We start from the raw sequence: 56,769 nt of genomic DNA on the forward strand, positions 1-56,769 counted from the left end.
GGCTCCGCGTCGCCGCGCCGCCCGCGCTCCACGGCCGCCGCCGCCGTCGCGCACCTCCGCCCGCGCCGCGGCCAACACGACTATCCCTTCGAAACCTCCGGCTGCGTGAAGATCCTCGGTTCGTCCTTCCAGACGCTCTCAACTTCAGACTTTGTCCGCCGCATGATTTGGTCCATCGCTTCGCGGGCTGCTTCCGGCCGGCCGGCCTGGATGGCGTTGGCGACGTCGACATGCCACTGCAGTGCCTCTTCGTGCGGATGGGTGGGCATCAGCCCGTAGTCGGTCCGGCCGCGAAGGACCTCGGCGATCATCGACTGCATCTGGCTGAACATTTCGTTGCCAGAGGCGGCCAGAACCAGTGCGTGGTAATGGATGTCCAGCTCCAGGAACTGCTGCAGATCCCCGGCCCGGCCCACGGCACGCATCTTCGCGGCAACGGCCATCAGCTCTGCGGCCATGTCTTCCGGCGCGTGCTGCGCCGCGAGCTCAGCGGCAGCAGGCTCGACGGCGGAACGCAGCTCGGTCAGGGACCTCAACTGGGCGCCCTTACCTGACTTGGCTGCGAGCCGCCACCGCACAATATAAGGATCGAAGACGTTCCAGGACGTTTCCGGAAGCACCCGGATCCCCACCCGCTTAACCGTTTCGACCAGGCCAAGGGACTGCAGCACACGGACCGCCTCACGGGCAACGGACCGGGAAACGTTCAGCTCCGACTCCAGCTGCTCGGAGAGCATGGTGTCGCCGGGGGCGAGTTCACAGGAGACAATTCTCCGCCCGAGCGATTCGATCACCAGGCTGTGCAGGCGCGAACTCATGGGAGTCTTCGGGTAGCAGTCACCCAGTCATCATATGCAACACTGACCGCGTCAGTTCTGCGGTTTGACCACGGGAAACATTCCGCCGGGCTCTTCGCCCTCCTCGTAATGGCTGGCCGCCGGACCCACGATCAGCTGATCCGGTGCGTGCGCCACGCTCAGGTCCTTGTTCGGATAGTCCACCCCGTGCAGGACAAAACGCATCGCCTCGAGCCGGGCACGCTTCTTGTCGTTGGATTTCACCACCGTCCACGGCGCATCGCCCGTGTCCGTGTAGAAGAACATGGCTTCCTTGGCCTCGGTATAGTCATCCCATTTGTCCAGGCTGGCCAGGTCGGTGGGGGAGAGCTTCCACTGTTTGACCGGATCCGTTTCACGCGCCGCAAACCTCGCCAGCTGTTCGGCCCGCCCCACCGAGAACCACAGCTTGCGCAGCAGGACACCGGAGTTCACCAGCATCCGTTCCAGCTCGGGCACTTCCCGCATGAACTCCAGATACTGGGCCGGGGTGCAGTAATTCATGACGCGCTCGACGCCGGCACGGTTGTACCAGGAACGGTCCATCATCACGATCTCCCCGCCGCTGGGAAGCCGGGAGACGTACCGCTGGAAGTACCATTGCGTGCGTTCCTGATCGGTCGGCTTTTCCAATGCCACAACTCGGGCGCCACGAGGATTCAGATGTTCGTTGAAGCGCTTGATCGCGCCGCCTTTTCCGGCGGCATCGCGGCCTTCGAAGATGATCAGCATCTTCTGCCCGGTTTCCTTGACCCACAGCTGCATCTTCAGCAGCTCGATCTGCAGCTGGCGCTTCTGCAGGTTATAGGAACGGCGGGAGAGCTTCTTGTCATACGGATAGTTGTGCGTCCAGGCGGCGTCGTCGCCCTTTTCCGGCCTAACCGCCGTCTTGGAGTCCAGCTCCTCCAGCTCATCGAGCTCCGCAGCATAGTCCTCCGCAACCGACATCCGTGGGTCTGCACCGTCGGATGCGGCAGACCGTTTCCCTTCGGGATTCGCCTGCTTGGGGCCGGTGGGGATGGTGTTCTTGCCGGTGGCCATGGGTTCTCCTCGTGAGGGGTTGCACCACCGAATTTACGCGGCCGTACGGGCCAGCGAAAGGGCGCGCCGTGAGCCTCCCCGGCTTTCCGGTAAAGGACGCCGATAATTGATGCCAAATGAAATACCTGCGCTCCACTCTGCTGTCCTTGTCCGTCGTTTCGTTCCTCCTCTTCGGAACCGCCTGCGTCCCCCAGGAATCCGGGCCCGCAGCCGCCGCGCCACCCACGCAGCAGGCCCAGGCCGGAACCGCACTGGAGCAGCTTGCCGGGATCACCATCAAGGGACGGGCACCGAAAACCGGTTACGACCGGGAAGAATTTGGGCCGGCCTGGGCCGACGTCGACCGCAACGGCTGCGACACCCGCAACGACATCCTGGCCCGGGACCTGGTGAACCTGGCCTTCCGGGAGGGCACCAAGGACTGCGTGATTACCTCCGGCACCTTCCTTGACCCGTACACCGGAACCTCCATCAGCTTCGTCCGCGGCAACACCACCAGCACAGCGGTGCAGATTGATCATGTGGTGGCGCTGTCCGACGCGTGGCAGAAGGGTGCCCAGCAGCTGAGCGCGGACCAACGCCGCCAGCTCGCCAATGATCCGCTGAACCTCCTCGCCGCCGATGGCCCCGCCAACGGCGCGAAGTCAGACTCCGACGCCGCCACCTGGCTGCCGCCGAACAAGGGCTTCCGCTGCGAATACGTCGCGCGGCAGACCGCGGTGAAGGCGGAGTACGGGCTCTGGATGACCCAGGCTGAGCACGATGCGATCGCCACGGTCCTCTCCGGCTGCCCGGATGAGCCGGTTCCGGCCCGGGAAGGAACAGCCGCCCGCGCGGCAGCCGCCGGATCAGCCAGCGGTACAACCGGAGGGACTGCGACGCCGGTCTATGCGAATTGCTCGGCCGTCAAGGCTGCGGGTGCCGCACCGATCCGTCCCGGCGATCCGGGCTGGGATCCAAAGTTCGACGGCGACGGCGACGGAGTCGGCTGCACCTCCTAGCCATAGGGTCGGCTAGGCATGGGGTGGGCCAGGGCGAATCTTGGAACCGGGGAAAAAGACCCGCCGGATGCGGACCGTACCTGTCCTGAACTGCGTCGTCCGCTGCTGTGCATGCTCATAGCCTTAATCCCAGATGCGGCGCTGGTTCCCGATGCAGCGTTGTTCCAGGTGCAGCGCTGATTCCAGGCCAGCACTTGGCACGATGCGGGAGACGGAACTTGGCGGCCGAGAACCGGCAGGGCAAGGAGAGGGAAGCACATGGGGCTGATGGAGATTGAGCTGGCAAAACTGGACTACCGGGAACGAGTGGCCGAGGCAGCGCGCGCAAACACAGCCCGGGCAAACAGAGAGCGCCGCCGGAGAGCCGGGCGGACAATCGGGCGAAGCGTGGAACAGAGAGTCGGGCGGAGCATGGAACAGAGAGTCGGGCGGAGCGTGGAACAGAGAGTCGAGAACAGCCGGAGCGGCGGCCTAGCTAACCAGGTTGCCGGCCACGGGGATCGCCGGACTGCTGGCGTGGGCAAGGGTGCCGGAGCAGAGCCGGAACAGGATGCCTCACAGGCAGTCCACAGCCATCGGGAAGCCAAGATTGATTCCCCGGTGCTCTCCATCGGACTGGGAAGATTCCGTTACCGGCTGTGGTTCACCCGGTACGTTGCCGTCTAGGGCTGCGGGGCTGCGGGGCTGCGGGGCTGCTGACTGCGCCCCCAGGTTCCTCGCCGCCGCCGGTCCGCGCTGCAGCAGGGATTGTCAGTGCAGAACCTATCGCAGGGTTATCCGCCGCAGGTCTTACCCGGCGTCCATCCGTTCCAGAACAAACACCGGGATTTCCCGGTCCGTTTTCGCCTGGTAATCGGCGTAGGGCGGATAGGCCTCGACGGCACGTTCCCACCACAGGGCCTTCTCCTCACCGGTGACTTCGCGGGCCTGCATGTCCCACTTCTGCGGGCCGTCCTGCAGCTCCACATGCGGATGGGCCTTGACGTTGAAGAACCAGACCGGATGCCGGGGAGCGCCTCCGAGCGAGGCAACCACCGCATAAACGCCGTCGTGCTCCACGCGCATCAGCGGGGTCTTGCGCAGCTTGCCGGTCTTGGCGCCCTTGGTGGTCAGCAGGATGACGGGGCGTCCATTGAGCGTGGTGCCGCGGGTGCCGCCGGAGGACTCAATTTCCTCGGCCTGCTTCGCTGACCAGTTGCTGGGACTTGGGACATATTCACCGGTGAGGGGCATGCCACCAGTGAACACCTCAGGGGCAGGACCTGGCCACCCCCCCCCGAACCCGGCAATGCGCCGCCGCCCGGCCCGGGCACGGATAGCCCAGGCACCGGCCAGCTCCGAAATCGGGCAGGTTAGAAGTCCGGCCAGCTCAAAGTCCCGGCGGTTCAAAGACCCACGGATGCAGCGGGAGCCGGGCAGGGTCAAACACAGCCAGGGCCTCCGGCAGGGTTCCCGGCAGGCCCAGCGAACCGAGGATCATCGCCGTCGCCTCCTGGGCTGAGATGCCCAGCTCCGCCAAACCGCCAAGCGTCACGGCGCCGTCGCGCTTGGCCAGCCGCTTGCCGGTAGGCCCCAGTACCAGCTGGACATGGACGTAGTCCACCGGAGGCAGCCCCAGCAGAGACGCGAGGTATGCCTGCCGGGGGGTGGAGGACAAGAGGTCGTCACCGCGGACCACCTGGTTGATGCCCTGGGCTGCATCGTCGACGACGACGGCCAGGTTGTAGGGAGGGACGCCGTCGTTGCGCAGCAGCACCAGGTCATCAACCACACCGGTGTACTCGCCGTGCAGGACGTCGTGGACGGTGAACTCGGTGACCTCGGACCGAAGCCGCAGGGCCGGCGGACGTTCGCGCCGGCGTCGTTCACGTTCCTGCGCCGACAGGTTGCGGCAGGTCCCCGGATAGGATCCGGGCGGGGAGTGCGGGGCACGGGGTGCGTCGGAGATCTCACTGCGTGTGCAGAAGCACTCGTAGACCCTGCCCTCGTCCTGCAGCCGTTGAATCGCTTCGAGGTAGACCGAAGTGCGGTCGGACTGGCGGAGGATCCCGGCGTCCCAGTCCAGCCCGACGGCGGCCAGGTCACGCAGCTGCGCAGCTTCCGCCCCGGCACGGGCCTGGTCCAGATCCTCCACCCGGAGGAAGAATTCCCGGCCGGTGCTGCGGGCGAATAGCCAGGCCAGCAGGGCGGTCCGGAGGTTGCCGACGTGCAGCTCACCTGAGGGGCTGGGAGCAAAACGTCCTGCCCCGGCCGTGGGAACACTGGCGGGGGCGGCGGGAATCTCAAGGGGCACGTCTTCCAGCCTACAAACCCGGCTGCCCGGATGCCGCACCGGAGGACTAGGCTGGGCCACCACGCACCCCAGACGCCAGGAGTCCACGATGCCTGATTACGGCCGCGACCTGCTGTTCGGAGCCTTCATCACGCCGTCGGCCTCCCCGCCGCAGCGCGCTGTGGAGCTGGCGCAAACCGCTGAGACAGCCGGACTGGACCTGGCCGCGTTCCAGGACCACCCGTACCAGCCGCGGTTCCTGGACACCTGGACGCTGCTCTCCTACGTGGCAGCGCGGACCACCAGGATCCGGCTGGCCACCGACGTGCTGAACCTGCCGCTGCGGCAGCCGGCCGTCGTCGCCCGCAGCGCGGCCAGCCTCGATCTGCTCAGCGGCGGCCGCTTCGAGCTCGGACTCGGCGCCGGAGCGTTCTGGGACGCGATCGCGGCCGCCGGCGGAGACCGGCTCAGCCCGGGTGAGGCGGTCACGGGATTGGAAGAGGCCATCCGGATCATCCGCGGGATCTGGGATGTCTCCGCAGGCGCGCCGCTGCGGGTGGAGGGCACGGTCCACCGGGTGGACGGAGCCAAGCGCGGTCCGGCACCGGCGCACGACGTCGGTATCTGGCTCGGCGCCTACAAACCACGCATGCTCCGGCTCACCGGAGAACTGGCAGACGGCTGGTTCGCCTCGCTGGGGTACCTGCCGGGAGGCCCGGAGGAGCTGGCCGGACTGAACGCCCGGATCGACGACGCCGCGGCCGGAGCCGGGCGCATTCCGTCCGCTGTCCGGCGGCTGCTGAATATCAGCGGGTCCGCCACCTCCGCCGGGCTGCTGGCGGAACTGGCACTGGAGTACGGGATTTCGGGCTTCATTCTGGCCAGCGACGATGCCGCCGCCCTGGCCCGCTTCGGCACTGAGGTTGCTCCGGAGGTGCGGGAAACCGTGGCGGAGGCACGGGGTGCCGTTGAGCTACCACACGCCCCCGGAGCCTGAAGTTCGCAGGGCTCTTCCCTGCCGGGGGCTGCGGCTCCTACTGTGGGGCCATGACATCGGAGTTGTTGCTGCCCGCCCTGAACGCCGCCCGGAAGGGCCTGGCTGAAGGCGGTATTCCCATTGGGTCGGCTCTGTACGTTGAAGGCGCGATTGTGGCGACGGGGCGCAACCGCAGACAGCAGCTCGGCAGCGTGATCCGGCACGCGGAAATGGACTGTCTTGAGCAGGCCGGCCGGCTGCCCGCCGGTTCCTATCGGCGGGCCACTCTGGTCACCACACTTTCGCCCTGTGACATGTGCGCGGGTGCGGTGCTGCTCTACGGAATTCCCCGCGTGATTATCGGTGAAAACCGGAACTATACGGGTGCGGAGGACCTGCTGCGGAGCAGGGGAGTGCAGCTTGAGATCCTGGACGATGAAGCCTGCGCCCTGCTCGTGGAGGAATTCATGACCGAATACCCGTCACTGTGGAATGAGGACATCGGTGCAAGCTGAAGCCCCTGTGCGCGGCTCCAACCGGCTTAAGCCTTCGCCCGCACCTCGGCTGCCAGCCCGGCAACCGGCCCGTTCCACGGAGCCCCATGGCCGGGCAGAACCCAGTCGACCTGCTGCAGGCCGGTGACGCGTTCGAGCACTTCCAGCGCCTGGGCCGGATCGTCGGTGAACGGGGCCGGCTGCGGACCACGCTGTCCGGTCAGGACATGGCGGGTGGTCAGGGCGTCGCCGACAAAAAGCGCACGGGCGGCCGGCACATACACGGCGACGCTCCCGGGCGAATGTCCCGGCAGGCCAATGATCTGCGGGGAGCCGGGCAGGTCCAGCACGTCGCCGTCCTCCACGGGGACGACGTCGGTCAGGTACTTAGTGCGCCAGCCGCCCTTCCGGATGGAGTAGGCAAGGAAACTCAGAGTCGGGCCCAGCCGCATACGGCCAGCCGATGCTTTGGGTTTCTCCCCGCCCTTGGCCCGGGCGGCGTCCGCGCTGTGCACGTAGACCGGAATGCCGGAGGTGAGGCGCAGCCGCTCGGCAAACCCGAGGTGGTCGGTGTCCCCATGGGTCAGCACGATTCCGCGCACGTCGGAGAGGGGACGCCCGACGGCGGCGAGCTCGCGCTGCAGGTCCCGCCAGTGCCCGGCGAGTCCGGCGTCGATGACGGTGATGCCCTCATCGGTGAGGACGAGATAAGCGGCAACGATGTCGTTGCCGATCCGGTGCAGGTGCGGTCCAAGCTTCACTGTTTCCTCCTTCACCGGCCAGGGCGTGTCCCGGCGATATAGCTACGGTAATTAGCTATGATGGCTAATGTCAATAGCTTACGTTTCCGGGTCAGGAGTTTGGTATGCCCACACCGCAGCGCACATCGCTCGCAGAAATCGTGGCCGCGGGCCGTGAAGTCCTGGAGTCAGGCGGCCCCGGCCGGGTGACCATGCAGGCGGTCGCTGAGCGCGTGGGGGTCCGGCCGCCGTCGCTCTACAAGCGGGTGCGGGACCGGGAAGCGCTGCTGACGCTGATCGCCGCGGCCACGCTGCAGGAACTTCAGGAACGGCTCGCAGCGCAGGACTCTCTGGCCGGGATGGCCCATGCCTACCGGAATTTCGCCCATGAACGGCCGGAGGGTTTCCGGCTGCTCAGTACCCGCAGCGCTTCGGCCGAGGACCTGGCCCGGGCCAGCGCGCCGGTTCTGGCGGCCGCGCGGGCCGCCGTCGGCGAGGCGGATGCCCTGGAAGCCGCACGGTTTATGACTGCCTGGCTGACCGGCTTCATTTCCATGGAACTCGCCGGCGCCTTCCGGCTGGGCGGAGACCTGGACCGGGCCTTCGCCTACGGCATCGACCGGGTGAACGCTGCGCTCGCGGGCTAAGCCTGTGGCCGGCTCCCTTCCCCTTCCCTGGTGCCGGTCAACCAAAACTGCCGGCCCAGGCTAGCGGAGGTCGTCCAGCTCCTGGAACAGGGTCAGCTGCAGCCCGGCTGGACCGTTGAGCCGGGAGTTCAGCGACCGCCAGGGCGTCTCGCGGGGTTCGGCAACCAGCTCCGCACCGCCGTCCACCGCCTGCCGGGTCGCGGCGGCGGCGTCGTCCACCTCGAAGGCGACACGCAGCTTGAGGCTGGGGCGGCCATCGGCCTCGACGCGGTCGATCATCCGGACCTGGGCCGGATTGGACAGCTCCAGTGTGGCGCGGCCGGCGTCCAGGATAGTCACCCGGGCATCGTCTTCGCCCTGGTAGGCCTCCTGTTCGGGCAGGCCGAGGACATCACGGTAGAAGGTGAGGGCGGCGTCGTAATCTTCTGCTTCGACCACCAGCCGCAGCTGGCGGACGGGATTAGGGGTCTCCATGCCAGCACCAACCCCGCGCGCGGCCGCCGCATTCCCTGGCCCTGAAAACCCAGCGCTGCTCCCTGCAAGACACGACGCTGCTCCTGACAAAAAACGACGACGGCGGCAGCTGCCTTTCCTCGAAAAGGCAGCTGCCGCCGTCGTACTGTTGGGACGCCTGGGCGGGTCAGCCGGCCGGCGCGGCTTCGGGACCGCGGGGAATCAGCGGCTTCTCCGCGCGTGCCTTGATCTGCTGCACCACCCAGCTGTTGCCGTCCGGGTCCTCGAAACCGAACATCGTTCCGCCGTCGCGCTCGTCGAGGACCATGATTCCGCCGGCCTCAACCCCGCGGGAGAGCAGTTCCTCCCGCGCCGCCGCGGCATCGGAAACCACCAGCTGCAGGCCCTTGAGGGAGCCCGGCTCCATCTCCGCCTGTCCGGGAAGGTTGCCGATCACGATCGAGCAGCCGGAACCCCGCGGCGTCAGCTGGGCGAACTGCATCTGCTCAGTGACGGTATGGTGATCGAGCTTAAAACCCACCCGGTCGGCGTAGAAAGCGATGCTGCGGTCCAGGTCGCGGACCGGGAGCACGACGACTTCCAGAGTCCAGTCCATGTTTCCTCCACACGTTGTCTCCGGCAGGGTGTCAGGCGGTGGCGAAGGCCAGCAGCTGCTCGAGCTTGTCGTAGCCGGCGGCCATTCCGGATTCCATGCCTGAGGAGACGAAGTTATCCCGGGTTTCCACCGAGGGATAGAGCGAATGGCCGATAAGCCTGGAACGCCCGTCCGGCAGGTCCTCGAAGTGCATGTAGTCCAGGCTCGCCTCGTCCGGGTAACCCTCATACTCGAAGGTCTGCAGAATGAACTCGTCCGGGCGGACACTGTGGAAAACGCCGCGGAAAGCGAATTCGCCCTCGCCGTCGGTCTGTACAAAGCGGTAGCTGCCGCCCGAGGTCGGTTCGAACCCGTCGATCCGGGTCTCCAGTGCGTCGGGTCCAATCCACTGACGGTAGGATTCCGGATCCACATGGGCGCGGAACACCTCGCGGGCGGGGTAGTCGAACTCGCGGACGTAATCGATGTACGGAACGCCGTCCGGAACCGTGACTTCCAGCGCGTTGGTCATGATGCCTCCTGAGGGGTCTTTTCGCTGAGAGTGCCCAGCAGTTCTTCGAGCCGGTCGTAGCCTTCGCCGAGGCCCTCCTCCATGCCGGAGGCAGCCATACCGTCGCGCGCTTCCATGCTGGGGTAGACGGCGTGCGCGGTGAGCCGGGTCCTGCCGTCACCCAGGTCCTCGAACGTCTGGGATTCGATGCTGACGACGTCGGGGTAGCCGGAGAACTCGAAGGTCTGGATCGCGAACTCGTTCTCCCGGACAGTGTGGAAGATGCCGGAGAAATCGTACGGAACGCCGTCGGGCCCGGTGTGGGTGTACTTGTAGGAGCCGCCGGTGGTGAAATCGTAATGGTCGATTTCCATCTTCAGGCCCCTCGGCCCCAGCCACTGAACAATCAGCTCCGGATCCCGGTGCGCCTGGAACACCGCCGCGACCGGGAAATCGAGCTCGCGGGAGAAATTGATAAAGGGAACGCCCTCGGGGACGGAGACTTGCAGTGCGTTGGTCATGATGGATCCTTTGCCTGCGGGCCGCTGCGCGCGGCCTGTTCGAAGAGCACGGCGTCCAGGCTGCGGAACTGCTCCTCGCGGACCAGCCGATACCGGTCGATCCACGCAGTGAGCGCCTCCAGCCGTGCGGGGTTCAGGTGCACGGGCCGGCGCTGGGCGTCACGGGTTCGGGTGACTAGCTGCGCCTGCTCGAGGACCTGGATGTGCTTCGAGACCGCCTGCTTGCTGATCGCGAAGGGTTCCGCCAGTTCGTTGACCGTTGCCGGGCCCCGGGAGAGCCTGGCGATGATGCGGCGGCGGGCCGGATCGGCAAGGGCCAGGAAGGCCTTGTCGAGGAGGGCGTCGTCACGGGTTTCGTTCATGTGTGGGCCAACGTTTCGTGTGCTGTAACCAAAAAACTGTGCTTACCAACCGGCAAGCGTATTCAAGGTTGCGGTTTATCAACCAAATGATTGATTACAAACCAAAGTACCCCCGGTGCGGGATACCGGCAAGGGGGAAGCAGGAGTTTTTTGACGTTTCCTAGCCGCTGCCGCGAACCACCAATTCGGGGGCCAGCCGCACGCTGTCCACAGCGGCGCCGTCCATCATCCCGCGGAGCGCCAGCAGTCCTTGCCGGCCTATCTCATGCATGGGGGAGCGGATCGTGGTGAGATTGACGCCGCCGGCCAGAGGTGTGTCATTAAAACCGCCGACCGCGACGTCGCCGGGGACATTGAGGCCTGCTTCACGCAGCACGCCGATAGCCCCGATTGCCGCGAAGTCGTTGACGGCGAAGATGGCCTCGGGGGCGCCGCCGGCGGCCAGGATCCGGGCGGCGGCCTCCTGTCCGGAGTGTGCGTCGAACCCGCCGTGGATGAGCCACTGTTCCGGTACGGTGTGCCCGGCATCAGCGAGCACATCCAGGAACCCGGCGCTGCGGTCGCGCGAGGTCGAGGTTGTCGGCGTGCCCGCGATGAGTCCGAAACTGGTTCGGCCAGCCGCAAGGAAATGCTCGGCCATCAGCCGTCCGCCGGCATAGTCGTCGCACGTGACGCTGACGTGCCCCGCGGACGTCCGGCTGACCAGCACCAGCGGAATACCCCGGCCACGCAGTTCATCCAGGTATGGCTCCTGGAGGTGCGCATCTCCGAAGATCAGTCCGTCAGCACGCCGGTTCAGCAGGCGTTCTGCCTTCACCCGCTGAGCGGAGGCATCATCCAGGGAGTTGGCCACCAGCGCCAGCAGGCCGTGTTCGGTTGCCGCCTCGTCAATGCCTTCGTAAATGGTGGCCAGGACAAAGTCCTGCAGTCGGGGAACTATCACTCCGACAGTGTCGGAGCGCGAGGTCCGCAGTGATGCGGCATGCGGATTCCGGCTGTAGCCAAGTTCCTTGGACAGGGCAAGGATCCGCTCAGTGGTGGCCGGTGCAGCCCACTTGGAATTTGCTCCGGCCGGGTCGTTGAGGACACGGGACACGGTGGAGACGTTGAGGCCGAGTTCCTTCGCCAGGTACTTCAGGGTGACTTGTCCGGGGGCGCCCATGTTTCCGTTTCATGTCAGATGCGGACTGAATGTAAAAAATGCGTGAACGTGTTGCGCTTCACACTCTTAGGCCCATAGTATCGCTTCCAACGCTTACACAAACGTTTGCGGCAAACGTTTGGTAACGGATGCAACAGGAACTTGAGGAGTAACCGGGCAGTGGCTCAGATTCATGTACTAGGAACCGGCGGCACCATTGCCTCCCGGGCACAGGGTGCCGGCGGTGCAGTGGCGTCCGACGGTGCGGAGTCGCTGACTTCCGCTCTGGAGAGCCGGCACACCCTCGTCTCCCGCGACATCCTCACCACGGGGAGCTACCGTCTGGCCCTTGCCGACCTCCGCCTCATCGCTGAAACTGTTCGGGAGGTCCTGGACCGGGATGAGGTGGATGGCGTGGTCGTCACGCACGGAACCGACACCATGGAGGAAACCGCCTTCCTGCTGGACCTGGTGCACGATTCGGCGAAGCCCGTGGTGTTTACCGGTGCGCAGCAGACCGCAGACAGTTCCTGCCCCGATGGGCCGGGGAACCTGGCTGAGGCTATCGCCGCCGCTGCGGAACCCGGGCTGCGGGGTGCTGGGGTGATGATCTCCTTCGCCGGCGAAATCCGCTCCGCCCGCGGTGCGCGCAAATCCCACACCACAGCCGCGAGCGCGTTCGCCGGCGGGACGCAGGTGGCGCACCTGGCCGGAGACGACGTCGTTGTTTCCGCCCTGCCAGCCCGCCGTGCTCCGCTGGCAATGCCGGAAGCCCGGTTCGACGCGGTCCGGGCCGACATCATTACGGCCTATGCCGGAGCCACACCGGAACTGCTCCTCCACGCGGCGGGGGACGGGGCGCACGCCCTGATCCTGGCCGGAACCGGCATCGGCAACGCCGGACCCGGTTTCGCTGAGGCCGTCGCGGAGGTGAGCGCGGCCGGAGTACCGGTGGTCCTCAGCAGCCGCACTCCATGGGGTCCGGTGGTGCCGACCTATGGAAACGGCGGCGGCAAGGACCTGGTCCGCGCCGGCGCCATACCGTCCCGGGACCTCAATCCCTTCCAATCCCGCATCCTGGCCGCCCTGCTGCTGGCCGGGAACACCGATCCGGCGAGTTTCGCCGCACGGTTCTCCGCATACACCTAGCCCGTCTGATCGAAATACCGCCACCACGCAACCAGGAGGAAACACATGTCCAAGAAAATCTATGTTTCAGTCGGAATCGACGTTGACGCCGTTGGCGGCTGGCTCGGCTCCTACGGCGGAGAAGACTCCCCGGGCGACATTTCCCGCGGCATCTTCGCCGGCGAAGTGGGCGTACCCCGCCTGCTCAAACTGGCGCAGGACCGCGAAATGCCCGTGACCTGGTTCTGGCCGGGCCACTCGATCGAGACGTTCCCGGAGCAGTTCGACGCGACCGTCGCCGCCGGCCACGAAGTCGGCGTGCACGGCTACAGCCACGAGAACCCCATCGCCATGACCCGCGCGCAGGAAACCGAAGTTCTGGATTACTGCATCGACCTGTTTACCGAACGCACGGGCAAAAAGCCCGTGGGCTACGTGGCGCCGTGGTGGGAGTTCTCCAACGTCACCAACGAAATCCTGCTCGAGCGCGGATTCCTCTACGACCATTCCCTGATGCACAACGACTTCACTCCCTACTACGTCCGCGTCGGCGACTCCTGGACCAAGATCAACTACGACGCCGCTTCCGCGCGCGAATGGATGAAGCCGCTGGTCCGCGGCGAAGAAACCGACCTGATCGAGATCCCCGCCAACTGGTACCTGGATGACCTGCCGCCCATGATGTTCATCAAGGGCAGCGCCAACAGCCACGGCTTCGTCTCGCCGCGGGACATCGAGCAGATGTGGAAGGACCAGTTTGACTGGGTCTACCGCGAAATGGAGTACGGCGTCTTCCCGCTGACCATCCACCCCGACGTGTCCGGACGTCCGCAGAACCTGCTGATGCTCGAGCGCCTGTTCGAGCACATCGCCGGGCACGACGGCGTTGAGTTCGCCACCATGGAAACCATCGCCCGCGACTTCGCCGAACGCCGCCCCCGCAGCGCCAGCTAATCCGCCGCGCTCCCGGCGCACCCCGGATACTCCCACTCCACCCTTGTAGAAGGACCCCAACATGAGTACTACTGCCGCGCCCAAAAAGCGCCCACCCACCACTGCCGTTGCCCCCTGGGATGTGCAGATCACCCCCGAGGTTGTCCGCAAGGTCTCCCTGGTCTGTTTCATCGCCTGGGTGGTCTCGGTCTACGACTTCACCCTCTTCGGCACCCTGCTGCCGGTCATCGCCGAAGACTTCGGCTGGACCGCTGCCCAGTCCACCGCGGTGAACACGATCGCCCATGTTGGCATCTTCATCGTGGCGCTGGCCGTCGGAACGATCATTGACCGGCTGGGCCGCAAAAACGCCTTGATCGTGCTGATGCTCGGCGGCGCTGCCGCGGCCGGATTCACCGGTATGGCGGCCGGCGCGGTCAGCCTGATCATCATCCGCTCCTTCTCCGGATTCTCCATGTCCGAGGAGGTCGTCAACGCCGTCTATTTGAACGAGATCTACAAGAACGTCAAGAACCGCGGCCTGATGTACTCGATCGTCCAGGGCGGCTGGCCCGTTGGAGCACTGCTGTCGGCGGGGCTCTCCGCCCTGCTGCTGCCGGTCATCGGTTGGCGCTGGAGCTTCGCGGTGGCCGCAGTGATGGCCCTGGGTGTCGCCTGGATGGCCTCCCGCCTGCCGGAATCACCCACGTTCGCCGCCATCAAGGAAGTCCAGCGACGCCAGGCGGACGGCGACGTCGAGGGTGCAAAGGCACTCGCAGCGCAGCACGATCTCGAAGAAGGCAGCCAGCACAAGACCGGTTTCAAGGACGTCTTCACCCCGGAGCTGCGCCGCCACACCACTCTGCTGTCCCTTGCCTGGCTGTTCAACTGGGCTGCCATCCAGGTGTTCTCCGTCCTCGGCACCACGGTGCTGGTGGAGGCCAAGGGCGTTTCCTTCGAGAACGCGCTGCTGATCCTGGTCCTGGCGAACGCCGTCGGTTTTGCCGGCTACGTTTTCCACGGCTGGCTCGGTGACTGCATCGGCCGGCAGAAGACCGTCATCATCGGCTGGTTCGGCGGCGGCGCCGCGAGCCTGGTCATGCTGCTGGGGCCGAGCAGCGAAGTCTTCATCATCGTGATGTACGCGCTGACCCTGTTTTTCCTTAGCGGCCCCTACGCCGCACTGCTCTACTACATGGGTGAGTCCTACCCGGCGCACGTGCGCGGCATGGGCACCAACGTGGCGCACGTCATGGCACCGCTCGGCGGCATCGCGGGATCCGGGCTGCTCAGCCTGATGCTGTTCATGGGCATGGAAATGCAGTGGGCAGCCATCCTCACCGGCACCGGCGGCCTGATCATTTCCGCGCTGTGCATGCTCGGCACCCGCAAGGTTGTGCAGGAGAGCACCAAGACCCCCAAGGAGGCGGCAGCATGAGGCGCGACGACGGGCTCGAAGGAAAAGCCGCCGTCATCTCCGGCGGCGCCAGCGGGATCGGACAGGCGCTGGCAGTGGCCTACGCCCGCGCCGGCGCGCACTCAGTGATCGGCTACCTGCCCAACGACCCGCACGACGCCGGTGAAACGGTGGCCCTGGTCGAAGCAGAGGGTGCCCGCTGCGTGCCGGTGCCCGTTGATGTCCGCCGGTATGAGGACACCGAGGCGCTGGCCCAGGCCGCCCTCGACAGCTTCGGCAGGCTGGACATCGCCGTCGCCGCGGCAGGCATCCTGCGCCGTGCCTCGCTGGCGGAGATGACCGATGAAGCATGGGATGGCATGATGTCCGTCGATCTTTCCGGTGTGATGCGCACCTTCCGCTCCTGCGCGGCCCGGATGGAGCACGACGGCGCCATGGTAGCCACCTCGTCGATTGCGGGCGGTGTCTACGGCTGGGAAGAACACAGCCACTACGCCGCGGCGAAGGCGGGCCTGCTGGGCATGTGCCGTTCCCTCGCCGTCGAACTGGCACCCCGCGGCATCCGCGTGAACGCTGTCATCCCGGGCCTGATCGAAAGCCCGCAGTCCCTCGACGGGGTCAACTCCCTGGGGAAGTCCGGCCTTGAAGCCGCGGGCAGCATCATCCCGCGCGGCCGGGTGGGTACCGTGGACGAAGCCGCACGCGTCATCCGCTTTCTGACCAGTGACGACTCTGCGTACGTCACCGGACAGCAGATCATTGTCGACGGCGGCCTGACCGTCCGCTGGCCCAGCTGACCGCTCCACCGCCACAGCGAAACGAAAGAAACCATGACACAGCAGCTCAGCGGACAAACCGCAGTCATCACCGGTGCCGGCAGCGGAATCGGAGCCGCCATCGCCCGGCTTTATGCACAGGAGGGTGCCAACCTGGCGCTCCTGGACCTGGACGAGGCGCAATGCCGGGAAACAGCCGCGGCCTGTATCGAGCTGGGTGCGGAAGCGACTGCCCGGAGGACCGATGTTGCCGACAGCGACGACGTCAAAGCAGCCATGGACGCAGCTGCCCAGGACTTCGGCGGGATCGACATCCTGGTCAGCTCGGCGGGCATCCTGGATGAGCGGCCGTTCCTGGAGCTCAGCCCGGAAGCGTTCGACCTGACCATCAACGTTGACCTGCGCGGCGTTTTCCTGGCGGCCCGCTGGGCGGCCCCGCACATGGTGGCAGGAGCACGCGGCGGGCGGATCATCAACATCTCCTCCCAGCTTGGAATCAAAGGGGGAACCGGCCTGGCACACTACTGCGCCGCGAAGGCCGGAGTGATTGGCCTGACCAAGGCCCTGGCGCTGGAACTGGCGCCGCACTCGATCCTGGTCAACGCAATCGCCCCGGGCCCGGTCTTCACGCCGCTGATCGACGGGCTGTCAGAGAAATGGAAGGCAGCGAAGCAGGCGGAACTGCCGGTGGGACGGTTCGGCACGGCGGAAGAGATTGCTCCGACGGCACTGCTGCTGGCCTCCTCTCCGGGCGGTAACCTCTATACCGGCCAGACCCTGGGCCCCAACAGCGGCGACGTGATGCCGTAGGAGGTCTTCGATGTGTGGAGCGTGTCCCGGCGGTGCTTCCGTCTCCCGGATTTCCGCCTACGCGGCGCTGGCGGGAATTAAGCAGGAAGTGGCTGGCCTCCTCCAAAGAGCTGCCGGCCCGCGCTTGACCATTCGGGCGTTTGGCAACGGCTGGACCGTCCGGGACCGGCTGGGCCGTCAACGCGTGCTGCCAGGTTTGGAGGAGGTTGCCGCCGCAGTAGCTGCCGGGCCGCTGGACTGGGCAGCGGTATCTGCGCTCACCGGGCAGACGATCACGGGAAGAGTTCCGCGGCTCACCTGCGAGGCGGCCACGGAACTGCGACGCGTTGCCACCCGACCGCTTGCGGGGCCGGCGACGTCGGCGGGGTGGGCAGGTCAGGGACAGCCGGTGCCTCTCACCGCCGGTGGATTTACGGCCGCCTTGCTGATCCGGGCGGCCAACGCCCGTGCAGAAACCGACGACTCTGCCGGGACGGTTGCCTAGCACTTGAGGTGGCCAGATCGACCGCCCAGGGACACACCCAATCGGATCGTTACGCAGGACACACCTTTCCTCCACAGCTGCTGCTAGCGTGTTGGCCGATGCGTTCGCATCCACGTCTTGCACCTATTCCTGGGGGAATCCATGTTTGTTCTGCCTCTTCAACGCCCTGTGCCCATTAACCGTGCGGCACGTCCTGCCCGTTCCCGGGCAGTCACTGTCGGTGCGATGGTGCTTGCCGTCGTCACTCTTTCCGGTTGCGGGGGAAGTTCAGAGCCAGCGGCTGCAGGGACACCGGCTCCCTCCACAACGAGCGCCTCGCCTTCTCCAACGCAGACGCCGCTCGCGAACCAGGCCTGCAAAACAGCCAGTGCCACTCAGACGCAGACCGCGAAGGCCAGTCCGAGTGCAAGCCAGAGCAGCAGCTCCAGCGCGAAGGCATCCTCGATGACCTCACCCTCCGCCACGGAACCTTCGCCGTCTGCGACGCCGACCTCCGGAAGCACGGTCTACGTCTGCACGGAGAATGAGAACGGCAGGCTTGTCTGGCTGGACAAGGACAGCTCAGAGAAGCTGGTTGCCGCGCGTCAGACCGAAGCGGACAAGAAGGCCGCCGAGGACGCAGTGGCAGCGGCCGAGGCCCAGCGGCTCGCTGATGAAGCCGCGGCAGCCCAGGCAGCTGAGACCCAGCGGCTTGCCGATGAAGCTGCGGCGGCCGCCGCAGCAGCCGCAGCGGCCGAGGCACAGCGCCTCGCTGAGGAACAGGCTCGCCAGCAGTACGTAGCTCCCGCACCCGCGCCGGCTCCTGCGCCCGCCAACGTCTACTATGCGAACTGCTCGGCTGCCAGAGCAGCCGGAGCTGCCCCGGTGTACATCGGCAGCCCCGGCTACGGCAAGCACCTGGACCGTGACGGCGACGGAATCGGCTGCGAATAATCGGCCAAAGCTCCAGGCCCTGAAAAGGCGCCCTGGTTCCACCCACGGGTGGGTACCGGGGCGCCTTTCCTGTTGACAGCTACCTCTCAGCCCGCACCCGGCGACGCGGAGGGGGAACAGGCGTACCGTGTTTCTTCCGGCCGAGCCGCCAGGCGGGGCCCTCGGCAGCAGGAGGGGACGGACCATGAGCTCAATGGATCACAGACACGGGGCCACGCCTGCCCGCCACGGGACGGGTCTCCACTGGCCAAGTTTTGCCCTGGGCATCGTTTTTATGCTGCTGGTCCTGGCACAGGGGGAGGACAACGGCGCACCCGGGTTCGTTGGAATGGCCGGCCTGATCCTGCTGGTCACGGGCCTGTACTCCGCGGCCACCGGGCGGAAGTCCTGGCTCCGGCTGACCACCCGGGCCGCAGCGTTTATTGTGGCCGCCGCCGGGGCAGTGTTGATGCTGGTGGCCCTGGGACTGCGGCTGGCCGATTTGTGACGCGCCCGGCTGCAGGATGGTCCTTGGCGGCCGTTACGCTGGGCGGATGCTCACCGATGAACGAATTGATCCGCCGGACGCCGGCAACGAACGCGACACCCTGAACGGATTCCTGGATTTTCTGCGGGCCAGCGCCGTCTACAAGGCCCAAGGGCTCAGCGACGCCGACGCCGCCCGGCAGGTGCTGCCTTCCATCACCACGGTCTCCGGTCTGCTCCGGCACCTGGCCGACGTCGAGCGGTCCTGGTTCCGCGAACGGATGGACGGACAGGCCGGCGTTCCCACCCGCTGGAGCGATGCTGATCCCGACGGCGAATTCCAGGTGACCGAAAACGACAGCTTGGCCGAAATCATCGCCGACTACGAGGCAGCATGCGCCGAATCGCGTGAGGTGGCCGCCCGGTACCAGCTCGAGGACCTGGGCAAGGCAGAGGGTATGACCCATAACCTGCGCTGGGTCCTGGTCCACATGGTCGAGGAAACCGGGCGGCACTGCGGGCACCTGGACGTCGTCCGCGAACTGCTGGACGGAACAACGGGGGAGTAACAGCGGGGGAGCAGGGGCCTAGCCGGAAACCGGCAGCCAGAGAACGGCAATAATCCCCACGGCGCCCAGGATAACGACGGCGAGGGACAGAGCCAGCGCCGCCCCGGTATTCGGCTGGCCGGCTTCACCTGAAATGCCGGTGGACGCCTGCCCGTAGCGGCGCTTTTGCGTGAGCTGAATGCCCGCGGCGGTGACCAGGGTGACGGCGACGAGGACTCCGGCAAACCAACCGTGCTGCGGCATCCAGCGCAGGAAGATGGCCCCGGCAACCACCAGGGCCAGGGCCGTGCGGCCCCAGGCCAGCGCCGTCCGCTCAGGCTGCAGACCCGGATCCTGGTGCACGGACTGCGGTGCAGCCATCTAGGCCGGCCGCAGGACGACGAACACCACCAGGACAGCAGCGGTGATCCCGCCGCCAATGGCGAGGAGCGGGGCGAGCAGCGGCAGCGGCAGCGGGGTCTTATTCCGCATCGCCCGTTCCACGCCCAGCCAGCGGAAGAACGCCCCGCCGCCGATGGCCATGGCAAGGAGCAGCAGCAGCAGGGCCACGGCTTTCCGAATCTCGGGAACGAACAGATCCGCGGTGAAGGCCTCCACCGCAATTCCTCCGGCCAGGAGGGCCAGCGAGGTGCGGATCCAGGCCAGAAAGGTGCGCTCATTGGCCAGCGTGAACCGGGGATCGGGTTCCTCTCCACCCCGGAGCAACCGCGCAGAAAGTCGACCGCGCCCAGCGGGTGAACTTAGCGTTTTGGGGGACGGCACGTCAGCCTTCCTTCGAACTTTCGGGAAACACTCTCCTTTGGATGGTAACGCCGAGCGGTTCCAGGGACCGTACCGCGGTGTCCCCGTGCGCCCTCCTTTCCACTGCCCGGAAAGCCTGTAGTGCGGTGAATCACGCTGAACCGTAACGTGCATTACTGAACTGCTGCGCCCGCCCGGCGCAGGTGGGCTGAAAGGAACAGCTGGGATGGCTCAAGGAAGCAACGGCAGGACAGTTGTCCTGGAGAAGAGGGAGACGCTGGCCGACGGCGTCGTCCGCCTGACGCTGAGGAACCCGGACCGGTCCGATTTTCCGCAGTGGCAGCCGGGCTCCCACATTGATCTGGTCCTGCCCGATTTCATCCGCCAGTACTCGCTCTGCTCGCCGTGCGGTGACCGGTCGATGCTGCAGGTATCCGTCCTGCACACTCCGAATTCCCGGGGCGGATCAAAGTACGTCCATGAATCACTGGCTGCGGGCACCGAGTTCACCATCAACGGGCCGCGCAACAACTTTCCGCTGCAGGATTCCCGAAAGTACCTTTTTATTGCAGGCGGGATTGGCATCACTCCGATCCTGCCCATGATTGAGGCTGCCGAAGCTGCCGGGCGGGAGTGGCGCCTGGCCTACGGCGGCCGGAGCCGCTCCTCGATGGCGTTTGCCGACGAGCTCGAGGCCACCTATGGCAGCGGGAAGGTCCTGCTGTATCCGGAAGACACCCACGGGCGCATCGATCTGCAGGGCCTGCTGGGCCTGCCTCGGGCCAAGATGCTGGTTTATGCCTGCGGCCCGGCACCGCTGCTGAACGTCATTGAGGACTTCTGCATGGGCTGGCCGCCCGGTGCGCTGCACACGGAGCTGTTCTCCGCAGCCGCGCTGGACGGCAGCGGGGCATCAGCGGAACCATTCGAGCTTGATCTGCGGAACTCCGGCCTGCGCCTGGAAGTGCCGGTGGACAAGACGGTTCTGGAAGTCGTGGAGGAAGCTGGGATCCGGGTGCTCTCCTCCTGCCGGCAGGGCGTGTGCGGCACCTGCGAAATCCGGGTGGCGGCGGGCGAAGTCGACCACCGGGACGCCGTGCTCTCCGCTGAGGACAAAGCCTCCGGCGAGACCATGCTGGTCTGTGTGTCGCGGGCCGCGGCCGGCTGCAGCTCCCTCGCCCTGGAACTCTAGGCACCCAGCCTGCCCCGGCTGAGCCGCCCCGGATCCAGCCTTCCCCGGACCGTCAAAGACTTTGCTGATAGGAACCCCATGACACTCAAGACTGCTAACGCCACGGCGGGCACTAACGCAACGGCGGGCCGGAGCACAGTACCGTCGCTTGCCGATGATCCCTTCTCCCTGGTGAACCTCGCTGATCCCTATCCGCTGCACGAGAAGCTGCGCGAGGCCGGGCCGGTGGTGTGGCTGGAAAAATACGGTTCCTACGCCGTCACCCGGTACGAGCCGGTATACGAAATTCTCACCGATTTCGAGACCTATATCTCCGGCGGCGGCCTGGGCCCGGCGGACCGCAGGAAATCCGCGGAATGGCGGCCCGCCGGGATCCTGGAGTCCGATCCGCCCACGCACACCGCCATGCGCCGTGGCCTGTCCAAGGTGGTGAGCCCATCCTCCGTCCGCCGGCTTCGGTCAGAGTTCGAACCGCCGGCACGGGAACTGGTGCGGGAACTGGTGGCCCGCGGGAGCTTTGACGTGGTCCGCGATCTCGCCGAGGTCTACCCCCTGCAGGTCTTTCCCGACGCTGTGGGCATCCCCCAGGATGGCCGGGAGAACCTGCTGCCCTACGGGTCCATGACCTTCAACGCCTTCGGCCCCCGGAACGATGTTTATGAAGAAGCCTTCAAGGACGCGGATGCCATCTCCGCCTGGGTCCTGGAAAACTGCGAGCGCGGGAACCTGCGGCCCGGAGGATTCGGCGCCGGGATTTGGGAAGTAGCCGACGACGGCGGCATCACCGCCGATGAAGCGGCACTGCTGGTGCGGGCGCTGCTCTCTGCCGGCGTCGACACCACCGTCACCGGGATCGGTAACACGCTGCTGTGCCTGGCCCGGAACCCGGAGCAGTGGGAGAAACTGCGTGCGAACCCGAACCTGGCAAAATTCGCGGTGGACGAGGCTCTGCGTCTGGAGTCGCCGTTCCAGATGTTCCACCGAACGGCGGCCGTGGATTCGGTGATCGAAGGTGTGCGGATCCCCGCCGACTCGAAGATCCTGCTGTTTATGGGCGCAGCGAACCGGGATCCGCGCAAGTGGGGCCCGAACGCGGACAGGTTCGACCTGGACCGCAGCGCGTCCGGGCATGTGGCCTTCGGGATGGGCCTGCACCAGTGTGTCGGCCAGCCCATCGCCCGGCTGGAAATCGAACTGGTGCTGCAGGCCCTGGCCGAGACAGCCGAACGGATCGAACTGGCCGGCGATCCGGTGCCCCAGATCCACAACGTGCTGCACGCCTTCTCTTCGATCCCAGTTCGGGTGGTACAGGCAGTCGCCGGATGACCCTCATGGCCGGAACATGACGCCGACGCGGCGCCCGAAGCGCCCTGATGGGGGCGCCTCGGGCGTTTCGCTATATAACAAAAGAAGCCCCCGCGGGCGGGAACACAGATCTACCGGAGGATGACGCAGTGGCAGGACAGGCAGCGGCCAAAGGGAAATCGGTCACATCGCGGGCGCTGAACATCCTGGGTGCGTTCGACGCCGACAATGTGAAGCTGACGCTGTCCCAGATCTCCCGCCGCTCGGGAACTCCCGTGGCCACCTGCCACCGTCTCCTGGGGGAACTGCTCGAGTGGGGCGCCGTTGCCAAGCGCGGCAACAACTACTACGTGGGGCACCGGCTCTGGACGCTGGGGCTGCTGGCCCCGGTGGAAAAGGACCTCAAAACCATTGCCGGCCCGTATATGCAGGACGTGCTCTTCGCGACCCGGCAGGTGGTCAACCTGTTTGTCTTGGAGGGCGAGCAGGCGCTGCTGATCGAACGGTTTGCGGGCACCGCGGTGGGTAGACCGGTGGCGCAGGTGGGGGAACGGCTTCCGCTGCACGTCAGCGCCGCGGGGAAGATCATCCTGGGTTATGCCCCTGCGGAGGTCCGGGCGAAGGCCTTCGCCAACCTGGCCCGCCGCACCCCGTACACCGTGATCGAGCCCGGCAAACTGCACCGCCAGGTCCAGGAAGCGCGGGACAAAGGCTACGCAACCACCCGGGAAGAACATGCTCTGGGCACCTCCGGACTGGCGGTGCCGGTAGTGAATTCCAAGGGCCAGCTGATGGCAGCGCTGGGTGTGGTCTTCATCGGACCCATGCGCGAACCAGAGCGGATCATTCCGGCCCTGCAAGTGGCCGCCGCCGCCGTCGGCCGTGAAGTGGGCGGCCTGGCCGGACTGGCCGGTTAGCGTGCGGCTGCCAGCACCGGGACGCCCGCGATCTCAAACCGGTTGCCCGGGGCTGCCACGGTGACGCGGCCGTCGAACTCCGTCCGCACACCCGCCGTCCACTCTTCATCGCTGGCCAGCCCGGCCAGATGTGAAAGCACCACATGCGGGACGCCGGCCTGTGCGGCGACCCGGCCAACACCGGGGGCTGTGGTGTGGGAGATCCGCTGATGGTTCAGGAACTCCGGTGCCATGTCCAGGGCGGCGAAATAGTCCAGATTCACTGCTTCGTGAATCAGCAGATCGGCGCCGGTGGAGAGCGTGACCATATTGGCGCACTCCGTGGTGTCACCGGAAATGACCACGGACCCGTAGCGGCTCTCGATGCGGAACGCGAAGGCGGGGAACACCGGAGGATGCTCCACCAGGATTGCGCTCACCCGCACCAACTCGTCCTCATACACGGTGAACGGTTCCATGGCAGGGGTGTGGATCCCGTTCGCGGTGGCAGCCACTCCGGACGGCAGCTCGACGTCCGCGGCGAGCACCAGGTCCCGCAGGTCCGGCCGCCCCTCATCGTGGATCCGGATGTTGATGTCGTAGGAAAAGGCCTCCAGCAGGTGCCCCACCATGGCGCCTGTTCCGCCGTTCTCGCCGGGGATTCCCTGCGGATCCGTTCCGGGACCGAAGACCGTCACGGGACCCGTAATGCCGTTGACCGGCCGGCCCCAGTTCCACAGGAAATAGCCCGGAAGCTCCGCCACATGGTCCGAATGCAGGTGCGTGATGAAGCAGGCCCGCAGGTTCTCGCCGCGCAGCCCGGCGCCGTGTGCGGCACGGGTGATCCCCAGGCCAAAGTCCACCAGGTAGAAGCTGCCATCCACCACCACGGCGGTCGCCATCCCGGGATGCGGGCCGCGGATGGCCGGTCCGGCGGCCGTTCCGAGCGTGATGACGGACATGCCGGCCGCAGGCTCCGGGTGGGGGTTCTTCATCTCGTGTGCTCGCATATCTTCGCCAGACCCGGCGAGGTTGGAAGTCGGTTGACTCCAGAATGCCTGCCAGCGGAGAGAAAATCCGGACAAGCTTTCCGGCCACCGGAAAGCTCAAATTGTTGCTCAGATCACACGAATCTACAGTCGAGGAAATAACGCCCCACCGGATGCCTGCGCGGTATCCGATTACGAAAGTCTGGTAGGCACGTGTCCCTCAAAGAACCCTCCACGCCTGTTCGGCAGGACCCTGGCAATCCGCGCTACTGGTCCGCAGCCAGACGCAACCGCTACGCCTGGTTCACCACCGGTTCCCTCCTGGTCCTGATGATGCTCAGCTGGGCGGACAAGGCTGTCCTGGGTATTGCTGCTGTCCCGCTGATGCGGGACCTGGGCATCACGCCGGAGCAGTTTGGCCTGGTGAGCAGCGCCATGTTCCTGACCTTCGTGATCATCCAGTTCATTGCCGCGCCGATTGCCAACAAGATTCCGACCAAATGGATCCTGCTGGTCCTGTGCCTCACCTGGTCCGTGGCCCAGCTGCCGATCCTGATTTTCGCCACGCTGCCCGCACTCTGGCTCTCCCGGCTGCTGCTGGGCGCCGGTGAAGGGCCGCTGGCTCCGGTGATGATGCACAGCATTTACAAATGGTTCCCGGAGAAGAAGGGCGCGACGCCGGCGGCGGTCGCATCGTCGGGCGTCACCCTTGGTGTGGTCGCCTTCGCTCCCGTCCTGGCCTGGGTGGTCGGTTCCTTCGGCTGGCAGACCGCCTTCGCCACGCTGGCAATCATCGGGCTCCTCTGGTCGGTCTTCTGGGTGATTACCGGCAAGGAGGGTCCCTACACGAGCCGCCAGGCGGAGCGCGAGATCGACGGCCCGGACGCCGGCGGTGCAGCCGACGCGGAAGACAGCACTGCGGCGGTCCCCGAAACGAAGATCAGCTACAAAAAGACCATCTTCACGGCCAGCTGGATCCTTGCCGTGCTGACCTCCTTCATTGGCTACTGGACCTTCACGCTGGCGATGTCCTGGGGACCGGCTTACTTTGAAACGGTTCTCGGCTATTCCAGCCAGGCTGCGGGCAGCATGATCGCCCTGCCAGCCGCCTGGGGTGCGGTCGCCACGATTTCCCTGAGTGCCCTGACGCAGCGCCTGCACCTGCGCGGACTACCCACCCGCAAGGCCCGGGCCTTCGTCCTCGGCAGTGCCGCCACCCTGGCCGGCGCGGCACTGCTCGGAGCCACGATGGTGTCCTCCCCGGCGCTGTCCCTGGCGCTGCTGGCTGTGGGCCTGGGAACCGCCCCGGCTCTGTTCGCCATCACCTACCTGATCGTCTCCGAGCTCACCACCGTCGCCCAGCGGGGAGCGAACCTCTCGATCGCCAACGCGGTTCTCTCCTCCGGCGGCATCTTCGCCCCGGCAGTTTCGGGCTTCCTGATTGGCGGCGGAGCGACCCCGGCCGAGGGCTACACCGCGGCGTTCGCCCTGGCCGGCGGGCTGATGCTGGCCATGGGCATCTTGGCCCTACTGTTCATCAACCAGCAGCGCGACGTGCGCCGGCTCGGCCTCGCGGATACCGCAGCTGCCGGCAGTTTCCAGCGCTAAGCAGTTAGGTCCTCACTGGGGCCCGGCTTCGCGGCCCCACCGCGTCGCTGCGAACAGGGGGGCCTGCGAACAGGGGAGCGGGGCGCACCTGCGGCCTCCCCACGTCGCTGCGAACAGGGGGGCCTGCGAACAGGGGAGCGGGGCGCACCTGCGGCCTCACCACGTCGCTCGCGAACAACGGGGCCTGGTGCTCGCCTGGGACCACACCTTCCCCATCCATGACGATGGTTGGGGAAGCCCGCAGCTCTAAGGGGCACTTTCGAGGAAAACCCTCCGCTTTGGGACAGATCGACCCTCCTGGGATAAATCGGCAGCGGCGCACCGGAGGGAAATCCCAAAGCGCCCGGAAAATCCCAAACCGGAGGGAAACCGTGTCACAAACCGTCGGAGCTCTCCCAAACCGGAGGAAAACGCGACACATGGCGGAGGGTTTTCCCAAACCGGAGGGTAACGCGACACAGGGCGGAGGGTTGTTCGGTTTTCCCAAACCGGAGGGAAACGCTGCACATTGCGGAGGGCCTACGGAAACACCGATTTCTGCGGTCGCCGGGCTCATCAGAGGCACGGGCCATCAGCCATGTCGCCGTTTCCAATCCTATGTGACGAAAGTGAGCTACTGGGGCCACACCTTCCCCCCTTCGTAACGAGGGCTGGAAATCCCGTAGTTTGCGATCGATTGAGAAAGGTCCCCTTCCGGATTGGAAGGGGACCTTTTCGTGTTTGCTGGGTGGTCTATGCTCGCGACATGCCTGACGCCCTAGACCCTTTGGAACAGGAGCCCGTACTACCGGATCCTGAAGGACCAGAGCCGGGCAAGGCTCCAGGCAGCTGGAGAAACACCCTCATCACAACCGCCATGGCGACGCTGGCACTGCTGCCGGTAAATGCCATCGCCGGCGTTGTCCTGCTTTTTTCGCTAGAGACGTACGACGACTCCGGCCGTGGCGCCCCGTTCCGATCCTGCACGGCGGAATCCACCAGCTGCGCAGAGCCCAGCTATGGCATGGCTGCCGCAGCTGGGCTCTGTTGCCTGGGAACGTTTTTTCTCGCGGCCTGGGCCGGGCGTCACATCGGCCGGCTGCCCAGGCGGTTCCTTTTCCCGCTCGGAGCATTCAGTGCTGGACTGACGCTGGCCGGAGCCGGGGTGCTCGGTGGCTTGGCTGTCGTTTTTCTGTTGGCCGGATGACCCTGCTTCCCCCCCCCAGCTCTTGGAGCCGCTGCGGCCCAGCCCTGCGGGTGACTAGCCTGCCGCAGCCCCGGACACAGCAGCTCCGGAGGTGGCAGCTCCGGACACCGGGACCGCCACACCCGCCGCCGGTATCGAGTGCTGGCCAGTCACAGCATTCACGGTGCGGGTCTGCAGGTACTCGGACAGGCCCCAGCGGCCGCGTTCCCGGCCCATTCCCGAGGCCTTCCAGCCGCCGAACGGCGCGTCCAGCTCCACCTGCGTGTGCTGGTTGATCCATACTGTGCCGGCCTCGATCCGGGAGGCCAGCTCTCCGGCGCGGTCCAGGTCGGGCGACCACACCGACGCGCCGAGTCCAAATTCCTGCCCGTTCAGGTGAGCCAGGACATCCTCGACGTCGTCGTACACGGAGACCGGAAGCGCCGAACCGAACTGCTCGGAGCAGACCAGTGGGGTGTCATACGGGGCATCGGCAATGATCGTCGGTTCCATGAAGTACCCGGGCAGTGGGGTGCCCGTGCCGCCGCCGAAGGCGAGCCGGCCGCCGTCGTTCACTGCCTGCGTGACCAGGCTGGAGACCAGGTCCCGCTGCGCGGCGTTGTGCATCGGTCCCATGCCGGTGCCTGTATCGAGGCCGCGGCCCACTACCAAGCCGGCCGCCGCAGCAGCCAGGGCCTCCGTGAGCTCGCCGGCCAGGCTGCGCGGCACAAACACGCGCTTCACGGCCATGCAGACCTGCCCGGCGTTGCGGAAGGCCGAACCGATGATGCCTGCCGCGGTGAAGGCGGGATCGGCGTCGGGGAGCACGATCGCCGGATCGTTGCCGCCAAGCTCCAGCGTTACCCGCTTCACCGTGGGGGCGGCCTGGGCCATGATCGCGGTTCCCACCTCGGTGGAGCCAGTGAAGGAAATCTTCCGTACGCCCGGCAGGGTGCTCAGCGCCCGGCTGAGCACACCCCGGCCGGTCACGGATGTGAGCACATGCGGCGGAAGGAAACCGTTCATCAGCTCCACCAGGGCGATGGTGGACAGCGGGGTGCTCGGGGAAGGCTTGGCGATCACCGTGCAGCCGGCCACCAGCGCCGGAGCCAGTTTGACCGCCAGCAGAGAGATCGGAAAGTTCCACGGCGTGATGGCACCGACCAGGCCAACCGGACGGTAGTGGACTGCCAGACGGCGGCCGTCGCGTTCGGGCAGCTGCTCGGTCTGGTACCACTCAAGATCGGCGTAGTACTCGAACAATCCGGCGGCGACCTGGAACTCCATGACTGCCTCGCGCAGGACCTTGCCCTGTTCGCGGCTGAGGATTTCTCCCAGCCGGCCGGACTGGTCCCGGACCGCAACGGCGATGGAGCGCAGCGCCGAGCGACGGGCCTCCCGGTCAGCGGCCCAGGCCGCGGCGGCGGTGCCGGCCAGGGCGACGGCGCATTCAACGTCCTCGGCTGTATGCAGGGGCGCGGTGCCGACGACTTCCAAGGTGGCCGGGTCGAAGACCTCATAGGTGGTGGGGTAAACAGACACGGGCCGTCCTTTTCGCGTTGTCACTGGTGGTTCCAGCCTTGTCCGTTGCGGGGAAACGGACAAGTCGCATTATCTGTCCAGTGGAAAGGCGGCCTTGCCTGGGTGCGTGTGGAGGAGAAGATTGGTCAGCGAAGAGCCGTGGCCGCTGCCGCGGAAGCACGGAGAAAACGGAGACGAAGCATGGGCATGTTTGCAGGACAGAGGATTGTGGTTACCGGAGCTGCCTCGGGCATCGGCGCAGCCACGGCGGCGGCGTTCACTGCTGCCGGTGCTGAGGTCATCGGCATCGACCGCAACCAGGCCGAGGATTTCTCCGGGGAGTTCATCCAGGCGGATCTCTCCACTCCGCAGGGTGTTGCCGACGCCGCCGAACAGGTCAGCGGCGCCATCCATGGGCTGGCGAATATCGCCGGTGTACCGGGCACCGCACCGTTTGAGCTGGTGCTCACGGTCAACGTCTTCGGCCTGCGGGAGCTGACCATGGCTCTGCTGCCGCAGATTTCCGACGGCGGATTCGTCACCAACCTGGCGTCCTCGGTGGCAGCCGGCTGGGCCGGGCGCCGGGAACAGCTGTTCGCGTTCGTCTCCGCCGCCGACTGGGACGAAGCGCTGGCCGGCGCGCATCAGGACCCCGAGATTACCGGCAACTCCTACCGTTTCTCCAAGGAAGCGGTCCGGCTGCTTACCGAGCTGCAGGCCAGCGAAAACCTGGGCCGTCTCCGGGTGAACTCGGTGAGCCCGGGCCCGGTGGAAACCCCGATCCTGGCCGACTTCAAGAAGGACCACGGTGTGGAGAAGGTGGAGGGCGCAGTGGCGCTGCTGGGCCGTGCCGCCTCCGCCCGGGACATCGCCAACGTGATCACCTTCCTCGCCTCGCCGCAGGCCGGCTGGGTAAACGGCACGGACATCCGGGTCGACGGCGGGCTTGGTGCCCACCGCGGCTCGGTGCAGCTGCTGCCTGTGGGGTAGCGGGCAGCACGGCGGGAACAATGCAGCACGGCGGGAACACTTCAGTGGGCTGCCCATACTGAACTGTGCCGCCAACACTGAACGGCTCCCCAGCCTCAGCCAGGGAGTCGTTCCAAGGCCCGGCCATCGAACCTACTGGTCCCGGCCATGTGGACCTGACGGCCCTCCACGGAGGGAGGACCTAGTTGGGATTCTCTGCAGCAAACCTCAACCTCCTTCCAGTAGAGCACCACCACACGCGGAGGGAACCCCGCACCCCGAATTTCTTTGGCTCGGAGCCTCCAGCCAGCATCACCGCAGGTCAGCGTCCCAACAAAGGGAGAAAGACGTGATAGACACGAACCATGGCAACCACAGCATTTAAAGAGAACCCTGTCCGTACCTCCGGTGAGCTTCCCGCCGTCGGCACCTCCGCTCCGGCCTTCGAACTGGTCGGCACCGACCTCGCCGCCGTGACCCTGTCCGGGTTCGCCGGCCGCCGCGTGGTCCTGAACATCTTCCCGAGCGTGGACACCGGTGTGTGCGCGCAGAGCGTCCGCCGCTTCAACGAAGTGGCCGCCGGGCTGGAGAACACCGCCGTGGTGTGTGTTTCCAAGGATCTTCCCTTCGCGCTCGGCCGCTTCTGCGGTGCAGAGGGCATCGAGAACGTGGTGGCGGCGTCCGCCTTCCGCAGCAGCTTCGGCGAAGACTTTGGACTCACCCAGGCTGACGGTCCGCTGGCCGGCCTGCTGGCCCGCGCCGTCGTCGTCCTGGATGCCGAGGGCACCGTGCTGTACACGCAGCTGGTTCCGGAGATCACCACCGAACCGGATTACGACGACGTCGTCGCGGCTCTCGCATAGTCTTCAGTACGCGTTTGAGGCCCGTTCCGCCGTAGCGGGACGGGCCTCTTTCTTTTGGGAAAAGCCGCAGGTCAGGGGCCTAGAATGGACCCGGGGCCACCGGCAGGACGGCCGTGCCTCGCACTTTTTGCACGCAGGTCTCAATGCTTGGGGGAACAGATGAATAAGGAACAGGGCCAACCTGGGCTCGGCGGCGACCAGGGACCGAACGAGGCAGAGCAGCCTGAAGCGGTCCGGGAAGCTGGGGGAGCAACACCGGGCGGGCCGGTGCCGGCTGAGCCAGCCGCAGGAGAATCGGCCGGCCGGGCAGCCGGGTTTGAGGACGCCGGTACCGGGCCGAGGGCGGACGACAGCTCGCGGCTCGCACCGCCCAGCGGATTCGCTTCGCCGGGCGGGTCCTTTGCGGCTCCCAGCGGTGGTCCGGCAGGCTCTGACGGCGCTCCGGACCGCAAACCGGGCAACACTCCGGGCAACCACGCCGATGCCGGCGCCCAGAATCCGGGTGGATCCGGCGGTCCGTACGTTGTTGCCGGGTACCCGGCGTCTGCCCGCCCTTTGACCTCTTATGACCGGCCCAGCGGAAATCCCTACGCCGGGATTCCGGCAGCCGGCAACACCCCGCCCGGTGGTTCCGCACCACTGCCGCACTACCCGCCGGCGGGCGCTCCCACCGGGTCAGCTGGCCAGCCGGGAGCCGGAGGTGCCGGAGCCGGACTTTCTGCGGGTGAAGTTCCCGGGGGCGTCGGCCCGGGTGCTGCTGATCCAGGCCCGGCTGATCCAAGCTCCGCCGATCCGGCTGCCGGTGCGCCGGAATACGTCAGACCGACCTATGGAATGCCGGAGCAGCCCCCGCAGCAGTACACAATGCCGGGCCAGGCTCCCCAGCAGTACGCCGCGGCAGGCCAGGCCCCTCAGCAGTACGCGATGCCGGGCCAGGGGACGCCGGGAGGTTACGGACCCGGATACCCGGGCACCCCCGGATCCCAGGGCCCGGGCTACCCCGGAAGCCAGGGCTTCCCGGGATACCAGGGCTACCCCGGAAGCCAGGGCTACCCCGGCTACCCGGGCTACCCGGGCACCCAGCCGGCCCGGACACCCGGGAAGGCATTGGGTATCGCTGCGCTGAGCGTCGCCGGCGCAGGGCTGATCATCTCCTGGCTGCCGTTCTTCAATGTGTTTACCTTCGTACTTGGCGTCGTGGCCCTGGGTCTGGGTATCCCGGCGCTGATCAAGGGATTCCGCGCCCGCAACGTGGCCCGGGTGCTCGGCATCGTTGCCCTGGCCGTCGCTGTGCTGTCGATGATCATTGCCGGCAGCGTCACTGCCCTCATCGTGGATTCGTTCCGGCAATCGAGTATGGGCCAGTATGACGCCGAGTCGGATCCGCAGCCTGTCCGTCCACTGCCGAACGCTTCCGGATCGCCGGATGCGCTCGCATCCCCGGACGAGTACACCTTCGAAATCAGCGACTCGTTCATGGCGAAGGTGCTCTCCGCGCCGGCGGTTTCGGCGGGCGACGAGGTTCAGGTGGGCGACTACACGGTCACCCTGGTCTCCGTGGACGGCAACGCATCCGCCGAGGTGCAGGAGCGGGACCCTTCCGCGGGTGCACCGGACCACAACTACGTGATCTTCGAGTTCACCACCGTCTACAACGGAGACGGTGAAGGCCGGCTATGGCTGGACCTCGCCCCCGAGTTCATCGGTGCTGACAGCCGCTCCTACAGTGTCCTGGACTGCTCCATGGATCTCGGTGTGAACGCCTTCGACCAGCCAAATCTCAAAAAGGGAGACACCCGCACCTACGAGTTCTGCATGGACCTCCCCGATGAGGCGATCGGAGAGGACAGCAGGACCAGCCTGCGGATGATCCTCGCCGACAACAACGAACCGGTGTACTGGCGCCTGCCATAACCCTGGACCCCGGTGAACCTGCAGCACCCGTAGAAGCGTAAATCTGTAAACCGGCCAAACACAGTGGCGACGCCGGCACCCGCCTGGGTGCCGGCGTCGTCCATTTTTGTGGGCCCGGAGTCCGTCCTGACGGGCTTTTCCATGATTTCTACACGGCGTAGAAGAGGAGTAGTGTGACTGTCGGAAGTCGGTGAATTTTGCTCCTGGCTTTCGAATTGCGCTTCGTTGAGTCAAGGAGTTTTACGTGCTTTCAGATACATCCCGTCCCGTAGTTGAGGCCACTTTGCCGGTGGTTGGTGAGCACATCGGGGAAATCGCGAAACGCTTTTATGCACACATGTTCGCCGAGAAACCTGAACTGCTTGACGGCCTGTTCAACCGCGGAAACCAGGCCGAGGGCCGGCAGCAGCAGGCGCTGGCCGGATCGGTTGCCGCCTTTGCCGGTTTCCTGGTGAATCAGCCCGGCGAGCTGCCCGACCATTTGCTGGCCCGGATTTCACACAAGCACGTTTCCCTGGGCCTGCGGCCGGAACAGTACAAGATTGTGCACGACCACCTGATGTGGGCCATCGGCGATGTCCTGGGCGACGCCGTGACACCCGAGGTGGCGGCAGCATGGGACGAGGTGTACTGGCTGATGGCCAACGCCCTCATCAACCAGGAGCGGGCCATGTACACGGCTGCGGACCTCACACCGGAAAGTGTCTGGAGCACCTGGCGGGTGACGGAGAAGATTCAGGAAACCGCCGACGTCGTGACCTTTGTGGTCGAGCCCGTCGACGGCGGCACGATGAAGCCGGCGCTGCCCGGCCAGTACGTTTCGCTGAAGGCACTGATGCCCGACGGCGTACACCAGCCGCGGCAGTACAGCCTCACCCGGGCGGACGACGGGCTCACTCGCCAGTTCTCCGTCAAGCGGGTTCACGGCCGTCCGACCCCCGACGGCGAGGTCTCCAACCTGCTGCACGCCAAAGTGAATGTGGGCGATGAGGTGGTGCTGTCGGCCCCGTTCGGCGAGGTGGTGCTTCGGGAAACCGGCCGGCCGGTGGTGTTCGCCAGCGCTGGCATCGGCATCACGCCCATGGCCGGAATGATTTCCCACCTGGTCCAGTCGTCGGCGGTCCGTCCCGTGACGCTGCTGCATGCCGACAAATCGGCGGAGTCCTTCGCGCTGCGGGAACAGGTGCGGGCGGATCTGGCGCAGCTGCCGGATGCCTCGCTGACCACCTGGTTCTCGGAGCCTGCGCCTGCGGGTCAGGAGGATGCCCGTCAGTTCTCCGGTGCCATGGACCTGGCCGCCTTCGAGCTTCCCACGGACGCCGATTACTACCTGTGCGGCCCGCTCGGCTTTATGCAGGCGACCCGCAGCACGCTGATTGCCCGTGGGATTCCCGCCCAGGACATCCAGTACGAGGTCTTCGGCCCCGACCTCTGGCTGGCTGCGCCTCAGTAGCGGGAAGGGCCGGGAGTGGCGTCCCGGGGCGTGCCGGGGCCGGTGCCGCCGCCCGCCGGTGCCGGAGCCGGGCCTCGCCGCCGGGACGTGCTGCTTACCGGTCGAGCTGCGCCTGGATTTCTTCCCACGAAGGCTCGGCCGCGCCGCGGTTCCAGGGCAGGTAGGAGAGTGCCTTGCCCATGGCGCAGGTGTTGGACAGCGAGGAGAAAACCAGACCGCCGCTGATTCCGCCGGCCAGGACCCGGAACTTCGGAGACGCGGTGCGTCCGGCCAACAGGCTGATGCCCACCAGGCTGCCGGCTACGAACCGGACCTGGCGTTCCATGTCCCAGACCTGCTTTCCGCGCACCACGGTGCCGCCGGCCTTTTCGAAGTCTGCGACGCTGCCGGTGAGCACCGAGCCACCCTGGAGGCCTGCCGCGGCAAGGCGGTCGTGAGCCTGTTTGGCCCGCACGCCGGACTGGCACAGGATCACGGTGTCCTCACCCAGCCGTGCGGCCAGTTCGGCCGTGTGCGCGGAGAGCAGCGGCAGCGGAATATTGTGCGAGCCGGGGATGTGCGCGGATTCGAATTCGGCGGGATTGCGGACGTCGACCAGCATCACGGCCGGATTCTCCTGGACCAGGGACGCGAGCGTCCGCGGGTCGATCGAGGTTGGACCGTTCGGGGTAGCGGTGGCGGCGTCTGTAGCGGTGGCAGCGGCAGAGGAGGTGCTCATGCGGGTTCCTTCGGTAGTGGTGGCCGGAGCGAAGTCACCACCGTAGGACCCGAATCTGGGAGATGTCCCGGGATATTACGCAGTGTGGCCTTGGATGGCCCACGATGGCGTCAAGTAAGCTCGCGGCCATGGGGAATCACGCAGACGCGGACGACTACCGGCTGTACGCGCGGCCACAGGATGGTCAGGCTCAGGACTCGGTGCACATTGTCGACGACGGCGGTCCAGCCCCGTCCGCGGGACGGGCTGGCGGGGCCGGCGGGGCCAGCGAGGCCGGGGCCGGCGAGGCCGGGGGCAGAGGGACCAACGCCGCCGGTGCCGGTGGGGCATGGGACAGCGTGAACAGCGCTGCCGGGACCGGCGAGGGCAGGACCGGAAGGGATAGCGTGAACAGCGCTGCCGGGACCGGCGAGGGCAGGACCGGCGAGGGCAGGACCGGCGGGGACAGTGCCGCCGGAAACATTGCGGCCACCCGCCGGCTACCCGGTGGGAGCGGCAGCGGGAACGGTACTTCCGGCCGGCAAGCTGGCTCTGCGCGGGCTGAATGGGCTGAAGACCTGGGGGATCCGACCGGCACCGACGGTGTGCAGGGCCCGGAGGCTCCCGGTGGTTTCGCTGCATCAGATGGACCCCGCCGCCGGTTCAACCCCTACCTCTGCGCAGCCTGGGCGCTGGTAGCCGTCATGCTGGCTACTGGCATGTCCTGGCTGACGGGAGCCCTCGAGCCGACCACATATTTCTCGGTTGACCCGTCCACGGGTCAGGGGATGGAGGGCGGGCCGGGTGTCATCGCTTCCAACCTGTACGGCATGGGTCCCTTTGTGCTGTTGTTCGGTCTCTTGGGTGCCCTGACGCTGCTCACCGTGCAGGCTGCGGCGTTCCGGCGGAGCTACGGGCGCTAGCCGGACTCAATGCTCTGCCCGACCTACGGCACGACGCGTCTGGTCGCCCCGAACTCCTCCGCCTTGGGACGTCCCTGCGTTCTGTAGCCCCGTTTTCCTCCGGTTTGGGGCTTGCTTCCCGTTTGGTAGCCCCGTTTTGCTCCGGATTGGGGCTTCCCTCCGAATGGGGGACTTCCCTCCTGTTTGGTGGCCCCGATTTCCTCCGCCTTGGGACGTCCCTGCGTTCTGTAGCCCCGTTCTCCTCCGGTTTGGGGTTTCCCTCCCATTTGGTAGCCCCATTTGCCTCCGGTTTGGGATATCCCTGCCGTTTTGGGATTTCCCTCCCCTGCGCAGAGGCAGGGAAATCCCAAACCGGTCGATTTCACCCCGAACGGAGGGTTTTGACCGCGTCCTTCACCGCCCCGCCCTGGCTGCACAGCCCCCCGATACGGCTGGGGCCTGTGTTAACCCAGCCGTGTTTGTCGCCTCAAAGGACCCGGGCTGTGAGTGGAGAGGAATGCGCGCGGTTTCCCTGTGCCTGTTGAAGGGGTTGCCTGGTGTGACCTCAGGGGTAACTCCTGTAACGAGGAATGGAAACTTCGGCGCGTCTGAGGCTCTGGGCGACCTGAATGCCCGGTTTCTGGCTGGTTGGAGTCTGGGCGGCCCGGGGGCGACCGAAGGAATCGACAGCACGGCGGGGAGGCTTGGCCCTCCTCCTCGCCAGCTAGGGAGGGCGGCCCAAGAAATCGGCAACACGGGCGGGTTGGCCCAATCAGGCGGCAGCCGGGGCGGGGGAGGCTTGGCCTACCTCCTCGGCAACACGGGCCGGTTGGCCCAAGCCGCCGGCAGCGCGGGGCGGGGGAGGCTTGGCCTACCTCCTCGGCAACACGGGCCGGTTGGCCCAAGCAGGCGGCAGCCGGGGCGGTCTGGCCCACCCCATCGCGAGCTAGCGAGGCCTGACCGTCTCGGGCCGCAAAATACCGCCGGACGCCGGGTTCGGGCCGCTACAACGGGGAAGGGGTGCCTGCGAGGCCAAAGTATTCGTGCACGGTTGGCCTGGCCGCCGGTGCCTGTTCACCACTGATTAACCTTCGCTGGATGAACTCGGAGAGCCCCAACCGAGCACGACCCAGAGGTTCCATGAATACCGAGCTGTACTCCACTCCGCAGGCTCCTGCAGACGTTCCGCCCGCAGTCGGCGGATTGTTCAATTTCCGTGACGCAGCAGCAGGAACCGAAACTCCGGGACTGCGCCGGGGACTGCTCTTCCGGTCCGGAGCCCTGAACGACCTTGACGCTGCCGGTCTCGCTGAACTGACTGCAGCACGGATCGCCACGGTGGTGGACCTGCGCGAGCCGGTGGAGGTTGCCTCGGCTCCGGATAGTGTCCCGGCGGGTACACGGGTGCTGAACATTCCGCTCTACCGCGGAAGCATCCCCGTCTCCGAACCGATCGAGGCCGTCTACCAGCATCTGCTGCAGGACTGTGCACAGGCTCTGACCAGCGCCGTCGGCGAGGTGATCCGGAACCTTGACGGCGGAGTTCTGGTGCATTGTGCTGCAGGGAAGGACCGCACCGGGCTGGTCATTGCGCTGGTGCTGGACGCCGCCGGGGCCTCCCGCGGCGCCATTGTGGAGGACTACTCGCGCACCGAAGCGGCCCTTCCGCAGTCTTTCCGTCAGGCGGTGCTGGCCCGGCTCGGCAGCCGGATCGTCGATTCCGCCGAAATGGCCACCGCTGTCCGCCTGCATCTGGCCAGCCCGCCCGAGGTTCTGGACAGCGCATTGGAGATCCTGGCCGAGGAGTCCTTCGCAGGTGAGACGGGTGCCGCCGCCTACCTGCTGCGGCATGGTCTGGGCAGGGGCCTGCTGGACCGGGCCCGCGTCCTGCTGCATGGCACCGGAATCCCTGCGGCATGAACGGGTCCGGGTACACCCTGATTCATCTCACGGACACGCATCTGCATCAGCCGGGTGAGCCGCTGTTTGGTGCCCTGGATACATGGGCACGCACCGCCGAGGCCCTGCGCGCCGCGGCCCGCTACCGGCCCGACGCCGTCGTTATTACCGGTGACATCGCCGATTCCGGCGGCGATATCTACGCTGCCGCCTCCGGACTTTTCGCCCGGGCCGGCCGGGAGCTGGGCTGCCCGGTCATCGTGCTGCCCGGCAACCATGACGTTCCCGGCACCCGGGCGTGGGCCGCCGAAGCGTTCACGGGTTCGCGCACCGACACTGGCCCCGGCCCGGGTAACGACGTGCATTTCGTCGGGGGACTGCGCCTCATCACGCTGGATTCGGACGACCCAGGCCAGCCCGCAGGCCGGCTCACGGGAGAGCAGCTCCACTGGCTGGACACCGTGCTGGCTGAGCCTGCCCCCGACGGCACCGTGCTGGCCCTGCATCATCCGCCCATCGATTCGCTGCTGCCGCAGCTGGCCGGCCGCGGCCTGGCCCGGCCTGCAGAACTGGCCGGCGTGCTGGCCGGCACGGACGTGCGCGCGGTTCTGTGCGGTCACTATCACCATGCGGTGTCCGGCCGGCTGGGCACGGTGCCGGTCTGGGCCGGCCCGGCCGTGTCCTACAGCCAGGATCTGCTCGCGCCGCCGGAAACGGTGCAGGGCCTGGACAGCAGCTGGCTCTCCGTCATCCGGCTCGGCGAAAAGAGCAGCTTCAGCGCCGTTCCGGTGCCGCTGCAGCCCGCCGGAACCCTGTGGGCTGCCGGGACTCTGCGGCCCACCGGCGCCGTGGTGTTCACCAAGGCTGCTGTGCCCCTCAAGGCCGCAGCGTCTCTCAAAGCCTCACCGCCCCTCAAAGCAGCGAACCCCAAGGCCACCGCGAACCCCAAGACCGCCGCGCATCACATCGCCGCAGCTGCCACAGCGCACCTAAATTCCACGCCGGACTCCGACTTGCCCGGGGCCGTCCCCGCCGCGGGCACCCGTTCCACCCGTCCTATCCCGGCGCCCGCACGGGCCCCGGGCCACCCTTACCCGCAGCAACCGCTGCTGCCGGTTTCCCAAGGAGAACCCATTGCTGCACCGCTCTAAGTACCCCGCCCTTGCCGCCGTCTCAGTTGCATCGCTGGCGTCGCTTGCCCTCCTGACCGCCTGCAGCGGCAGTGCCGACGGCGCCGAAAACTCCCCGGCAGCCGCATCTTCCAGCGCTCCGGCCGGCGCCACCGGCACCCTCACGGTGTACACCTCGGAGCCGCAGGCCAAGATCGATGAACTGGTCGCCGCCTATAACGAGGTCAATCCGGAGGTCAGTGTTGAGGTCTTCCGCGCCGGCACCGGCGAGCTGAAGACCCGGATCGCGACCGAGAAGGAGACCGGCGGCATCCAGGCCGACGTGATCCTCGCCGCCGACGTCCCCACCTTCGAGGCGTACGCCGCCGAGGGCGACCTGCAGGTCCTGGACATCGACAACGCCGGTGAACTGAATCAGGACGTTGTCGACGACGAGGGCTACTACGTGGGCACCCGCATCATTCCCACCGTCATCGCGTACAACACCACGCTGGTGGACAACGCCCCCGGGTCCTGGGCCGAACTGACCAACGAGGAATACAAGGGCATGATCGCCATGCCGAACCCGGACGTCTCCGGTGCCGCTGCCTTCAACACCACCGTCTGGCTCGAAACCCCCGCCCTGGGCGAGAACTGGCTGAAGAGCCTGATCAACAATGAACCGACCGTTCTGGAAAGCAACGGCCCGGTTGGCCAGGCAGTGGCCGCCGGGACCTCAGGCATCGGGATTGTGGTGGACTACGTGGCACGCGAACTGGCCGCGAAGGGCTCGCCCATCAGCCTGAACTACCCGAGCGACGGCGTTCCCTACGTCTCCCAGCCGGCAGGCGTCTTCACTGACTCGACGAACCCGGACGCCGCCAACGAGTTCGTGGAATTCCTGGTCTCGAAGGAAGGCCAGGAACTGGCGGTGGCGCAGTCCTACCTCCCGGTCCGCGACGACGCCGGTGTCCCCGAGGGTGCGCCCTCCCTCGCCGACCTGAAGCTGCTGAACCCGGACCTCGCGGTGATTGCCGAGAAGCAGGCAGGCGCCGTCGCGAAGTTCAATGAGCTCCTCAAGTAATTCCGTTGCCCTTCCGGCGGGGCTCAGCCCCGCCGGCCGGGGGCGGCGCGGGCAGGGGCAGCTCAGCCCCGCCGGCCGGGGTCCCCTCGGGCAGAGCCCCGCCGGCCGGGGGCTGCGGGGACAGACCTCCGCCGGACAGACCGCAGTCAGCAGAGGACCCCGGGGCGACGGACTGCATTGGCTCCGGCTGGCGGTCTGGGCCGTGCTGGCCCTCCTGGTGCTCCTGCCGCTCGGTGTCATTGTGTTCCGCGGAGCCCAGCCGTCCAACGCGGATGTGCTCACGGACCCCGATGTCCTGGCTGCAGCGTGGAACTCCGTGTCCTCCGCCGCCGGATCCGCTGCGCTGGCCACCGCGTTCGGTGCGCTGCTCTCCGTCGTCCTTGACCGGACCGATCTGCCGGGCCGGACCGTGCTGCGCTGGATCTTCCTGCTGCCGTTCCTCATTCCGCCGTTCATTGGGGCGATGTCCTGGATGGCGCTGCTCTCTCCGGCCGGTACCCTGAACCAGGCGCTGATGGCGCTGACCGGATCCGCGCGTCCGGTGCTGGACATTTACGGCGGCGGCGGTGTGGTGTTCCTGCTCGCCGTGCACTCCTATCCGCTGGCCTACCTGGTCATCAGTGCAGCGCTGCGCAGGGTCCCGGGCAGCCTGGAGGAAGCGGCCCGGATCAGCGGTGCCGGCGGGCTGCGCACGTTCTGCCAGGTGACCCTTCCGCTGGTGCGCCCGGCCGTGGTGGCAGCATTTGTGCTTACGCTCGTCGCTAATCTCTCCGACTTCGGTATTCCCGCGCTGATCGGCCTGCCCGAGCGGTACACCACGCTCACCACCCTGGTATACCGCTACCTCGCCTCCGGCACCGTCACCAATCCGCTGCCCGCCGTGGCCGCGATCGGCGTCGTGCTGCTGGTCCTGGGCCTGGCCGCGGTGCTGCTGCAGCGCCGGCTGCCCGGGGGCAGCGAACTGGGCGGCGCCGGAGCGGCTGCGCTGCCGCTGCAGCTGGGGTCCGCCCGCTGGGCGGTGACGGCCCTGCTCTGGTGCACCGCCGCCGTCGTCTGCGTCCTGCCGCTGCTGGCGCTGACCGAGCAGGCACTGCTGCCGGCTCCCGGCGTGCCGCTGACCTGGGAGAACCTGACCCTGGCGAACATCGCCCGTGCCGTCACCAGCGGCGGAGCGCTCACCGGCATCGCCAACTCGGTGCTGCTTGCCCTCGGCGCAGCGGTGGCCTGCGGCGTGCTGGGACTCGGTGTTGGTGCGCTCCTGACCCGGACCAAACACCGCTCCAACGCCGCACTGGACGTCACCGCCATGCTGCCGCAGGCACTGCCGGGCCTGGTCCTGGCCGTCGCCTGGCTGCTGATTGCCCCGGCGCTGGGCATCTTCAACACACCCTGGGTGGTCCTCGGCGCCTACGTCATGGCGTTCCTGGCCCTGGTGGTCCAATCCGTGCGGGCACCGCTGGAATCCGTGCCGGTGTCCCTGGACGAGGCCGCACGGATCTCCGGTGCCGGCCCGCTGCGGGCACTGGGCGACGTCGCGCTGCGGCTGAGCGTACCCGCGGCGGTGAGCGGCGCCGTCGTCGTCGCCTTGACCGCCGTGCGCGAACTGACCATTTCCATCCTCCTGGTGGCGCCCGGCTCCCAGACGCTGGGTGTGGTCATCTTCAACCTCCAGCAGGCCGGGGACTATAACTCGGCTTCCGCCCTGGCGCTGCTGGTCACGATCGTCGGCGTCGCGGGGCTCTCCGCGACCGCCGCCCTGGGTGCCCGCCGCACAGCGCGCACCCGCTTCCGGAAGGGAAAGTAAATGTCTTCGATCAGTCTTCAGGGCCTGCGCCACGTCTACGCCAACGGCCATGTTGGCCTCTCGGACGTGGACCTGGACGTGCACGACGGCGAGTTCCTGGCCTTGCTGGGTCCGTCGGGTTCCGGCAAAACCACGCTGCTGCGCAGCATTGCCGGGTTTGTTCAGCCGGAGGGCGGCACCCTGTGCCTCGGCGGCCAGCCGGTGGCGGGGCCGGGTGCCTGGGTGCCGCCGGAGAAGCGGAACCTGGGCATGGTCTTTCAGGACCACGCGATCTGGCCGCACTGGTCCGTGGCCCGGAACGTGGGGTATCCGCTGCGCCTGGCGGGTGTGCCGCGCAAAGCTGCGGAGGCCCGGGTTCGCAGTGTGCTGGGGCTGGTCGGGTTGGAAGGGCTGGGGGAGCGGGCACCGGCTGCCCTTTCCGGCGGGCAGCGCCAGCGCGTGGCCCTGGCGAGGGCGATCGTCGGCGCTCCGCAGGCCCTGCTCCTGGACGAAGCGTTGTCTTCCCTGGATGAACCGCTGCGGGCCAGGTTGCGTCTGGACCTGAAGGCGCTGACGAGTGAGCAGGGACTGACGTCGGTCCACGTCACGCACGACCGCGCGGAGGCCCTGGCCCTGGCGGACCGGGTGGCGGTGCTGCGGGCCGGGCGGATTGAGCAGGTCGGTACTCCGGAGGAGCTGGTGCGGACACCTGCGTCGGCGTTTGTGGCGTCCTTCGTCAGCGATGCCGTGCTGCTGGACGGGACCTGGGCGGAGGGCCGGCTTGAAGTTGCGGAGGGCATCAGCATTCCCGGCGAACGGCTGGAAGCCGGGCCGTGCGTGGGTCTGGGTCACAGTGCGCTGGCGGTTACCGCCGCGGTGTCCCCCCTGGACCTGGTGCTGCACCCGGTGCACCCGAACCTCGCCGGCGACACCGGCTGGGCTCGGACGGGTGTGGTGACTTCTGCGCTCTACGGACCGCACGGGTTCGATGTCTCCGCGGACTGGCAGGGCAGGACGCTGCGGGCGCATGTCACCGGCTGGGTACCCAAGCCCGGGGACCGGGTCCTGCCGGAGGTGCTTCGGGCCCATGTGTTCGCGACGGATGCGTCCGGGGATGTGGCGAAGGATGTGCCGGGTTCTGCGGTGGGGACTGTGGGTGCCCTGGGCGATGGCGCGGGCGCTGCGATGGGGCCGGCGGGGGATACGGAGGCTGGCCGCCGGACGCTGGTGACGGCGTGAAGGGCGACGCGAAGGACGACGGCGTGAGGGACGGCGTGAGGGGTGCGGGCGTAAGGAGCGCAGCGGGGAGGAACGATGCCTTGAGCGATGCAGGCATGATGCATGCCGGCGGAAACGATGCCGTGAGTGGTGCCGTAAGGCCGCCGGAACGGCTGGTCCTGGTGCGGCACGGCGAAACGGACTGGAACCAGGAGCGCCGGCTGCAGGGCCGAACCGATAACCCGCTGAACGGCGTGGGCCGGGCTCAGGCCCGCAAGGCCGGACGGCTGCTGGCCGCTGAGCCGTGGAGTGTGGTGGTGTCATCGCCGCTGCTGCGCGCCGTGCAGACGGCTCACCTCATTGCCGACGCGGCAGGACTGCAGCCGGCCGGCACCATCCCGGAGCTGATCGAGAGGGACTACGGACCGGCCGAAGGGCTGCACCTGAACGGGCTGACCGAACCACAGCTCACATCTGCACTTGGCATCGGCGAACCGGAGCAAGCGGTGGCGGATCGCGGTCTCGCCGCTCTGCGCGGGCTGGCCGCACAGTATCCCGGCCAGCGGATCATCGCCGTGGCGCACGGCACCCTGATCAGGCTCACTCTCTCGGAACTTACCGGCCAGCGGTATCCCCGCGTGCTGAACGGCGAGGTGGTGGAGGTTCCGCTGGCTGCACTGCTCGACTCTTCTCCGGTGTGAGGATCCATCCCGCCGCCGTATGGCCGGGTGTGCCGGTGGATGGCCGGGCTGTCCTGCCTCGCCGGTGGGTGGTCTGATTTGGGGCTCGCGGGGGTGCTGGGTCGATCGGGCTGCCGGGGGCTGGCCGAACGAGGGTCAAGTAGGCTCACCGCCATGGGGAATTCAACGGGTACCTCCGATGAGGAGTACCGGCTGTACACACGATCAACAGTCCGGCGCCGGTTCAATCCTTATCTCTGTGCTGCGTGGGTATTGGTAGCCGTGCTGCTGATGGCCGGCCTCGCCTGGTTGACCGGCGGCCTCGAGCCGCGGCGTTATGCCAGCTACCTCTATGAAGCGTCCAGCGACCAGGGGAGCGGCCGTCCCAGGGGACTTTTTGCGCTGAACTTGTCCAGCTTGGGCCCCATTCCGCTGCTGCTTGGAGTCATGGGCGCCTTCACGCTGCTCACCGTCCAGGCTGCTGGCTTCCGGCGGGCGCGCGGACACCAGTCGTACGCAGTGCCTGTTCTCCCTGAAGATGTGGCGAGTCGTGAGCGTCTGAGAGAAGGACCGGACTGAAACGGGTGGCAGCTGCCGTGTCCTGACTATTTCCTCCGGTGCGCGAATCCCAGCCGTTGGCCGGCGCCGTTTTCCTCCGCCTTGGGACGTCCCTGCATTCTGTAGCGCCGTTCTCCTCCGGTTTGGGATTTCCCTCCGAATGGGGGTTTCCCTCCCGTTTGGTAGCCCCGCTTTCCTCCGCCTTGGGACGTCCCTGCGTTCTGTAGCCCCGTTTTCCTCCGGTTTGGGATTTCCCTCCGTTTGGTAACTCGTTTTGCTCCGGATTGGGGTTTCCCTCCCATTTGGTAGCCCCATTTGCCTCCGGTTTGGGATATCCCTGCCGTTTTGGGATTTCCCTCCGCTGCGCAGCGGCAGGGATATCCCAAACCGGTCGATTTCACCCAGAACGGAGGGTTTTGACCGCGTCCTTCACTGTCCCGGCGAGGCTTTCCAGCCACCGAACTGGATGGGCCTTGTGCTGTTCTGACGGACGCAATCCCGGCCCCGGCCACCCCGACCCATGTTCCTTAGCCCTCGCGACGGCTTTTAGTGCCACATTTCACTCAACTCCACCAACCTCGCTGTAGGATTGTAGACAAGTTCTCCGCGCCAAGCGGACATCTACCCGGCCCCGAAACAGCACCCGGTGCCCCGAGCGGAATGTGGTTCCCGATGGCAATATTTGATCCCGTGGAGCGCGAGTCAACGCCGTCGATCATCGCCGGGAAACTGCGCACCGCCATCGGCCGCGGCCAGATCGCCCCGGGCAGTCAGCTGGTCGAAACGGAATTGGCCAAGGAACTGGGTGTGAGCCGCGGTCCGCTGCGGGAAGCCATGCAGCGCCTCACCCAGGAGGGCCTGCTGATCAGCATCCGGAACCGTGGGCTGTTCGTCATCACCATGACCGACGCGGAGGTGCGGGACATGTACGTGGCGCGCACCGCCGTCGAACGGGCTGCCTCCGAACTCATCCTGCAGCGGGGCGGCAAAGACGTAGCTGCCCGGCTGCTGCAGACAGTGCACTCGATGAAGCAGGCTGCGGACAAAGGCGACCTGGACGCGATGTCCGAAGCGGACATGGAATACCACTCCACACTGGTTGCTGCCGCGGCAAGCCCCCGCCTCACACGCATGCACAACACCCTGCTCACCGAGACCCGGATGTGCCTCACCGCGCTGGAACGCCGGTATCCGGATCCGCACGCCCGGGTGGGGGAGCACCAGGCCATCGCCGAAGCATTGGCTGCGGGCGATCAGGACCTCGTCGGCCGGCTCCTGATCACGCACATGGACGACGCCCTGGACCGGCTCACCAGCGGCGGAACTCCGGAAGCCGCGACGGCGTAACCCCGGACTCAGTTCCTAGCCGCCGAGCCGGTGCACCTCCGGTGCCTGCGACGGTGTTCGCGTTGGAAGCCCAGGCCAGTTCCGGAGCGGCGGACCCGGCTACGTGCTTGAAATCCGTTCCTTGGCGTCGCTGATGACGAAGCGGACACAGACGAGTCCCAGCAGTCCGGTCAGCGGCACGATGACGTTGGCGACGTAGACGATGTCACCGGGTGTGCCGACCCCCGTGGCGAAAACGGAGAAGTCCCAGAGCCCGTGGAGGAGCATCGCCGCCCATAGTGAGCCAGTGGTCCGCCGGAGGATGTAGAACACGGTTCCGGCCAGGAAGGCGAAGAACACCTGCTGTACCGTTCCGGCCGCATCGGCACCAAGGGCGATGTTCACGAAGTGGGTCAGACCGAACATGGCCGACGTCAGGAACCACACCCAGCCCTCGCTGAGCCGAGTACGGAACCCAACCAGCAGGAGCCCGCGGTTGACGATCTCCTCAGTGAACCCGACCAGCCCCAGCGTGAGGGAGGCAGCAAGGAAGGCCCCGCTGTAGGCTGACCAATCCGTGCCGGCCAGGTTCATGGCCGCCGCCACGGCCATCAGAATCGGAATGAAAATTGGCCAGCGGTGCCGGCTGCGGTTCCTGTCGTACAGTGCCGGGTGCCACCACCCCAACAGGGTGGTTGTCAGCGCCAGTAGTACGGTCGCCACGATGAGGGAGAGACCGGCTCCGAAGAACAGGTTCCCTGCGCTGTCCCCCCACGTGTCGTAGGGAATACCGCTGAGGGACTGGATGATGTAAACGAGACCGAGGTATCCAGCCCAGATGACCAGGCCTATCCATACCCGCGGAACAACCCGCCTTTCACGCTCGAAACCGTCATGCTCCACCTTCCAGGCGCACAGGAACTGTTTTCTGCAGCCTAGAACATTCATGCCCGCAGAACCGCGCACTGCACCCGTTGCGCCTAGCCAGCGTGGCGCAGGCACATCAGGGCATAGGCCCGGGAGGCCGCGAACAGCTCGGCGACGCTGACCGACTCGTTGACCTGGTGCGCCTGGTCGTTGAGCCCGCCGGGGCCCATCACGATCACCGGCAGGCCGAGGTCCCGGGAAATGAAGCCTCCGTCGCACGCCGCGGACCAGCCACTCACAACGCTGGCCACGCCCGCGTCAGCCAGAGCGGATACGGCGTTCGAAACCAGAGGATGCGACTCCGGCGTGCGGAATCCCGGCATTTCCATGGTTACGGAGGCCTCCACCGAGATCCCGTCGGTATCGATGCCGGCTTCACGGATCCGGGCCAGCAGGGAGTCGAGGATTCGCTGGGGGTCCTCATCTGGCATCAGCCGCCGGTCCAGCGACACCGTGCACTCCGCCGCCACCATGGAAATGCCGGTACCGCCGCGGATGAGCCCGATGTTCCAGGTGCCGGAACCCAGCAGCGGATCGGCGTCGGCCTGCAGCCGGGCGTGGTCTGCCCGGACCAGGTCCAGGATCTTCGCCGCAGCGTCGATGGCGTTGCGCCCGTCCGCCGGCCGGCCGGAGTGCGCCGACTTTCCGGTGACCGTCAGTTCCAGATAGCTGTCTCCGCGGCAGGCGATGACGGTCTCCAGGTCGGTGGGTTCGGCCACCACACAGGCGGAATAGGGGAAGGCCGGGGTGGCCGAGGTGAGCGGGGAATCGGGGGAAGCTGCCAACGCAGCAGCCTTGACCGCGGCGGTGTAGGCGCGGATACCGATGCCCAGATCCTCCTCATCCACGGTGCAGGCCAGGGCGGCGCTGCCCGGCAGCTCGGCGCCGGCGGCCCGGAGCGCCTGAAACGCGATCAGCACGGCGGCCAGTCCGCCCTTCATATCCGTGGAGCCGCGGCCAAACAGCCGGCCGTCCCGGACAAAGGGTTCAAACGGCGGCCGCTCCCAGCCGGTGCCGGCGGGAACGACGTCGGAGTGCCCCAGGAAGAGCAGGCCCGGCCGGGTTGCGTGCGGCTGGGTTCCGCTCGTTTGGGTTCCGCCGGGCTGCTTCCGGCCGGGCAGGACGGCGGTGAGATTCGGCCGGCCGGGAGCCACCAGATCCGTGGAGACTTCCAAACCGGCGCCGCGGCAGAAGTTCGCCAGGACCTCCACGGTGGCTTCCTCGGTCCCGCCGGGATTCTCACCTCCGGCGGCGACCAGGGCGGACGTCAGGTCGATGAGGTCCGCCTCGCGGATCAGGCTCAGGACCTTCTCCTCGAGGACCCTGTCCTCCACCTTTTGGCTGGCTGTCATCCGTGACTGCCCCTCTACCGGTGACTGCCCCGCTAGCGGTGACGGTGACTGCCCCGACAGATCAGGCTGGGCAGTCACGGGGCTCCGCCGTCGTCGAGCCCGGTGCTCTCGCGGCCACCCAGCGCCGCCAGCTCCCGGTCCATCGCCCGGCGCAGCCGGAGAATGCCTTCCTCCGCCCGCTCCGGAGTGGTGGAGGCGAAGCAGAGCCGCAGGGCGTCGTCGAACTTTCCGCTCGCCGACAGCGCCGGCCCGGGGATAAACGCGACGCCCTCGGCGAGGGCCGTCTCGAACAGTTTCTGCGTGGAGATGCGCGCGTCTTCGCCCTGCAGGGTGAGCCAGAGGAAGAAGCCGCCCTCGGGGTCGGTGGTGGTGATCCGGCTGCCGAGGTGGCGGTGCAGGTTCTCCTGCATGGCGTCCTTTCGGCGCTTGTATTCCACGCGGAGCCCGGCGAGGTGGTTGTCCAGGCCGCCGCGGCGGATGAACTCGGCCACCAGGTGCTGGGCGGGGACGTTGGTGCAGGTGTCCATGGCCTGCTTGGCGTTGATGACCAGCTGGCGGACGGCCGGGTCGGTGTCCACCCAGCCCACGCGCAGCCCCGGGGCCAGGATCTTGGAGAAGGTGCGGACCGAGAACAGCAGCGGGTCGCCGGGGCTCAGCGCCTGCAGGGACGGCAGATCCTCGCCCTGGAAACGCAGCAGTCCGTACGGGTCGTCGTCGATGATGACGGCGTTCCACTCGTGCGCGAGCTCCAGCAGGCGCTGCCGGCGCGGCAGGGAGAGGGTCACGCCGGAGGGGTTCTGGAAGTTGGGAATTGTGTAGATGGCCTTCGGGGTGCGGCCGGCGGCGGCCACCAGCTCCGGCAGGGCCTCCACGATCAGGCCGTCCTGGTCCACGGGGACTTCCAGCAGCTCGGCGCCGTAGCTCAGGGCGGTGGCGCTGCCGTTGGTGTAGGTGGGGCTTTCCACGATCACGAGGTCGCCGGGGTTGATGAAGATCTTGCAGGCCAGATCCAGGCCCTGCATCCCGCCGGCGGTGATGGTGATCCGATCGGGGTCCACGGGATCCGAGGTCCCGGCCAGATAGTCCACCAGGGCGTCGAGCAGCACCGGCTCGCCCTCGGTGGCGCCGTAGGTCAGGGAGCTGTGGTCCAGGACCTGTGCGTTGATGTCGCGGAATTCCGCCAGCGGCACCGCTTCATCCGCGGGGGAGCCCATGGCGAAGCGGACAATGTCATGGGTCTGCGAGGCCAGCAGCGAGGTGCTGGAGTCGATCACGGAACCGACCAGACCGGCGGCGCGGTCCGCCAGCGGCAGGGCGAGCCGGGCGCTGGCGGCCCGGGAGCCGCCAGCCCGGGCGCTGGTGGTGGAGGAAGCGGCAAAGGAGTTCAGGGTCATGGGCTAGCTGCCTTTCTGGAGCAGTTCCCGCGGGAAGCTGGTGAGGGGTTCCACGCCGTCGGGGCTGACGCGGATTGATTCGGAGAGTTCGTAGCCGTAGTTATCCATCCACATACCGCCGATCAGATGGAAGGTCATGTTTTCCGCCAGGATGGTCTCGTCCTCAGAGCGGAGGGAGATGGTGCGTTCGCCCCAGTCCGGCGGATAGCCGATGCCGATCGAGTACCCGATGCGGGAGGGCTTTTCCAGGCCGTACTTGGCCAGCGTCCGGTTCCAGGCCCGGGCGAGCTCGTGCACCGGCACGCCGGGCTGGACTTCGGTGAGGACGGCATCCAGTCCGTCGGCGACGGCGTCGGCCAGTTTTGCGAGCCGGTCCGACGGCGGCCCCAGCACCACGGTGCGGGCCAGCGGCGCGTGATAGCGGTGGTAGGCACCGGCGAGTTCCACCACCACGGCCTGTCCGGCCTCGAACCTCTCCTCGCTCCAGGTCAGGTGCGGGGTGTCCGCCGCCTCGCCGGTGGGCAGCATCGGCACGATCGCGGGGTAGTCCCCGCCGATGCCGTCCACCCCGGCAATCTGTGCCGAGCTGATGGCGGCAGCGGCGTCGCACTGGCGGACGCCGACGGCGATGCTCTCGACGGCCGCTTCCATGGCACCGTTGCAGATCCGGGCGGCCTTGCGCATCAGCTCAAGCTCGGCAGGGGACTTGACCGCGCGGACCCAGTTCACCAGTTCGAAGCAGTCCACCAGCGTCCATTCCGGCACGGCGTTGACCAGCGAACGGTAGGCCTTGGGGGAGAAGAAGTGCGAGTCCATTTCCAGGCCCACGCAGCCCGCTGCGGCCGGAGCGATCAGGTGGCGCTCGCGGAGGGCGAAGGCCACCCAGTCATAGGGGTGCAGGTGCGGGCGGTGCACATACCGCTCCGGATAGCCGACAACATTTTCCGGGGGCAGCCAGCTGGTGCGGGTCGCGCCGCCGGCGTCCATTTCGCGGGTGAACAGCAGCATGGGCCCGTCCGCGGGAACGAAGAGCACCTGCGGTGTGTAGAAGGACCAGGCGTTGTATCCGGTGAGGTAGTAGAGATTGGCCGGATCGGTCACCAGCAGGGCGGAAAGCCCCTGCCGCGCCATCCGCGCGCGGACCTCGGCGAGCCGGGCATCGTATTCCTCTTGGCTGAACAGCAAGCGGGCACCTCCACATAGTTGTTGGTTTGACCTCGACGACGGTGGCGAGGCTGGAGCTGAGTAGGACCTTAGAGACTGAGTGAACTGAGTATGCGCTTATCTGCTGCTCACGTAGCCGCGCTGCTTGTCCACCACATTGGCCAGATCCGCGCCGGTCGTCCAGCGTTCCAGGTTGTCCTGGAACTGCCGGGCGAGCGCGTCGCGCCAGCCGACGACGTCGCCGCACATGTGCGCGGACAGGTGGACGTTCTCCAGGCCCCAGAAGGGATGGGACACCGGCAGCGGTTCTTCGCGGAACACATCCAGCGACGCGGCGGCGATCTGCCCGCGGCGCAGCGACTGGAGCAGCGCGTCTTCATCCACCAGGGCGCCGCGGCCCACGTTAATAAGGTGCGCGCTGGGCTTCATGGCGGCCAGGACGACGTCGTTCACCAGATCGCGGGTCTGTTCGGTGAGCGGGGCGGCCAGGACCACGTGGTCTGCCCAGCCCGCGTGCACGGCCAGGTCCGAGCTGGCCACCACCGTACCGAAATCCGGGTCGTCCTCCCGCGGGGTCCGGCCGGCGCCGCGCACCTCCAGGCCCACCGCCCGCAGTAGCCGGGCCGTGGCGCGGCCGATTCCGCCGGTGCCCACCACCAGTGCCCGCGATCCTGCGGTGCGGGTCAGCTCGCGGTGCTTCCAGACCGAGTCCTGCTGCAGCCGCTTGCTCAGGTGCAGCTGCTTGTTGTGCGCCAGGATTGAGGCCAGCACAAACTCGGCGATCGGCTGGTCGAACGTGCCGTGCGCGTTGGTGACCACTACATCGGAGGACCGCAGCTCCTCGAACAGCATGGCGTCCACGCCGGCCGCTGCCACGTGCACCCATTTCAAGGCATCGGCGTGTGGCCAGGCGTCGCGGAGGGCGGAGGAGAAGAAGTCCCAGAGGAACAGGACGTCGGCGCCGGCAACTGCCCGGGGAAGGCCCCCGGCGTCGGTCACGGTCACGTCCGCCACGGCCTCAAGGGCGTCCAGATTGAAGGGAAGGGCCACGCCCTGGGCGGAAAGAAGAACCACACGGGGTTTGCTCACAGTGTTACTCACGCCACAACCGTATCCCTATTGCAGGATTGTTGACAATAGACAGATGTGACCTGCATCATAACGGCATGACTTCCCTCAGCCCCGCCCTCAAGCAAGCAACCCCGGTGATCGTGGACCATGCCCTCGGCAGCTGGATCCACGGGACCGACGGCAGGTCCTACCTGGACTTCACCACGGGAATCGGCGTCACCAGCACCGGGCACTGCCACCCGAAGGTGGTGGCCGCCGCCCGGGAGCAGGTCGGCAAGATCATCCACGCGCAGTACACCACCGTGATGCACAAACCACTGCTCGAGCTGACCGAGAAGCTGGGCGAGGTCCTCCCGGCCGGACTGGACTCCGTCTTCTACGCCAACTCCGGCTCCGAAGCCGTGGAAGCCGCGGTCCGGCTGGCCCGCATGGCCACCGGCCGGCCCAACATTGTGGTGTTCCAGGGCGGGTTCCACGGCCGCACCGTCGCTGCCGCCTCACTGACGACGGCGGGCACCAAGTTTTCCGCCGGCTTCGCGCCGCTGATGGCCGGTGTCCACATGTCCGCCTTCCCCTACGCCTACCGCTACGGCTGGGACGAGGACACCGCGGTCGCCTTTGCGCTGCAGGAGCTCGACTACCTGCTGCAGACCCGCACCGATCCCAAGGACACCGCGGCGTTCCTGATTGAACCCGCACTGGGCGACGGCGGCTACCTGCCCACCCCGCCCGCGTTCCTGGAAGGCCTGCGCGAGCGCGCAGACAAGTACGGCATCCAGCTGATCTTCGACGAGGTCCAGGCCGGCGTGGGCCGCACCGGAAAGTTCTGGGGCCACCAATACTCCAGCGCCACCCCGGACATCATCATCACGGCCAAGGGCATCGCCTCGGGCTTCCCGATTTCCGCCATCGCCGCGTCCACCGAGACCATGTCCAAGGCCTGGCCCGGCTCGCAGGGCGGCACCTACGGCGGCAACGCCGTGTCCGCTGCCGCCGGCGTCGCCACCCTGGAAGTGGTGCAGGAAGAAGGCCTGGTGGAGAACTCGCGGGTCCGGGGCGAACAGCTGCAGGCCGGGCTGCGGGAGATCCAGGCCCGGTTCCCGGTGATCGGCGACGTCCGCGGGCGCGGCCTGATGCAGGGCATCGAGTTCACCGCGGAGGACGGCACCCCGGACGCCGGGACCGCTGGGGCAGTGCAGCAGGCCACCACGGAGCAGGGTCTGCTGACCCTGACCTGCGGCCCGGCCGGCAACGTGGTCCGGCTGATCCCGGCGCTGGTGGTCAGTGCCGAGGAAATCAGCATGGGCCTGGAACGCTTCGAAGCTGCCTTGGCCGCCGTCACCGGTATCGTGCCGGCGAGCGTGGCGGGCTGAGCTTTCCGATGACTGACATCGACGTCGCTGCCGGAAACGGCGGGGGATCCGGCCGGCATGCTGGCCGGCGCGCTGACCGCAGCCCGGCCGGCGGCCGGCGCGACAGCGGGAAGGGCGGCGCGGGTCCCAGCACGGAGGATGCAGCCCAGCGCCGCGTACTGGCGGCGTTGGCGGCTGCGGGGATTTCCGCCGACGGGTCGCCGCGGCGGCTGGCCGAGTACTCCTACGACGCGTCCAACTACCGGGTCCCGCCGCTGGCCGTGGTGTTCCCGCGGTCGGTGGACGACGTCGTCGCGGTCCTGACCGTCTGCCGGGAGACCGGAACACCGCTGGTTCCCCGGGGCGGCGGCACCTCTATGGCCGGCAACGCCATTGGCCCCGGCGTCGTCCTGGACTTCTCCCTGCACCTAAACCGCATCCATGCGATCGATCAGGCCGCCGGCACCGTGGCCGTGGACCCCGGAGTTGTGCTGGCCGTCCTGTCCCGCGAGGTGGAGCAGGCAACCGGCGGCCGGTTCACGTTCGCCCCGGATCCGTCGTCGAAGAACCGTGCCACGGTCGGCGGTGCCCTGGGCAACGACGCCTGCGGCAACCACTCCGTGCGCTACGGCCGCACCTCGGACCAGGTGGCGGAGATCGACGTCGTCACGGCCGACGGCGCCCGGCTCACCGCCACGGCCACGGGACTGCAGGCGACCGACCCGGGGGACAGTTTTTCTGAACGGCGTGCTGCGGCGCTGGCCGCGGGACTGCGGGAACTGGCGCACGCTAACCTGGCGGACTTCCGGGTGGAACTCGGGCGGATCCAGCGCCAGGTCTCCGGTTATCACCTGGCCAACCTGCTGCCGGAACACGGCTTCAACGTGGCCCGGGCGCTGGTGGGTTCCGAGGGGACCTGCGCGGTGATTGTGGGCGCGCGGATGAAGCTGGTGCCCAAACCGGCCAGCGCGCTGCTGGTCTGCCTCGGCTACCCGGACGTGGTGGAGGCCGCCCGGGACATCGAAACCATCCTGGAGTTCTCTCCGGCCGCGGTGGAGGGGATCGACGAAGCGATTGTGGACACCATGCGCTTCCGCCGCGGCGCCGATTCGGTCACCGGCCTGCCCGCGGGTAAGGCCTGGCTGTATGTGGACCTCGACGGCGACGATCCCGCTTCCGTGCAGGCCGCGGCGGACCGGCTGCTGGCCCGGCTGCAGGAAAACGGCCGGCTGATCGAGGGCCGGCCGGTGCCCGACACCGTTGAGCGGGCCTCGCTGTGGCGTGTCCGGGAAGACGGCGCCGGGCTGTCCTCCCGGCTGTCCACGGGTGGTGAGTCCTGGCCCGGGTGGGAGGATTCCGCCGTCGCGCCGGAAAAACTGGCCGATTACCTGGCCGACTTCCGAGACCTCCTGGACCAGTACGGGCTGCAAGGCGTGATGTACGGGCACTTCGGCGCCGGGTGTATGCACATCCGCATCACCTACGACCTGCGCACCGCGGCCGGGCGGGACGTGTTCCGGGCCTTCTCCGCCGACGCGGCGCGGCTGGTGGTGCAACACGGCGGCTCGCTCTCCGGAGAACACGGCGACGGCCGGGCCCGGTCCGAGCTGCTGCCGCTGATGTACTCGCCGCGTCTGCTTACGGCGTTCACCGCGTACCGGCGGCTGTGGGACCCGGCCGGGATCCTGAACCCCGGATCGCTGACCGAGCCGGATCCGATCGACGCGCAGCTGGCGCTGGACGGGGTGCCGGCACGGGAATGGCGCACCAGCTTCGACCTGCGGCCGCTGCATTCCGGGGGTGGGTCGGCTGTTGAAACTGATGACCCGGTTGGTGCTTTTGGAACTGTTGGCAGCGGCGGGGGGAACAATATTGATCCGTTCGTCCACGCGGTGCAGAGCTGCATCGGCGTCGGCCGCTGCCGCACCGATGCCGACGGGGTGATGTGCCCCAGCTACCGGGCTACCAAGGACGAGAAGGACTCCACCCGTGGCCGTTCCCGCGTGCTGCAGGACATGGTCCGCGGAGCCCGCACTGTGGAGGAGGGCTGGAAATCGGAGGAGGTCCGCGAGGCCCTGGACCTCTGCCTGTCCTGCAAGGCCTGCTCCAGCGACTGCCCCACCGGCGTGGACATGGCGACGTACAAGTCGGAGTTCTTCGACCATTACTACCGGGGCCGGCTGCGCCCGCTCTCGCACTTCTCGCTCGGTTGGTTGCCGCGCTGGCTCAAGCTCACCGGCAGGGTGGCGCCGCTGGTTAACGCCGTGCTCGCGACGCCGCTGGGCAAGCTCGCCGCGAAGCTTGGCGGACTCACGACCGAACGCTCCCTGCCCCGGTTCGCCGGCGCGGGGGAGTGGCGGGCTGGGGTCGCGGCTGCCGGGGTGGAGATGCCCCAGCGGACTGATGGCCGGACGCGGAGCCGGGCTGGCGGGCCGGCAGATGCCGGTGCAGCACCCGGCCGGGCGTCCCCGCACCAAGCCGACGGCGTCGTCCTCTTCGTCGACACCTTCACCCGGGGTTTTCGCCCCGAGGTCGCCGGTGCCGCGGCTCGCGTGCTGGCCGATGCGGGCGAGCGGACGGAATGCTCCGCGGACGCCTGCTGCGGACTGACCTACATTTCCACCGGGCAGTTGGACACCGCCAAGAAGCTGCTGGCTAACGCCGCGCAGACGCTGGATGACGGCACCGACCGGCCCATCGTCGTCGTCGAGCCCAGCTGTGCCGCCGCCCTGCGGAAGGACCTGCCGGAGCTGGTTCCCACCGAGCAGGCCCGCCGGGTCGCGGCCCGGGTGCGCAGTTTTGCCGCGCACATGGGCGAATTGTCCGCGGCGGGCTGGACGCCGTCGCCCGCGGTGCCGCTGCCGGAGCAGGTGGTGCTGCAGACGCACTGCCACGAATACTCCGTTTTTGGTGCCGGAACGCAGAAAACCGCGCTCGCCGCCCTCGGGGTTCCCACCGTGGTCGATGCGACCGGCTGCTGCGGCGTGGCCGGGAACTTCGGCTTCGAAAAGGAGCACTTCGACGTGAGCATGCAGGTGGCCGAGCAGGCCCTCGCCCCGGCGCTGCGGGACACCAGCGCGGACACCGTAGTCCTCACCGACGGCTTCTCCTGCGCCATGCAGGTCAACCAGCTCGACGCCGCCCGGCCCGCAACCCATCTGGCCCAGCTCCTGGACCCCAGACCAAAGACCGGCCCGGCCACCGGCGTCGCCACGGACCCGAAACCCGGCTCCAGACCTGGTCTCGAGAATCCCAAAAACTTTCCAACCTCCAATCAGAAGGACTCCTGAGATGACTACCGAAACAACCAGCACCTCCCGTACCTCGCAGGCAGCGCGGGACGCCATCGCCAAGGTCAGCACCGGCTTGTTCATCGACGGGCAGTGGGCCGACGCCGCCTCCGGTGCCCGGTTCGACGTCGTGAATCCCGCTACTGAGGAGGTCATCGCCACGGTGGCCGACGGCGGTCCGGCGGACGCCCAGCGGGCGATCGAAACCGCCGGCCGGGTGCAGAAGGAATGGGCTGCCACCGCTCCCCGGGAGCGCAGCGAGATCCTGCGCCGCGCCTATGACCTGATCATGGCCCGGCAGGACGAGCTGGCGCTGATCATGACCACCGAGATGGGCAAGCCGCTCGCCGAAGCCAAGGGAGAAGTGGCGTACGCCGCCGAGTTCTTCCGCTGGTTCTCCGAGGAAGCCGTGCGCATCGGCGGGGACCTCACCACCACCGGCGACGGGAAGAACCGGATCCTGGTGTCAAAGGAACCGGTGGGACCGTGTGTGCTGGTCACGCCGTGGAATTTCCCGCTGGCGATGGGCACCCGCAAGATCGGCCCGGCCATCGCCGCCGGCTGCACCATGGTCTTCAAGCCCGCGAACCTGACCCCGCTGTCCTCGCTGGTGCTGGTGGACATCCTGGTCGAGGCCGGGCTGCCCGCCGGTGTGCTGAACGTGGTGCCGACGTCGAAGGCCTCAAAGGTGGTGTCGCCGTGGATGTCCAGCGGCATTGCCCGGAAGGTCAGCTTCACCGGCTCCACCGAAGTGGGCGTGCGCCTGCTGGGGCAGGCCGCCGAGCATGTGATGCGCTCCTCCATGGAGCTCGGCGGGAACGCGCCGTTCATCGTGTTCGAGGACGCGGACCTGGACCGTGCCGTGGACGGCGCCGTGGCCGCGAAGATGCGCAACATGGGTGAGGCCTGCACCGCCGCGAACCGGATGTTTGTGCAGCGGCCGGTGGCGGACGAGTTCGCCCGCCGGCTCGCCGCCCGCCTGAGCGCACTGTCGGTGGGCAACGGCGCGGAGCCGGGCACCGACGTCGGGCCCCTGGTGGAGGAGAAGGCGCTCACCAAGGTGCAGGAGCTGGTGGACGACGCCGTCGCCAAGGGCGCGGAAGTGGTCTGCGGCGGATCGAGGCCGGAGGGGCCCGGCTACTTCTACACCCCGACGGTCCTCTCCGGGGTGAGCCCCGACTCGGACCTGATGAGCGAGGAAATTTTCGGGCCGGTGGCGCCTGTGGTCCCGTTCGACACCGA

Annotated in this window: 53 protein-coding genes (1 of these 53 only partly in view); 32 read left to right on the forward strand and 21 right to left on the reverse strand. The window is 67.3% G+C overall.

Features of this window, described 5'->3' with window-relative positions; translation table 11 throughout:
* Positions 1-80: 80 nt before the first annotated feature.
* Both AL3_RS14360 and ppk2 read right to left on the reverse strand, forming a co-directional pair.
* Positions 81-818 (reverse strand): FadR/GntR family transcriptional regulator, encoded by a 738-nt coding sequence (locus tag AL3_RS14360; RefSeq protein ID WP_066302323.1) that lies wholly within the window; start codon positions 816-818, stop codon positions 81-83.
* A 51-nt stretch (positions 819-869) separates the two neighbouring features.
* A complete protein-coding gene (gene ppk2, locus AL3_RS14365; RefSeq protein ID WP_083521769.1) occupies positions 870-1,877 on the reverse strand; it encodes a polyphosphate kinase 2 in 1,008 nt (335 codons plus the stop codon).
* Positions 1,878-1,993: 116 nt separating this feature from the next.
* Here ppk2 and AL3_RS14370 point away from each other — a divergent pair, with 116 nt between their 5' ends.
* Positions 1,994-2,878: a GmrSD restriction endonuclease domain-containing protein gene (locus AL3_RS14370; RefSeq protein ID WP_066302324.1), complete on the forward strand. Its 885-nt coding sequence runs from the start codon at positions 1,994-1,996 to the stop codon at positions 2,876-2,878.
* 789 nt (positions 2,879-3,667) lie between these two features.
* Here the strand turns inward: AL3_RS14370 and AL3_RS14375 are convergent.
* Both AL3_RS14375 and gluQRS read right to left on the reverse strand, forming a co-directional pair.
* A complete protein-coding gene (locus AL3_RS14375) occupies positions 3,668-4,111 on the reverse strand; it encodes a nitroreductase family deazaflavin-dependent oxidoreductase (protein WP_066302325.1) in 444 nt (147 codons plus the stop codon).
* A 136-nt stretch (positions 4,112-4,247) separates the two neighbouring features.
* Positions 4,248-5,171, reverse strand: coding sequence for a tRNA glutamyl-Q(34) synthetase GluQRS (gene gluQRS, locus AL3_RS14380; RefSeq protein ID WP_246168713.1), 924 nt, complete (start codon positions 5,169-5,171; stop codon positions 4,248-4,250).
* Between the two features lie 88 nt (positions 5,172-5,259).
* Between gluQRS and AL3_RS14385 the strand changes: the two genes are divergently transcribed.
* Both AL3_RS14385 and AL3_RS14390 read left to right on the forward strand, forming a co-directional pair.
* The gene (locus AL3_RS14385) at positions 5,260-6,147 is read left to right on the forward strand and encodes an LLM class flavin-dependent oxidoreductase (protein WP_066302327.1); all 888 of its coding nucleotides are present in this window, start codon (positions 5,260-5,262) and stop codon (positions 6,145-6,147) included.
* Positions 6,148-6,197: 50 nt separating this feature from the next.
* Complete coding sequence (locus tag AL3_RS14390; RefSeq protein WP_066302329.1) at positions 6,198-6,641, forward strand: nucleoside deaminase; 444 nt, start codon at positions 6,198-6,200, stop codon at positions 6,639-6,641.
* Between the two features lie 26 nt (positions 6,642-6,667).
* Here AL3_RS14390 and AL3_RS14395 read toward each other — a convergent pair whose 3' ends face one another.
* Positions 6,668-7,381 (reverse strand): MBL fold metallo-hydrolase, encoded by a 714-nt coding sequence (locus AL3_RS14395; RefSeq protein ID WP_066302333.1) that lies wholly within the window; start codon positions 7,379-7,381, stop codon positions 6,668-6,670.
* Between the two features lie 104 nt (positions 7,382-7,485).
* Between AL3_RS14395 and AL3_RS14400 the strand changes: the two genes are divergently transcribed.
* Entirely contained in the window at positions 7,486-8,007 is a 522-nt protein-coding gene (locus AL3_RS14400) for a TetR/AcrR family transcriptional regulator (RefSeq protein ID WP_066302334.1), read from the forward strand.
* Between the two features lie 60 nt (positions 8,008-8,067).
* On the opposite strand, the gene AL3_RS14405 is transcribed toward AL3_RS14400, so the two are convergent.
* From AL3_RS14405 to AL3_RS14430, 6 genes are all read right to left on the reverse strand, one after another.
* Complete coding sequence (locus tag AL3_RS14405; RefSeq protein ID WP_066302335.1) at positions 8,068-8,481, reverse strand: VOC family protein; 414 nt, start codon at positions 8,479-8,481, stop codon at positions 8,068-8,070.
* Between the two features lie 166 nt (positions 8,482-8,647).
* A complete protein-coding gene (locus AL3_RS14410; protein ID WP_066302338.1) occupies positions 8,648-9,076 on the reverse strand; it encodes a VOC family protein in 429 nt (142 codons plus the stop codon).
* A gap of 31 nt (positions 9,077-9,107) precedes the next feature.
* Complete coding sequence (locus tag AL3_RS14415; protein WP_066302340.1) at positions 9,108-9,587, reverse strand: SRPBCC family protein; 480 nt, start codon at positions 9,585-9,587, stop codon at positions 9,108-9,110.
* Complete coding sequence (locus AL3_RS14420; RefSeq protein ID WP_066302342.1) at positions 9,584-10,087, reverse strand: SRPBCC family protein; 504 nt, start codon at positions 10,085-10,087, stop codon at positions 9,584-9,586. Before AL3_RS14420 ends, AL3_RS14415 begins: the two co-directional genes overlap by 4 nt.
* Positions 10,084-10,449, reverse strand: coding sequence for an ArsR/SmtB family transcription factor (locus AL3_RS14425; RefSeq protein WP_066302346.1), 366 nt, complete (start codon positions 10,447-10,449; stop codon positions 10,084-10,086). Before AL3_RS14425 ends, AL3_RS14420 begins: the two co-directional genes overlap by 4 nt.
* A gap of 160 nt (positions 10,450-10,609) precedes the next feature.
* The gene (locus AL3_RS14430) at positions 10,610-11,611 is read right to left on the reverse strand and encodes a LacI family DNA-binding transcriptional regulator (RefSeq protein WP_066302348.1); all 1,002 of its coding nucleotides are present in this window, start codon (positions 11,609-11,611) and stop codon (positions 10,610-10,612) included.
* Positions 11,612-11,770: 159 nt separating this feature from the next.
* Between AL3_RS14430 and AL3_RS14435 the strand changes: the two genes are divergently transcribed.
* The 8 genes from AL3_RS14435 (at position 11,771) to AL3_RS14475 (ending at position 19,105) form a co-directional block, all read left to right on the forward strand.
* Positions 11,771-12,739 carry an asparaginase gene (locus tag AL3_RS14435; protein ID WP_066302351.1) on the forward strand — a complete coding sequence of 323 codons (969 nt, stop codon included), beginning with the start codon at positions 11,771-11,773 and terminating at the stop codon, positions 12,737-12,739.
* 45 nt (positions 12,740-12,784) lie between these two features.
* On the forward strand, positions 12,785-13,672 hold the full coding sequence (locus AL3_RS14440) for a polysaccharide deacetylase family protein (protein ID WP_066302353.1): 888 nt from the start codon (positions 12,785-12,787) through the stop codon (positions 13,670-13,672).
* Between the two features lie 61 nt (positions 13,673-13,733).
* Entirely contained in the window at positions 13,734-15,089 is a 1,356-nt protein-coding gene (locus AL3_RS14445; protein ID WP_066302357.1) for an MFS transporter, read from the forward strand.
* A complete protein-coding gene (locus AL3_RS14450) occupies positions 15,086-15,865 on the forward strand; it encodes an SDR family NAD(P)-dependent oxidoreductase (protein ID WP_066302359.1) in 780 nt (259 codons plus the stop codon). The genes AL3_RS14445 and AL3_RS14450 overlap by 4 nt, the downstream gene beginning before the upstream one ends.
* A 33-nt stretch (positions 15,866-15,898) precedes the next feature.
* Positions 15,899-16,654 carry an SDR family NAD(P)-dependent oxidoreductase gene (locus tag AL3_RS14455; protein WP_066302361.1) on the forward strand — a complete coding sequence of 252 codons (756 nt, stop codon included), beginning with the start codon at positions 15,899-15,901 and terminating at the stop codon, positions 16,652-16,654.
* A 928-nt stretch (positions 16,655-17,582) separates the two neighbouring features.
* The gene (locus AL3_RS18495; RefSeq protein WP_066302364.1) at positions 17,583-18,071 is read left to right on the forward strand and encodes an excalibur calcium-binding domain-containing protein; all 489 of its coding nucleotides are present in this window, start codon (positions 17,583-17,585) and stop codon (positions 18,069-18,071) included.
* Positions 18,072-18,255: 184 nt separating this feature from the next.
* Positions 18,256-18,558, forward strand: a complete 303-nt coding sequence (locus AL3_RS14470; protein WP_151724068.1) for a hypothetical protein — start codon at positions 18,256-18,258, stop codon at positions 18,556-18,558.
* A 46-nt stretch (positions 18,559-18,604) separates the two neighbouring features.
* Positions 18,605-19,105, forward strand: coding sequence for a DinB family protein (locus tag AL3_RS14475; protein WP_066302368.1), 501 nt, complete (start codon positions 18,605-18,607; stop codon positions 19,103-19,105).
* An 18-nt stretch (positions 19,106-19,123) separates the two neighbouring features.
* Here AL3_RS14475 and AL3_RS14480 read toward each other — a convergent pair whose 3' ends face one another.
* Together AL3_RS14480 and AL3_RS19000 are read right to left on the reverse strand one after the other, a co-directional pair.
* Positions 19,124-19,465, reverse strand: coding sequence for a DUF202 domain-containing protein (locus AL3_RS14480; protein WP_066302371.1), 342 nt, complete (start codon positions 19,463-19,465; stop codon positions 19,124-19,126).
* Complete coding sequence (locus AL3_RS19000) at positions 19,466-19,810, reverse strand: YidH family protein (RefSeq protein ID WP_246168714.1); 345 nt, start codon at positions 19,808-19,810, stop codon at positions 19,466-19,468. It lies immediately after the preceding gene.
* Positions 19,811-20,072: 262 nt separating this feature from the next.
* On the opposite strand from AL3_RS19000, the gene AL3_RS14490 reads away from it, so the two are divergent.
* The 3 genes from AL3_RS14490 (at position 20,073) to AL3_RS14500 (ending at position 23,260) form a co-directional block, all read left to right on the forward strand.
* A complete protein-coding gene (locus AL3_RS14490; protein WP_066302375.1) occupies positions 20,073-21,038 on the forward strand; it encodes a PDR/VanB family oxidoreductase in 966 nt (321 codons plus the stop codon).
* Positions 21,039-21,116: 78 nt separating this feature from the next.
* The gene (locus AL3_RS14495) at positions 21,117-22,364 is read left to right on the forward strand and encodes a cytochrome P450 (RefSeq protein WP_066302376.1); all 1,248 of its coding nucleotides are present in this window, start codon (positions 21,117-21,119) and stop codon (positions 22,362-22,364) included.
* A 128-nt stretch (positions 22,365-22,492) separates the two neighbouring features.
* Positions 22,493-23,260 (forward strand): IclR family transcriptional regulator, encoded by a 768-nt coding sequence (locus AL3_RS14500; RefSeq protein WP_066302378.1) that lies wholly within the window; start codon positions 22,493-22,495, stop codon positions 23,258-23,260.
* Here the strand turns inward: AL3_RS14500 and AL3_RS14505 are convergent.
* Positions 23,257-24,249 carry an MBL fold metallo-hydrolase gene (locus AL3_RS14505; RefSeq protein ID WP_066302380.1) on the reverse strand — a complete coding sequence of 331 codons (993 nt, stop codon included), beginning with the start codon at positions 24,247-24,249 and terminating at the stop codon, positions 23,257-23,259. The genes AL3_RS14500 and AL3_RS14505 overlap by 4 nt on opposite strands.
* A 192-nt stretch (positions 24,250-24,441) precedes the next feature.
* On the opposite strand from AL3_RS14505, the gene AL3_RS14510 reads away from it, so the two are divergent.
* Positions 24,442-25,836 carry an MFS transporter gene (locus AL3_RS14510; protein WP_066302382.1) on the forward strand — a complete coding sequence of 465 codons (1,395 nt, stop codon included), beginning with the start codon at positions 24,442-24,444 and terminating at the stop codon, positions 25,834-25,836.
* 1,240 nt (positions 25,837-27,076) lie between these two features.
* Here AL3_RS14510 and AL3_RS14520 read toward each other — a convergent pair.
* Entirely contained in the window at positions 27,077-28,543 is a 1,467-nt protein-coding gene (locus tag AL3_RS14520) for an aldehyde dehydrogenase family protein (protein WP_083521773.1), read from the reverse strand.
* A 180-nt stretch (positions 28,544-28,723) separates the two neighbouring features.
* On the opposite strand from AL3_RS14520, the gene AL3_RS14525 reads away from it, so the two are divergent.
* The 4 genes from AL3_RS14525 to AL3_RS14540 all read left to right on the forward strand — a co-directional run bounded on the left by AL3_RS14525 (position 28,724) and on the right by AL3_RS14540 (position 33,721).
* Positions 28,724-29,512 (forward strand): coniferyl-alcohol dehydrogenase, encoded by a 789-nt coding sequence (locus AL3_RS14525; RefSeq protein ID WP_246168715.1) that lies wholly within the window; start codon positions 28,724-28,726, stop codon positions 29,510-29,512.
* A gap of 344 nt (positions 29,513-29,856) precedes the next feature.
* Positions 29,857-30,354: a thiol peroxidase gene (tpx, locus tag AL3_RS14530; protein WP_066302385.1), complete on the forward strand. Its 498-nt coding sequence runs from the start codon at positions 29,857-29,859 to the stop codon at positions 30,352-30,354.
* Positions 30,355-30,513: 159 nt separating this feature from the next.
* Positions 30,514-32,268: a hypothetical protein gene (locus AL3_RS18500; RefSeq protein ID WP_066302386.1), complete on the forward strand. Its 1,755-nt coding sequence runs from the start codon at positions 30,514-30,516 to the stop codon at positions 32,266-32,268.
* Positions 32,269-32,512: 244 nt separating this feature from the next.
* Entirely contained in the window at positions 32,513-33,721 is a 1,209-nt protein-coding gene (locus AL3_RS14540; RefSeq protein WP_066302387.1) for a globin domain-containing protein, read from the forward strand.
* A gap of 94 nt (positions 33,722-33,815) precedes the next feature.
* On the opposite strand, the gene AL3_RS14545 is transcribed toward AL3_RS14540, so the two are convergent.
* The gene (locus AL3_RS14545; protein ID WP_066302388.1) at positions 33,816-34,439 is read right to left on the reverse strand and encodes a rhodanese-like domain-containing protein; all 624 of its coding nucleotides are present in this window, start codon (positions 34,437-34,439) and stop codon (positions 33,816-33,818) included.
* Positions 34,440-34,567: 128 nt separating this feature from the next.
* Between AL3_RS14545 and AL3_RS14550 the strand changes: the two genes are divergently transcribed.
* The 9 genes from AL3_RS14550 (at position 34,568) to AL3_RS14590 (ending at position 44,998) form a co-directional block, all read left to right on the forward strand.
* Entirely contained in the window at positions 34,568-35,341 is a 774-nt protein-coding gene (locus AL3_RS14550) for a hypothetical protein (protein ID WP_066302390.1), read from the forward strand.
* A gap of 1,119 nt (positions 35,342-36,460) precedes the next feature.
* The gene (locus AL3_RS14555; protein WP_066302392.1) at positions 36,461-37,240 is read left to right on the forward strand and encodes a tyrosine-protein phosphatase; all 780 of its coding nucleotides are present in this window, start codon (positions 36,461-36,463) and stop codon (positions 37,238-37,240) included.
* Positions 37,237-38,370 carry a metallophosphoesterase family protein gene (locus tag AL3_RS14560; protein WP_066302394.1) on the forward strand — a complete coding sequence of 378 codons (1,134 nt, stop codon included), beginning with the start codon at positions 37,237-37,239 and terminating at the stop codon, positions 38,368-38,370. The genes AL3_RS14555 and AL3_RS14560 overlap by 4 nt, the downstream gene beginning before the upstream one ends.
* Positions 38,354-39,412, forward strand: a complete 1,059-nt coding sequence (locus AL3_RS14565; RefSeq protein WP_246168716.1) for an ABC transporter substrate-binding protein — start codon at positions 38,354-38,356, stop codon at positions 39,410-39,412. The genes AL3_RS14560 and AL3_RS14565 overlap by 17 nt, the downstream gene beginning before the upstream one ends.
* On the forward strand, positions 39,396-41,216 hold the full coding sequence (locus tag AL3_RS14570; RefSeq protein ID WP_083521776.1) for an ABC transporter permease: 1,821 nt from the start codon (positions 39,396-39,398) through the stop codon (positions 41,214-41,216). The genes AL3_RS14565 and AL3_RS14570 overlap by 17 nt, the downstream gene beginning before the upstream one ends.
* The gene (locus AL3_RS14575) at positions 41,217-42,434 is read left to right on the forward strand and encodes an ABC transporter ATP-binding protein (protein WP_083521777.1); all 1,218 of its coding nucleotides are present in this window, start codon (positions 41,217-41,219) and stop codon (positions 42,432-42,434) included. It begins immediately after the preceding gene.
* 80 nt (positions 42,435-42,514) lie between these two features.
* On the forward strand, positions 42,515-43,114 hold the full coding sequence (locus AL3_RS14580; RefSeq protein ID WP_151724069.1) for a histidine phosphatase family protein: 600 nt from the start codon (positions 42,515-42,517) through the stop codon (positions 43,112-43,114).
* Between the two features lie 153 nt (positions 43,115-43,267).
* Positions 43,268-43,672 (forward strand): hypothetical protein, encoded by a 405-nt coding sequence (locus AL3_RS14585; RefSeq protein ID WP_151724070.1) that lies wholly within the window; start codon positions 43,268-43,270, stop codon positions 43,670-43,672.
* A 651-nt stretch (positions 43,673-44,323) separates the two neighbouring features.
* On the forward strand, positions 44,324-44,998 hold the full coding sequence (locus tag AL3_RS14590; RefSeq protein ID WP_066302398.1) for a GntR family transcriptional regulator: 675 nt from the start codon (positions 44,324-44,326) through the stop codon (positions 44,996-44,998).
* Between the two features lie 99 nt (positions 44,999-45,097).
* On the opposite strand, the gene AL3_RS14595 is transcribed toward AL3_RS14590, so the two are convergent.
* The 5 genes from AL3_RS14595 to AL3_RS14615 form a co-directional block, all read right to left on the reverse strand.
* The gene (locus AL3_RS14595; protein WP_066302399.1) at positions 45,098-45,880 is read right to left on the reverse strand and encodes a CPBP family intramembrane glutamic endopeptidase; all 783 of its coding nucleotides are present in this window, start codon (positions 45,878-45,880) and stop codon (positions 45,098-45,100) included.
* Between the two features lie 77 nt (positions 45,881-45,957).
* A complete protein-coding gene (locus tag AL3_RS14600) occupies positions 45,958-47,256 on the reverse strand; it encodes a M20 family metallopeptidase (protein WP_066302401.1) in 1,299 nt (432 codons plus the stop codon).
* 74 nt (positions 47,257-47,330) lie between these two features.
* The gene (locus tag AL3_RS14605; RefSeq protein ID WP_083521779.1) at positions 47,331-48,650 is read right to left on the reverse strand and encodes an aminotransferase-like domain-containing protein; all 1,320 of its coding nucleotides are present in this window, start codon (positions 48,648-48,650) and stop codon (positions 47,331-47,333) included.
* A 3-nt stretch (positions 48,651-48,653) separates the two neighbouring features.
* The gene (locus AL3_RS14610; RefSeq protein WP_066302402.1) at positions 48,654-49,835 is read right to left on the reverse strand and encodes a M24 family metallopeptidase; all 1,182 of its coding nucleotides are present in this window, start codon (positions 49,833-49,835) and stop codon (positions 48,654-48,656) included.
* 96 nt (positions 49,836-49,931) lie between these two features.
* Complete coding sequence (locus AL3_RS14615; RefSeq protein ID WP_246168717.1) at positions 49,932-50,903, reverse strand: D-2-hydroxyacid dehydrogenase; 972 nt, start codon at positions 50,901-50,903, stop codon at positions 49,932-49,934.
* A 77-nt stretch (positions 50,904-50,980) separates the two neighbouring features.
* Between AL3_RS14615 and AL3_RS14620 the strand changes: the two genes are divergently transcribed.
* The 3 genes in view from AL3_RS14620 to AL3_RS14630 are tightly spaced (at most 8 nt apart) and all read left to right on the forward strand, a layout consistent with a single transcriptional unit that may run on beyond the window.
* Positions 50,981-52,258, forward strand: coding sequence for an aspartate aminotransferase family protein (locus AL3_RS14620; protein ID WP_066302404.1), 1,278 nt, complete (start codon positions 50,981-50,983; stop codon positions 52,256-52,258).
* 8 nt (positions 52,259-52,266) lie between these two features.
* Entirely contained in the window at positions 52,267-55,527 is a 3,261-nt protein-coding gene (locus AL3_RS14625; protein WP_083521780.1) for an FAD-binding and (Fe-S)-binding domain-containing protein, read from the forward strand.
* A gap of 1 nt (position 55,528) precedes the next feature.
* A protein-coding gene (locus AL3_RS14630) for an NAD-dependent succinate-semialdehyde dehydrogenase (protein WP_066302407.1) crosses the window boundary here: on the forward strand, positions 55,529-56,769 show its 5' portion. 250 nt of this gene lie beyond the right edge of the window; only the first 1,241 of its 1,491 coding nucleotides appear in the window; the start codon lies at positions 55,529-55,531; its stop codon lies off the right edge, out of view.

The sequence above is a fragment of the Arthrobacter luteolus NBRC 107841 genome, assembly GCF_001552075.1.
Classification (GTDB): Bacteria; Actinomycetota; Actinomycetes; order Actinomycetales; family Micrococcaceae; genus Arthrobacter_B; species Arthrobacter_B luteolus.

Bases quoted from the DNA above. Each gene is read 5' to 3' on its own strand.
- AL3_RS14360 (WP_066302323.1), bottom strand. From the start codon at position 818: ATGAGTTCGCGCCTGCACAGCCTGGTGATCGAATCGCTCGGGCGGAGA.
- ppk2 (WP_083521769.1), bottom strand. From the start codon at position 1,877: ATGGCCACCGGCAAGAACACCATCCCCACCGGCCCCAAGCAGGCGAAT.
- AL3_RS14370 (WP_066302324.1), top strand. From the start codon at position 1,994: ATGAAATACCTGCGCTCCACTCTGCTGTCCTTGTCCGTCGTTTCGTTC.
- AL3_RS14375 (WP_066302325.1), bottom strand. From the start codon at position 4,111: ATGCCCCTCACCGGTGAATATGTCCCAAGTCCCAGCAACTGGTCAGCG.
- AL3_RS14385 (WP_066302327.1), top strand. From the start codon at position 5,260: ATGCCTGATTACGGCCGCGACCTGCTGTTCGGAGCCTTCATCACGCCG.
- AL3_RS14390 (WP_066302329.1), top strand. From the start codon at position 6,198: ATGACATCGGAGTTGTTGCTGCCCGCCCTGAACGCCGCCCGGAAGGGC.
- AL3_RS14400 (WP_066302334.1), top strand. From the start codon at position 7,486: ATGCCCACACCGCAGCGCACATCGCTCGCAGAAATCGTGGCCGCGGGC.
- AL3_RS14405 (WP_066302335.1), bottom strand. From the start codon at position 8,481: ATGGAGACCCCTAATCCCGTCCGCCAGCTGCGGCTGGTGGTCGAAGCA.
- AL3_RS14410 (WP_066302338.1), bottom strand. From the start codon at position 9,076: ATGGACTGGACTCTGGAAGTCGTCGTGCTCCCGGTCCGCGACCTGGAC.
- AL3_RS14415 (WP_066302340.1), bottom strand. From the start codon at position 9,587: ATGACCAACGCGCTGGAAGTCACGGTTCCGGACGGCGTTCCGTACATC.
- AL3_RS14420 (WP_066302342.1), bottom strand. From the start codon at position 10,087: ATGACCAACGCACTGCAAGTCTCCGTCCCCGAGGGCGTTCCCTTTATC.
- AL3_RS14425 (WP_066302346.1), bottom strand. From the start codon at position 10,449: ATGAACGAAACCCGTGACGACGCCCTCCTCGACAAGGCCTTCCTGGCC.
- AL3_RS14430 (WP_066302348.1), bottom strand. From the start codon at position 11,611: ATGGGCGCCCCCGGACAAGTCACCCTGAAGTACCTGGCGAAGGAACTC.
- AL3_RS14440 (WP_066302353.1), top strand. From the start codon at position 12,785: ATGTCCAAGAAAATCTATGTTTCAGTCGGAATCGACGTTGACGCCGTT.
- AL3_RS14445 (WP_066302357.1), top strand. From the start codon at position 13,734: ATGAGTACTACTGCCGCGCCCAAAAAGCGCCCACCCACCACTGCCGTT.
- AL3_RS14450 (WP_066302359.1), top strand. From the start codon at position 15,086: ATGAGGCGCGACGACGGGCTCGAAGGAAAAGCCGCCGTCATCTCCGGC.
- AL3_RS14455 (WP_066302361.1), top strand. From the start codon at position 15,899: ATGACACAGCAGCTCAGCGGACAAACCGCAGTCATCACCGGTGCCGGC.
- AL3_RS18495 (WP_066302364.1), top strand. From the start codon at position 17,583: ATGACCTCACCCTCCGCCACGGAACCTTCGCCGTCTGCGACGCCGACC.
- AL3_RS14470 (WP_151724068.1), top strand. From the start codon at position 18,256: ATGAGCTCAATGGATCACAGACACGGGGCCACGCCTGCCCGCCACGGG.
- AL3_RS14475 (WP_066302368.1), top strand. From the start codon at position 18,605: ATGCTCACCGATGAACGAATTGATCCGCCGGACGCCGGCAACGAACGC.
- AL3_RS14480 (WP_066302371.1), bottom strand. From the start codon at position 19,465: ATGGCTGCACCGCAGTCCGTGCACCAGGATCCGGGTCTGCAGCCTGAG.
- AL3_RS14490 (WP_066302375.1), top strand. From the start codon at position 20,073: ATGGCTCAAGGAAGCAACGGCAGGACAGTTGTCCTGGAGAAGAGGGAG.
- AL3_RS14495 (WP_066302376.1), top strand. From the start codon at position 21,117: ATGACACTCAAGACTGCTAACGCCACGGCGGGCACTAACGCAACGGCG.
- AL3_RS14505 (WP_066302380.1), bottom strand. From the start codon at position 24,249: ATGCGAGCACACGAGATGAAGAACCCCCACCCGGAGCCTGCGGCCGGC.
- AL3_RS14525 (WP_246168715.1), top strand. From the start codon at position 28,724: ATGGGCATGTTTGCAGGACAGAGGATTGTGGTTACCGGAGCTGCCTCG.
- tpx (WP_066302385.1), top strand. From the start codon at position 29,857: ATGGCAACCACAGCATTTAAAGAGAACCCTGTCCGTACCTCCGGTGAG.
- AL3_RS18500 (WP_066302386.1), top strand. From the start codon at position 30,514: ATGAATAAGGAACAGGGCCAACCTGGGCTCGGCGGCGACCAGGGACCG.
- AL3_RS14545 (WP_066302388.1), bottom strand. From the start codon at position 34,439: ATGAGCACCTCCTCTGCCGCTGCCACCGCTACAGACGCCGCCACCGCT.
- AL3_RS14550 (WP_066302390.1), top strand. From the start codon at position 34,568: ATGGGGAATCACGCAGACGCGGACGACTACCGGCTGTACGCGCGGCCA.
- AL3_RS14555 (WP_066302392.1), top strand. From the start codon at position 36,461: ATGAATACCGAGCTGTACTCCACTCCGCAGGCTCCTGCAGACGTTCCG.
- AL3_RS14560 (WP_066302394.1), top strand. From the start codon at position 37,237: ATGAACGGGTCCGGGTACACCCTGATTCATCTCACGGACACGCATCTG.
- AL3_RS14570 (WP_083521776.1), top strand. From the start codon at position 39,396: ATGAGCTCCTCAAGTAATTCCGTTGCCCTTCCGGCGGGGCTCAGCCCC.
- AL3_RS14575 (WP_083521777.1), top strand. From the start codon at position 41,217: ATGTCTTCGATCAGTCTTCAGGGCCTGCGCCACGTCTACGCCAACGGC.
- AL3_RS14585 (WP_151724070.1), top strand. From the start codon at position 43,268: ATGGGGAATTCAACGGGTACCTCCGATGAGGAGTACCGGCTGTACACA.
- AL3_RS14590 (WP_066302398.1), top strand. From the start codon at position 44,324: ATGGCAATATTTGATCCCGTGGAGCGCGAGTCAACGCCGTCGATCATC.
- AL3_RS14600 (WP_066302401.1), bottom strand. From the start codon at position 47,256: ATGACAGCCAGCCAAAAGGTGGAGGACAGGGTCCTCGAGGAGAAGGTC.
- AL3_RS14605 (WP_083521779.1), bottom strand. From the start codon at position 48,650: ATGACCCTGAACTCCTTTGCCGCTTCCTCCACCACCAGCGCCCGGGCT.
- AL3_RS14620 (WP_066302404.1), top strand. From the start codon at position 50,981: ATGACTTCCCTCAGCCCCGCCCTCAAGCAAGCAACCCCGGTGATCGTG.
- AL3_RS14625 (WP_083521780.1), top strand. From the start codon at position 52,267: ATGACTGACATCGACGTCGCTGCCGGAAACGGCGGGGGATCCGGCCGG.